This window comes from Thermomicrobium sp. (assembly GCF_053493975.1).
Genome location: NZ_JBRBZA010000067.1, coordinates 1 through 55,239, shown reverse-complemented (window position 1 = coordinate 55,239; position 55,239 = coordinate 1). Strand labels below are relative to the sequence as shown.

At 65.3% G+C, this 55,239-nt stretch carries 58 protein-coding genes and 1 pseudogene; 29 read left to right on the top strand and 30 right to left on the bottom strand.

The genetic code is table 11. The features are described 5' to 3' along the window. Positions 1-150 precede the first annotated feature (150 nt). From ACWIVK_RS11040 to ACWIVK_RS11015, 6 genes are all read left to right on the top strand, one after another. Positions 151-336 carry a hypothetical protein gene (locus ACWIVK_RS11040; RefSeq protein ID WP_448576756.1) on the top strand — a complete coding sequence of 62 codons (186 nt, stop codon included), beginning with the start codon at positions 151-153 and terminating at the stop codon, positions 334-336. Positions 337-400: 64 nt separating this feature from the next. Further along, positions 401-592, top strand: a complete 192-nt coding sequence (locus ACWIVK_RS11035; RefSeq protein ID WP_448576754.1) for a hypothetical protein — start codon at positions 401-403, stop codon at positions 590-592. Then, a complete protein-coding gene (locus ACWIVK_RS11030; protein ID WP_448576753.1) occupies positions 589-1,467 on the top strand; it encodes an LLM class flavin-dependent oxidoreductase in 879 nt (292 codons plus the stop codon). Before ACWIVK_RS11035 ends, ACWIVK_RS11030 begins: the two co-directional genes overlap by 4 nt. Before the next feature lie 32 nt (positions 1,468-1,499). Next, on the top strand, positions 1,500-2,102 hold the full coding sequence (locus ACWIVK_RS11025) for a thioredoxin family protein (RefSeq protein WP_448576751.1): 603 nt from the start codon (positions 1,500-1,502) through the stop codon (positions 2,100-2,102). Between the two features lie 24 nt (positions 2,103-2,126). Beyond that, a complete protein-coding gene (locus ACWIVK_RS11020; RefSeq protein WP_448576749.1) occupies positions 2,127-2,627 on the top strand; it encodes a hypothetical protein in 501 nt (166 codons plus the stop codon). Positions 2,628-2,631: 4 nt separating this feature from the next. Beyond that, positions 2,632-2,895: a hypothetical protein gene (locus ACWIVK_RS11015; RefSeq protein ID WP_448576748.1), complete on the top strand. Its 264-nt coding sequence runs from the start codon at positions 2,632-2,634 to the stop codon at positions 2,893-2,895. Here ACWIVK_RS11015 and ACWIVK_RS11010 read toward each other — a convergent pair. Beyond that, a complete protein-coding gene (locus ACWIVK_RS11010; RefSeq protein ID WP_448576747.1) occupies positions 2,876-3,550 on the bottom strand; it encodes a cyclase family protein in 675 nt (224 codons plus the stop codon). The two genes, ACWIVK_RS11015 and ACWIVK_RS11010, sit on opposite strands and share 20 nt — an antisense overlap. Before the next feature lie 233 nt (positions 3,551-3,783). Between ACWIVK_RS11010 and ACWIVK_RS11005 the strand changes: the two genes are divergently transcribed. Genes ACWIVK_RS11005 through ACWIVK_RS10995 form a run of 3 tightly spaced genes read left to right on the top strand, consistent with a single transcriptional unit; the run spans position 3,784 to position 7,557 of the window. Next, the gene (locus ACWIVK_RS11005) at positions 3,784-5,040 is read left to right on the top strand and encodes an MFS transporter (RefSeq protein ID WP_448576745.1); all 1,257 of its coding nucleotides are present in this window, start codon (positions 3,784-3,786) and stop codon (positions 5,038-5,040) included. Next, positions 5,037-6,137: an HAD-IC family P-type ATPase gene (locus tag ACWIVK_RS11000; RefSeq protein WP_448576744.1), complete on the top strand. Its 1,101-nt coding sequence runs from the start codon at positions 5,037-5,039 to the stop codon at positions 6,135-6,137. The genes ACWIVK_RS11005 and ACWIVK_RS11000 overlap by 4 nt, the downstream gene beginning before the upstream one ends. Positions 6,138-6,159: 22 nt before the next feature. Then, positions 6,160-7,557: an HAD-IC family P-type ATPase gene (locus tag ACWIVK_RS10995; RefSeq protein ID WP_448576743.1), complete on the top strand. Its 1,398-nt coding sequence runs from the start codon at positions 6,160-6,162 to the stop codon at positions 7,555-7,557. Here the strand turns inward: ACWIVK_RS10995 and ACWIVK_RS10990 are convergent. Next, positions 7,524-8,705, bottom strand: a complete 1,182-nt coding sequence (locus ACWIVK_RS10990) for an NAD(P)/FAD-dependent oxidoreductase (protein WP_448576742.1) — start codon at positions 8,703-8,705, stop codon at positions 7,524-7,526. The two genes, ACWIVK_RS10995 and ACWIVK_RS10990, sit on opposite strands and share 34 nt — an antisense overlap. Positions 8,706-9,721: 1,016 nt before the next feature. On the opposite strand from ACWIVK_RS10990, the gene dnaJ reads away from it, so the two are divergent. Beyond that, positions 9,722-10,858: a molecular chaperone DnaJ gene (gene dnaJ / locus ACWIVK_RS10985; protein WP_448576741.1), complete on the top strand. Its 1,137-nt coding sequence runs from the start codon at positions 9,722-9,724 to the stop codon at positions 10,856-10,858. Between the two features lie 172 nt (positions 10,859-11,030). Here dnaJ and ACWIVK_RS10980 read toward each other — a convergent pair whose 3' ends face one another. From ACWIVK_RS10980 to ACWIVK_RS10945, 8 genes are all read right to left on the bottom strand, one after another. After that, the gene (locus ACWIVK_RS10980) at positions 11,031-11,213 is read right to left on the bottom strand and encodes a Flp family type IVb pilin (protein WP_448576740.1); all 183 of its coding nucleotides are present in this window, start codon (positions 11,211-11,213) and stop codon (positions 11,031-11,033) included. Further along, positions 11,210-11,413, bottom strand: a complete 204-nt coding sequence (locus tag ACWIVK_RS10975) for a Flp family type IVb pilin (protein WP_448576739.1) — start codon at positions 11,411-11,413, stop codon at positions 11,210-11,212. The genes ACWIVK_RS10980 and ACWIVK_RS10975 overlap by 4 nt, the downstream gene beginning before the upstream one ends. A 273-nt stretch (positions 11,414-11,686) precedes the next feature. Next, positions 11,687-12,745 (bottom strand): hypothetical protein, encoded by a 1,059-nt coding sequence (locus tag ACWIVK_RS10970; protein WP_448576737.1) that lies wholly within the window; start codon positions 12,743-12,745, stop codon positions 11,687-11,689. Between the two features lie 316 nt (positions 12,746-13,061). Further along, positions 13,062-14,339: an aspartate aminotransferase family protein gene (locus tag ACWIVK_RS10965; RefSeq protein ID WP_448576736.1), complete on the bottom strand. Its 1,278-nt coding sequence runs from the start codon at positions 14,337-14,339 to the stop codon at positions 13,062-13,064. A gap of 44 nt (positions 14,340-14,383) precedes the next feature. Next, positions 14,384-15,520 (bottom strand): M20 family metallopeptidase, encoded by a 1,137-nt coding sequence (locus tag ACWIVK_RS10960; protein ID WP_448576734.1) that lies wholly within the window; start codon positions 15,518-15,520, stop codon positions 14,384-14,386. After that, positions 15,501-16,097 (bottom strand): LabA-like NYN domain-containing protein, encoded by a 597-nt coding sequence (locus ACWIVK_RS10955; RefSeq protein WP_448576733.1) that lies wholly within the window; start codon positions 16,095-16,097, stop codon positions 15,501-15,503. Before ACWIVK_RS10955 ends, ACWIVK_RS10960 begins: the two co-directional genes overlap by 20 nt. A 42-nt stretch (positions 16,098-16,139) precedes the next feature. Beyond that, positions 16,140-17,144: an NAD(P)H-dependent amine dehydrogenase family protein gene (locus ACWIVK_RS10950; protein ID WP_448576731.1), complete on the bottom strand. Its 1,005-nt coding sequence runs from the start codon at positions 17,142-17,144 to the stop codon at positions 16,140-16,142. Between the two features lie 29 nt (positions 17,145-17,173). After that, positions 17,174-17,527, bottom strand: a complete 354-nt coding sequence (locus tag ACWIVK_RS10945) for a hypothetical protein (protein ID WP_448576730.1) — start codon at positions 17,525-17,527, stop codon at positions 17,174-17,176. A 345-nt stretch (positions 17,528-17,872) separates the two neighbouring features. Between ACWIVK_RS10945 and ACWIVK_RS10940 the strand changes: the two genes are divergently transcribed. Together ACWIVK_RS10940 and ACWIVK_RS10935 are read left to right on the top strand one after the other, a co-directional pair. Beyond that, a complete protein-coding gene (locus ACWIVK_RS10940) occupies positions 17,873-18,883 on the top strand; it encodes an ADP-ribosylglycohydrolase family protein (RefSeq protein ID WP_448576728.1) in 1,011 nt (336 codons plus the stop codon). A 4-nt stretch (positions 18,884-18,887) separates the two neighbouring features. Beyond that, complete coding sequence (locus tag ACWIVK_RS10935) at positions 18,888-19,550, top strand: HAD family hydrolase (protein ID WP_448576727.1); 663 nt, start codon at positions 18,888-18,890, stop codon at positions 19,548-19,550. Between the two features lie 200 nt (positions 19,551-19,750). Here the strand turns inward: ACWIVK_RS10935 and ACWIVK_RS10930 are convergent, their stop codons facing one another. From ACWIVK_RS10930 to ACWIVK_RS10915, 4 genes are all read right to left on the bottom strand, one after another. Next, positions 19,751-21,187, bottom strand: coding sequence for an aldehyde dehydrogenase family protein (locus ACWIVK_RS10930; RefSeq protein WP_448576726.1), 1,437 nt, complete (start codon positions 21,185-21,187; stop codon positions 19,751-19,753). Between the two features lie 114 nt (positions 21,188-21,301). Then, positions 21,302-22,717 (bottom strand): aspartate ammonia-lyase, encoded by a 1,416-nt coding sequence (locus tag ACWIVK_RS10925; protein ID WP_448576725.1) that lies wholly within the window; start codon positions 22,715-22,717, stop codon positions 21,302-21,304. Positions 22,718-22,736: 19 nt separating this feature from the next. Then, positions 22,737-23,195: a NuoI/complex I 23 kDa subunit family protein gene (locus tag ACWIVK_RS10920; RefSeq protein ID WP_448576724.1), complete on the bottom strand. Its 459-nt coding sequence runs from the start codon at positions 23,193-23,195 to the stop codon at positions 22,737-22,739. Positions 23,196-23,220: 25 nt separating this feature from the next. Next, on the bottom strand, positions 23,221-25,656 hold the full coding sequence (locus ACWIVK_RS10915) for a molybdopterin-dependent oxidoreductase (protein WP_448576723.1): 2,436 nt from the start codon (positions 25,654-25,656) through the stop codon (positions 23,221-23,223). Between the two features lie 305 nt (positions 25,657-25,961). On the opposite strand from ACWIVK_RS10915, the gene gatB reads away from it, so the two are divergent. Together gatB and ACWIVK_RS10905 are read left to right on the top strand one after the other, a co-directional pair. Next, on the top strand, positions 25,962-27,413 hold the full coding sequence (gene gatB, locus ACWIVK_RS10910) for an Asp-tRNA(Asn)/Glu-tRNA(Gln) amidotransferase subunit GatB (protein WP_448576722.1): 1,452 nt from the start codon (positions 25,962-25,964) through the stop codon (positions 27,411-27,413). 103 nt (positions 27,414-27,516) lie between these two features. Beyond that, a complete protein-coding gene (locus ACWIVK_RS10905; RefSeq protein WP_448576721.1) occupies positions 27,517-28,782 on the top strand; it encodes a Glu/Leu/Phe/Val family dehydrogenase in 1,266 nt (421 codons plus the stop codon). A gap of 346 nt (positions 28,783-29,128) precedes the next feature. Here the strand turns inward: ACWIVK_RS10905 and ACWIVK_RS10900 are convergent, their stop codons facing one another. The 5 genes from ACWIVK_RS10900 to ACWIVK_RS10880 form a co-directional block, all read right to left on the bottom strand. Further along, positions 29,129-30,094: a hypothetical protein gene (locus tag ACWIVK_RS10900; RefSeq protein WP_448576720.1), complete on the bottom strand. Its 966-nt coding sequence runs from the start codon at positions 30,092-30,094 to the stop codon at positions 29,129-29,131. Between the two features lie 165 nt (positions 30,095-30,259). Further along, entirely contained in the window at positions 30,260-30,928 is a 669-nt protein-coding gene (locus ACWIVK_RS10895; RefSeq protein WP_448576719.1) for a potassium channel family protein, read from the bottom strand. Positions 30,929-30,962: 34 nt separating this feature from the next. Then, positions 30,963-31,382 carry a potassium channel family protein gene (locus ACWIVK_RS10890; protein ID WP_448576718.1) on the bottom strand — a complete coding sequence of 140 codons (420 nt, stop codon included), beginning with the start codon at positions 31,380-31,382 and terminating at the stop codon, positions 30,963-30,965. Further along, on the bottom strand, positions 31,379-31,837 hold the full coding sequence (locus ACWIVK_RS10885) for a universal stress protein (RefSeq protein ID WP_448576717.1): 459 nt from the start codon (positions 31,835-31,837) through the stop codon (positions 31,379-31,381). Before ACWIVK_RS10885 ends, ACWIVK_RS10890 begins: the two co-directional genes overlap by 4 nt. Positions 31,838-31,868: 31 nt before the next feature. Further along, positions 31,869-32,600: a metallophosphoesterase family protein gene (locus tag ACWIVK_RS10880; protein WP_448576716.1), complete on the bottom strand. Its 732-nt coding sequence runs from the start codon at positions 32,598-32,600 to the stop codon at positions 31,869-31,871. A 252-nt stretch (positions 32,601-32,852) separates the two neighbouring features. On the opposite strand from ACWIVK_RS10880, the gene ACWIVK_RS10875 reads away from it, so the two are divergent. The 5 genes from ACWIVK_RS10875 to ACWIVK_RS10855 all read left to right on the top strand — a co-directional run bounded on the left by ACWIVK_RS10875 (position 32,853) and on the right by ACWIVK_RS10855 (position 35,951). Then, positions 32,853-33,542 (top strand): hypothetical protein, encoded by a 690-nt coding sequence (locus tag ACWIVK_RS10875; RefSeq protein WP_448576715.1) that lies wholly within the window; start codon positions 32,853-32,855, stop codon positions 33,540-33,542. Positions 33,543-33,711: 169 nt separating this feature from the next. Continuing rightward, on the top strand, positions 33,712-34,137 hold the full coding sequence (locus tag ACWIVK_RS10870; RefSeq protein ID WP_448576714.1) for an ArsR/SmtB family transcription factor: 426 nt from the start codon (positions 33,712-33,714) through the stop codon (positions 34,135-34,137). Between the two features lie 3 nt (positions 34,138-34,140). After that, positions 34,141-34,350, top strand: coding sequence for a hypothetical protein (locus ACWIVK_RS10865; RefSeq protein ID WP_448576713.1), 210 nt, complete (start codon positions 34,141-34,143; stop codon positions 34,348-34,350). Then, positions 34,343-35,077, top strand: a complete 735-nt coding sequence (locus tag ACWIVK_RS10860) for a cytochrome c biogenesis CcdA family protein (protein ID WP_448576712.1) — start codon at positions 34,343-34,345, stop codon at positions 35,075-35,077. Before ACWIVK_RS10865 ends, ACWIVK_RS10860 begins: the two co-directional genes overlap by 8 nt. A gap of 31 nt (positions 35,078-35,108) precedes the next feature. Beyond that, positions 35,109-35,951: a cysteinyl-tRNA synthetase gene (locus ACWIVK_RS10855; RefSeq protein ID WP_448576710.1), complete on the top strand. Its 843-nt coding sequence runs from the start codon at positions 35,109-35,111 to the stop codon at positions 35,949-35,951. On the opposite strand, the gene ACWIVK_RS10850 is transcribed toward ACWIVK_RS10855, so the two are convergent. After that, complete coding sequence (locus ACWIVK_RS10850) at positions 35,934-37,229, bottom strand: MFS transporter (protein WP_448576709.1); 1,296 nt, start codon at positions 37,227-37,229, stop codon at positions 35,934-35,936. The genes ACWIVK_RS10855 and ACWIVK_RS10850 overlap by 18 nt on opposite strands. A gap of 44 nt (positions 37,230-37,273) precedes the next feature. Between ACWIVK_RS10850 and ACWIVK_RS10845 the strand changes: the two genes are divergently transcribed. Further along, positions 37,274-37,600, top strand: coding sequence for a cupin domain-containing protein (locus ACWIVK_RS10845; RefSeq protein WP_448576707.1), 327 nt, complete (start codon positions 37,274-37,276; stop codon positions 37,598-37,600). Here the strand turns inward: ACWIVK_RS10845 and ACWIVK_RS10840 are convergent. Further along, a complete protein-coding gene (locus ACWIVK_RS10840) occupies positions 37,589-38,812 on the bottom strand; it encodes an MFS transporter (protein WP_448576706.1) in 1,224 nt (407 codons plus the stop codon). The two genes, ACWIVK_RS10845 and ACWIVK_RS10840, sit on opposite strands and share 12 nt — an antisense overlap. Before the next feature lie 445 nt (positions 38,813-39,257). Here ACWIVK_RS10840 and ACWIVK_RS10835 point away from each other — a divergent pair, with 445 nt between their 5' ends. From ACWIVK_RS10835 to ACWIVK_RS10820, 4 genes are read left to right on the top strand one after another with little or no spacing between them, the layout of a single operon-like run. Then, positions 39,258-40,718 carry an alpha/beta fold hydrolase gene (locus ACWIVK_RS10835; protein ID WP_448576705.1) on the top strand — a complete coding sequence of 487 codons (1,461 nt, stop codon included), beginning with the start codon at positions 39,258-39,260 and terminating at the stop codon, positions 40,716-40,718. Then, positions 40,694-41,725 (top strand): thiamine pyrophosphate-dependent dehydrogenase E1 component subunit alpha, encoded by a 1,032-nt coding sequence (locus ACWIVK_RS10830; RefSeq protein ID WP_448576704.1) that lies wholly within the window; start codon positions 40,694-40,696, stop codon positions 41,723-41,725. Before ACWIVK_RS10835 ends, ACWIVK_RS10830 begins: the two co-directional genes overlap by 25 nt. A gap of 17 nt (positions 41,726-41,742) precedes the next feature. Beyond that, a complete protein-coding gene (locus ACWIVK_RS10825) occupies positions 41,743-42,762 on the top strand; it encodes an alpha-ketoacid dehydrogenase subunit beta (protein WP_448576703.1) in 1,020 nt (339 codons plus the stop codon). Then, a complete protein-coding gene (locus tag ACWIVK_RS10820; RefSeq protein WP_448576702.1) occupies positions 42,759-43,772 on the top strand; it encodes an NAD(+)/NADH kinase in 1,014 nt (337 codons plus the stop codon). Before ACWIVK_RS10825 ends, ACWIVK_RS10820 begins: the two co-directional genes overlap by 4 nt. Before the next feature lie 21 nt (positions 43,773-43,793). On the opposite strand, the pseudogene ACWIVK_RS10815 reads toward ACWIVK_RS10820, so the two are convergent. The 5 genes and pseudogenes from ACWIVK_RS10815 to ACWIVK_RS10795 form a co-directional block, all read right to left on the bottom strand. Next, positions 43,794-43,916: pseudogene (locus tag ACWIVK_RS10815) on the bottom strand (hypothetical protein); the annotation flags it as partial. 208 nt (positions 43,917-44,124) lie between these two features. Next, entirely contained in the window at positions 44,125-44,610 is a 486-nt protein-coding gene (locus tag ACWIVK_RS10810) for an MgtC/SapB family protein (RefSeq protein WP_448576700.1), read from the bottom strand. A 260-nt stretch (positions 44,611-44,870) separates the two neighbouring features. Continuing rightward, complete coding sequence (locus tag ACWIVK_RS10805; protein ID WP_448576699.1) at positions 44,871-45,245, bottom strand: hypothetical protein; 375 nt, start codon at positions 45,243-45,245, stop codon at positions 44,871-44,873. A gap of 4 nt (positions 45,246-45,249) precedes the next feature. Next, positions 45,250-45,603 (bottom strand): hypothetical protein, encoded by a 354-nt coding sequence (locus ACWIVK_RS10800; RefSeq protein ID WP_448576698.1) that lies wholly within the window; start codon positions 45,601-45,603, stop codon positions 45,250-45,252. Beyond that, complete coding sequence (locus ACWIVK_RS10795; RefSeq protein WP_448576697.1) at positions 45,604-46,233, bottom strand: hypothetical protein; 630 nt, start codon at positions 46,231-46,233, stop codon at positions 45,604-45,606. Positions 46,234-46,872: 639 nt separating this feature from the next. Here ACWIVK_RS10795 and ACWIVK_RS10790 point away from each other — a divergent pair. The 5 genes from ACWIVK_RS10790 to ACWIVK_RS10770 all read left to right on the top strand — a co-directional run bounded on the left by ACWIVK_RS10790 (position 46,873) and on the right by ACWIVK_RS10770 (position 51,154). Further along, positions 46,873-47,451, top strand: coding sequence for a sigma-70 family RNA polymerase sigma factor (locus tag ACWIVK_RS10790; RefSeq protein WP_448576696.1), 579 nt, complete (start codon positions 46,873-46,875; stop codon positions 47,449-47,451). 221 nt (positions 47,452-47,672) lie between these two features. Then, entirely contained in the window at positions 47,673-48,557 is an 885-nt protein-coding gene (locus tag ACWIVK_RS10785; protein WP_448576695.1) for a hypothetical protein, read from the top strand. A gap of 73 nt (positions 48,558-48,630) precedes the next feature. Then, on the top strand, positions 48,631-49,587 hold the full coding sequence (locus ACWIVK_RS10780; protein WP_448576694.1) for an ABC transporter ATP-binding protein: 957 nt from the start codon (positions 48,631-48,633) through the stop codon (positions 49,585-49,587). Next, positions 49,584-50,441, top strand: a complete 858-nt coding sequence (locus ACWIVK_RS10775; protein ID WP_448576693.1) for an ABC transporter permease — start codon at positions 49,584-49,586, stop codon at positions 50,439-50,441. The genes ACWIVK_RS10780 and ACWIVK_RS10775 overlap by 4 nt, the downstream gene beginning before the upstream one ends. A gap of 77 nt (positions 50,442-50,518) precedes the next feature. Beyond that, the gene (locus ACWIVK_RS10770) at positions 50,519-51,154 is read left to right on the top strand and encodes an MBL fold metallo-hydrolase (RefSeq protein ID WP_448576692.1); all 636 of its coding nucleotides are present in this window, start codon (positions 50,519-50,521) and stop codon (positions 51,152-51,154) included. Here the strand turns inward: ACWIVK_RS10770 and ACWIVK_RS10765 are convergent. The 4 genes from ACWIVK_RS10765 to ACWIVK_RS10750 all read right to left on the bottom strand — a co-directional run bounded on the left by ACWIVK_RS10765 (position 51,151) and on the right by ACWIVK_RS10750 (position 55,193). Next, positions 51,151-52,416 carry a M16 family metallopeptidase gene (locus tag ACWIVK_RS10765; RefSeq protein WP_448576691.1) on the bottom strand — a complete coding sequence of 422 codons (1,266 nt, stop codon included), beginning with the start codon at positions 52,414-52,416 and terminating at the stop codon, positions 51,151-51,153. The genes ACWIVK_RS10770 and ACWIVK_RS10765 overlap by 4 nt on opposite strands. Before the next feature lie 13 nt (positions 52,417-52,429). Further along, positions 52,430-52,930, bottom strand: a complete 501-nt coding sequence (locus tag ACWIVK_RS10760) for a CinA family protein (RefSeq protein ID WP_448576690.1) — start codon at positions 52,928-52,930, stop codon at positions 52,430-52,432. Between the two features lie 36 nt (positions 52,931-52,966). Then, entirely contained in the window at positions 52,967-54,232 is a 1,266-nt protein-coding gene (locus tag ACWIVK_RS10755) for an MFS transporter (RefSeq protein WP_448576688.1), read from the bottom strand. 112 nt (positions 54,233-54,344) lie between these two features. After that, positions 54,345-55,193 carry a hypothetical protein gene (locus ACWIVK_RS10750; RefSeq protein WP_448576687.1) on the bottom strand — a complete coding sequence of 283 codons (849 nt, stop codon included), beginning with the start codon at positions 55,191-55,193 and terminating at the stop codon, positions 54,345-54,347. Positions 55,194-55,239: the final 46 nt, after the last annotated feature.

Below are 55,239 nucleotides of genomic sequence, written 5' to 3'. Positions count from 1 at the left end.
GGCGCGGCCCATCCCTCGCGAGGGAGATGTCTTCCCCTAGCCTAGCTGGCCCCTTCCTGCCTGGCAAGCAGTCCCAGGATTTGGCGATATCGCGATATCGTGATATCCTTGTGCAGGATGCCGAGACGGCAGGAAATGGGAGGATGAACCATGCGTCGGTTGGAACGACTGTTGCGGATTCTGCAGCGCGAGAGCGCGCCGGTCAGCGACCCCACCTTCGCCACCTACTACAGCTCGCTGGTCAGCCAGGTGGGGAGCGGTGTGCCGACGATCGAGGAGGCCCGCCGCGACTTCGAGCCGGTGCGCCGCCTCATCGATCGGGCATTCATCGCCTGAGCCTTGTCACGCTGGCCCCCCCTGGCCGATACTGGTAACGGCCGATCAGTGGAGGGGGGCCAACATGCCATCGCTCGACCGCGACCAACTGCTCGAACTGCTCTTGCGTGACTTGGAGCAACCGCTCGCCGAGCGCCCCGAGCTCCGCGCATTCGCGGTCCGCGTCGCGGAGGCGATCATCGCTGCACTGGCCGAGCACGAGCGGCGACGACATGCGATCACTCCGGAGTTCGGCGAAGAGGAGCGAGACGGATGAGCGGGCAACGACCAGCCGTCCGCTTCGGAATCGGCACTGGTAATCGGCGTCCCTTTCCCGAACTCCTGACCCAATGGCGGTGGATCGAGGAACTCGGGTTCGACACCGCCTGGGTCGTCGATCACTTCATGGCCGCCGACAACGAGGACACCCCCTATTTCGAGGCCTGGACCCTCATCGCTGCCCTCGGTGTCCAGACCGAGCGCCTGCGTTTCGGCGTCCTGGTGAGCGGCAACACCTACCGCAACCCCGGGCTCCTCGCCAAGATGGCCGTCACGCTCGACCATGCCACAGGAGGGCGAGTGGAACTCGGTATCGGCGCCGGTTGGTGGGAGCGCGAGCATCGCGCCTACTCGTTCCCGTTTCCGAGCACTGCTGACCGGATCGCCATGCTCGAGGAAGCGATCCAGGTCATCGACCGGCTGCAACGCGAGCGTCGCGTCACCTTCCGCGGTCGCTTTTACCAGTTCGAGGACGCCCCCTTCGAACCGAAGCCGATCCAGCAACCGCGCATTCCGCTGATCGTCGGAGCCTTCAAGCCGCGCATGTTGCGCCTCGCTGCCCGCTACGCCGATATCTGGAACACGCGTGGCGAACCGGACGAAGTCGGGCCGCTGGCCGACTTCGTCCGGGAGGCTGCCCGCGAGGCCGGGCGCGCTGAAGACGAGATCCGCTTTTCGGTCTTCACCTGGCGGCCTCCGTTCGAAAGCGTCGAGCATTTCCGCGCCGTCGCGCTCGCTTATCTCGAACGGGGATTCACCGATCTCGTCTTTCCGATGCCGCCCGAACCGCAGTGGTCGGTCTTGGAACGCTGCGCTCGCGAAGTGATTCCGGAACTCCGCGAGCGCGCCGCACAGACTCGTCGAGCACAGTGACCGGGACGATACACGACAGGAGGTGATTCCCGATGGTGTCGGCTGCTGAGCGCTGGGAGAGCGCGCTGACGCCGGACGATTATCTCGCCACGATGCAGCAGTACCGTGACCAGTTCGAGGCCAACATCGACCGCACGCGCATCATGCCAGGGGATTGGGCTGCCTTCGGGCAGGAGCCATTGCTCATCCTGGTCATCACCGAGGACTGGTGCCCGGACTCCGTTCAGTTCGTGCCCATGGTCATCGCACTGGCACGCCGGATCCCGACGGTAGAAGTACGCATCCTGCGCCGCAGCGAGCATCAAGATCTCGCCGATCGCTATCGCCGGCCGGACGGCTCGCAAGCGATCCCGACCTTCGTCCTGCTCGATGCCGAGATGCACGAACTCGGTTATCTGGTCGAACGGCCGGAGCAGGCCACGCAGGAACTGCGGGAAGCGCTCGCCGAGTTCGCAGCCCAGCATCCCGAACTCGAGGGTGTCACGCGACCGTGGTCCGAGATGCCCGCCGAGACACGCATGGCTGTCCGCACCTTTCTCGCGGAATGGCGTGACCGGCAGTTCGACCGCTGGACGCGCTATCTCTTCGAGGATCTCGCCGAGATCGCCAAGACCGCCCGGGTGCGAGCAGCCTGAGTTCACCGGAAGGGGAAGTACGCCATGCGCGCAGAGGACCGCCCGGGTATCCACACGACCGTCTACCGCCAGCCTGGTGGACATGTGCCGACCGAGGCGACGGAAGCGGTCGGCTTGCCGGTCGACCGAGTGGAGGGGCAAACGGTCATCGTCCGTCAGAGTCGAGTCAATCAGCTCAGCGGTAACCGCGTGCGCCTCGAGCAGTCCCGAGTCGATCACGTCGAGGCACGTTCCGCGCAAACCGACCGGAGCGCGATCCGTCACCTGGAGGCTGAGCGGGCAGTGACGCTGCGCGGCGCCGTCGCCTGGGCACAAGCACGCGACGTGCGGGCAGTGCGCACACGGATCGCCTTTCTCCAGGCCGACCGTGTCACGGTCGAGGACGGACGCGTCGCGCTCGCGGTCGTCCGCGAACTCGCCGGTCCAGCACACCTCCGCCTGCCATTGGCAGCCATCGGAACGTTTCTGGCCGGAATCGTGGCGGGGCTCCTGCTGGGTCGCCTGCGCGATCGCGATAGGGGGTGAGACCATGGCGTCGAGCCATCGCCTCTTGCGCTTCTTGGCCTCGAGCGCGCTCGGCATCGCCGCTGGCGCCCTGGTCGCTGCCGCCCTGGCTTCCCAACGACGGCAGCAGGTCGAGACGATGCTTCGCCAGCGTTGGCAGCGGGCACGCCAGGCTGCCGAGTCGGAGGCGGTCGAGACCGAGCAGGAACTCTGGGCACGCTTCCGCCAACTGGTGGGGCTGTCGTCGCAAGACGGGCTCCCGCGCGATATCACGCCTCGGTCGCACTGAGGCAGGCATAGGCACGCACCGGCACCGCCGAGCCACCGCGGATCGGGATCGGCGCGGCGTGGAAGCGGAACCTGCGGCCGAGCAGCCGCGCGAGATCGCGAAGGTTCTCCACGATGGGAATCCCAGCTCGTAAGAGCTGGCTGTGCACCGGTCGGCTCCGGTTTCGCACGTCGTCGATGTTCCAACTGTCGATACCGACCAGCACCGCACCGGCCGCGACCAGCGATGCCGCCGCCTCTTCTGTCAGATACGGGTTGGCTGCCAGGTACCGGGCGGTTCCCCAATAGCGATCCCAGCCGGTACAGACCAGAACGGCCTGACCTGCCAGCTGGAGCCCCTCGAACCGCTCGGCGCCGATGGCCAGCCCACCACGAGCGACCTGCCACCGCACGTCGACGACGATGCCAGGCACAGCAGCGACCCGCTCCAGCGGGAGCGCTGCGAGATCGAGTCCGTCCTCCCAGCGATGGAACGGGCTATCCAGATACGTCCCGGAGTTGCCGACGAACGCATAGCGGTGCACGACGAAGGTCGTTCCGCTCGCATAGTGCAGTGCCATCTCCGCTCGCGTCCTGAACTCCAGGATCTCCGGCGCGGGGAAGCCGGGGAACATGGGAATGTCCGGAGCGAACGGATGAGTGAGATCCACCAGCATGGCCCTTCCTCCCTCTCTCTTCGGTCGCCGAGACCACTGGCGAGCATCGTACCGGATCGCACTCCGACATCGTGGACTTTCCATAATCACGCTATCGCGAGTGCGCCTCTGCGTGTGCACCTGCGCTTTCGTGGTCACGCGCACGGCCGTCCGCCTCGCTCCCTCGTCGTCGCGTATCCTGGTGACGATGCGCCCGCCGACTCGTACGCGAGGCTCGAACGAAGCGAACGGGGATGACCGCGTACGACCGAGATAACCATGGCTGGCGATCCTATCCCCGGGGACTTCTCGTCCTGGCCCTCGCAACCTCCGTCTTGTTTCTCGCTCGGGGTATGGTCCTTCCTTTTCTCGTGATCTACTTCGCGCAGGTCGTCGGTATGGGCGAAAGCTTGGCTGGAGCAGGCATCGCGCTCTCATCCGTCGTCGGCATCGTCGCGACGCTCGCGCTGGCCAGAACGATCGACCGCTCTGGGGCCCGCCGCATCCTGCTGCTCGCCTTGCTGACCATGGCTGCTGTCCATGCCGCACTCTGGCTCGGTCGCTCGCCTGGGCTCTTCCTTTGCCTGATGAGCCTGTTCGGTATCGCCATCAACGTCTACTGGCCAGCCTCCGATACTCTGGCGACTGCTTTCCTTCCACCGGAACGGGCTGGCGAAGTGTTCGGCCTCCAGCGGGTCGCCAATGCGCTCGGCCTCGGTCTCGGTGGCTTGGTCGGTGGCTGGCTGGTGACTGGAGGCGACCCGGCTGCGTATCGGACGAACTTCCTCGTCAGCGCCGCCGGGATCCTCTGCGCTGCGCTGCTCATCTGGTGGTTCGTTCCCGCTGTGCACCGCCGGAGCGCCATGGACCGGACAGCTTTACACGGCGATTGGCGAGGGCTGCTCGCTGATCGCCGCTTTCTCGCCAGCCAACTCCTCCTGCTGCTCGGCGTCGCTGGCTTCACGCAATTTCAAGTCAGCGTTCCACCCTTCTTGCGGGAAGAAGCCGGATTCCGCGAGCGCACCATCGGCGCACTCTTCGCTGTGAACACCCTAGTGGTCGTCCTGGCACAGGTTCCGGTCGCCCGCTGGACGACCGGTCGCCCTTTCGGTCATCTCTTCGCTGCGACCGGTATCGGCTGGGCGATCGCGTACGCATCGTTCGCGCTCGCCCCGCAGACAGCCGCCGCCGCCTCCGTCGGAGTGCTCGTCTACTCGCTGGCCGAACTCCTCTTCATGCCCGCTTCGGGAGCTGTCGTGGTGGCCCTCTCCCCACCCGACCAGCGCGCGCGGGCATTGGCATTCGCGAGCGTCGTGTGGGCGATCGGATGGGGTGGGGCTGCTTGGATCGCCGGAGTCCTCCTGGAGCGTCAGCTCGCGCACCTTCTGTGGAGCGGGACGGTCGCGGTCATGCTCGGCCTGGCCGTCCTCGCCGCGAGGCTCACCACGTTTCTCGGCGGACAACCCTCGACCGAACAGCCAGCCAGTACCGGACTGGAGCGAGAGTCATGAGCGGGCCGCCGACACTGATCGCCCTCCCCTGGAAAGGTCTCAGCAGCAGCGAGGCGGCAGATCGGCTGCGCCGGTTCGGCCCGAACGAACCGGCACCGTCTCAGCAGCGCCGGGCTCTGGTGCAGTTCGCACGCCTCTTCCTCGAACCCTTGACGGTAGTGCTCCTGGCGGCCGCCTCGATCACGGCCCTACTCGGCGAGTTCGTGGATGCGGCGCTCATCATGAGCATCGTCCTGGCGAGCACGACCATCGATTTCCTCCAGATTTATCGTTCGCAAAAGGCGGTCGAGAAGCTGCAAGCAGCTCTGGTACCCACCGCGACGGTCCTGCGCGATGGGCAATGGCGGGAACTGCCGCGTCGGGAACTGGTCCCCGGCGACATCATCCGACTGAACGCTGGTGATCTCGTTCCAGCCGATGCTCGCCTCCTGGAGACGAGCCACCTCACTGTCCAGCAAGCAGCACTCACCGGCGAATCCCTTCCTGTCGACAAAACGGCGGATCCCTCGGCCCCAGCGAGCACCGATCCGCATGCGCCGCACATGGTTTTCCTCGGCTCCTCGATCATCTCCGGGACCGCCATCGCCGAGGTCGTCGCGACAGGGAAACGGACGCTGTTCGGCGGCATCATCGCTCGCCTCGGAGCGCCCCCGCCCGAGACGCCTTTCCAGCGTGGTCTCCGCGATTTCAGCCTGCTCATCACCAGGACTATCGTGTTCCTGGTCCTCCTGACGCTCGTGGTCATGCTCGCGCTCGGTCGACCGCCCCTGGACGCCGCGCTGTTCGCTGTCGCGCTCGCCGTCGGTCTTACGCCGGAGTTCCTGCCGATGATCGTGACCATCACGCTCGGCCAAGGAGCCCTCCGGATGGCACGCCAGCGTGTCCTCGTCAAATCGCTTCCCGCGATCGAGAACCTGGGGAGTGTCGATATCGTCTGCAGCGACAAGACTGGGACGCTCACCTGCGGTGAGATGCAGCTGGTCGCCGCGGTCGATCTCCACGGCCACGACTGGCCGCGCGTACCAGCTGGGTTGGCTCAACGCCCGCACGCAGTCAGGTCTCGCCAGCCCGTTCGATCGCGTGCTGCTCGCAGGTGACGTCCCCGAGTATGCGGATATCGTGAAACGCGACGAGCTGCCGTTCGATTTCGAGCGACGTCGCGTTTCGGTGGCGGTCCAGGTGGGTGGTCGAGTCCCCCTCCTGGTCACCAAAGGTGCCCCGGAGACGATCTTGCCGCTCTGCACGGCCTACGAGGACGAAGAAGGCGTGCACCCACTCGACGAGCCGTTGCGGGCGCAGGCTGCAGCGCAATTCCGGCAGCTCAGCGCCGAGGGGCTGCGCGTGCTGGCCGTCGCCTGGCGCCACTGGGAAGTGGAACGCCCGATCGAGCTCCCTGACGAGAGCGACCTCGTCTTCGCTGGATTCCTCGCCTTTGCGGACCCACCGCTTCCCGAGGCCGCGGAGGCGATCCGCCAGCTGGCTGCCGATGGCGTGCGCGTCAAGCTCCTCACGGGCGACAACGAACTGGTGACAGCCGCCGTCTGCCGCGCCGTCGGTTTGCCCGCTGGACGGATCGTCCTCGGCAGCGAACTGGAGCGACTCGACCCGCTCGCGCTCGAGCGGCTGGTCGAAGAAGTCGACGTGTTCGCTCGCGTGACACCGGCGCAAAAGCACCGGATCGTACTCTCGCTCAAGGCGCGAGGACACGCGGTCGGCTTTCTGGGTGACGGCATCAACGATGCACCCTCGCTCCATGCCGCGGACGTCGGCATTTCGGTCATGAATGCGGTGGATATTGCGCGCGAGGCAGCGGACATCGTCCTGCTCGATCGCCGTCTTTCGACGCTGCACGAGGGGATCATGGAGGGACGACGGGCCTTCTCCAGTGTGATGACGTTCCTGCTGATGGAGACGAGTTCGAATTTCGGCAACGTCTTCAGCATGGCAGGTGCGGCAGCGCTTCTCCCATTCCTCCCCATGCTGCCGCACCAGATCTTGCTCAACAACTTCTTGTACGACCTGGCGCAGATCGCCATCCCACGCGACCGCGTCGATCCGACGCTCACGGCCTCCCCTCGACGTTGGGACATCGGGTTCGTACGAGCAGCCATGCTGGTCTTGGGCCCCATCAGTTCCCTCTTCGACTTCCTGACCTTCGCGGTGTTGCTGGCGCTCTTCCACGCCGACGAGCGCCTCTTCCACAGCGGGTGGTTCGTCGAATCGCTCGTCACCCAGTGTCTCGTCGTGTTCGTCATCCGCACTGCACGCGCCCCCTGGAGGGCAAGACCGAGTTGGACCCTCACTCTGAACGTGCTCGCCATTGTCGGCATCGGGTCAGCGTTACCCTTCAGTCCGTTAGCTGGGTCGCTCGGCTTCGTCCGGCTGCCACCCAGCTACCTCCTCTTCCTCGCCGTCGCGGTGACCAGCTACCTCGCCCTGGTCGAAATGGCGAAGCGTGGCCTGTACGCCTGGTGGAACCACCATCAGCGGGAGACCGTCCGACCAGGCCGGGCATAATCGGTCGGATCGATCCAGGGGCACCCCTCCGCCAGGCGCGTCACTCGAAAAGGCGTCACATCGCGCGACGGGCCCCCGGAGACGATCCACTCCGCCAATGCGCGCCCGATCGCGGGAGCAGTCTTGAACGACGTTCCCGAATCACCGAGAAACGCGAACAAGCCAGAATACTCCGGAATCGGCCCGAAGAGTGGCCGCCCGTCCGGACTCTGCATCACCATACCCGCCCAGCCACCGCGCACGATCCCGTCAGCCAGCGCGGGGTAGCGACGCGCGATCGCTGCCCTGGCCTGCGCGACGAAGCTCGGATCGGCTGTCTCCGGATAGTCCTCCGGGTCAGCCAGCTGGACACCCGCTTCCAAGCCGACCAGCGTCGCGGTCTTGCCCTCTGGCCGATACCACAAGCCGACTGCCGTATCGATCCCGCAACAATGCGCGGGTGCCGGCTCGAGCGGCCAACGGAAGACGACGACCTGCACCCGACGCGGCAGCAACTGATAGTCGAGGCCGAGCGGGGCGAGCAGCCGGTTGGCCCAGGGACCCGGAGCGAGAACCACCACGGGAGCAGCGATCGGTCCGCGCGTCGTCTCGACGCCAGCGACTCGTTCCCCTTCGAGCAGCACCTCGGTGACCGTCGTCGCCGGCCAGAGCGTAGCACCACGCTGCTCCGCTCGGGCGAGCAACCCCAGTGTCGCCGCGATCGGGTCAGCATACCCACTCTCCGGCTCGTAGGCCGCCATGGTCAACTCACCCAATTCGCGCCACGGCTCGAGTTCGGCGACCGCTGCGCGATCGAGCAGCGTCACCGGAACACCGAGCGCCTGTTGCATCGCCACGTTCGCGCGCAACTTTGCCTCATCCTCCGGTGCGACGACTTGCAGGAAGCCGGTGCGGACGAAGGGCGAGGGTGTCCCGATCCGACTCTCCCATTCCTGGAAGAAGCGGAGACTCTGGAATGCGAGCTGAGTTTCGTGCGGGTTAGGATAGTGCAGCCGTACCAGTGCCCCAGATTTTCCGGTTGCCCCCGAAGCGGGAACGCGGCGCTCGACGACGAGCACATCCCGCATCCCGAACTCGGTCAGCCAGTAGGCGACACTCGCACCGACGATGCCTGCGCCGACGATCACCACCTCAGCAGTCGCCGCCATGCCTTCCTCCTCGGTCGTGGTCATCCAACCAGGTCGCTCCGCACCGGTCAAGTGCGCACGCTGCTCCGCGGCCTGGGCGAGCGGAAGCACGTGCCCGCCCACGGCGTAGCCAGTCGGGAACGATCCCTGCTGGCGGGCTCGCTCGACGTGCGCTTCGTGAACAGTGCGCAGTACTCCGGGCGGTAGTCCCAGGATCTCTCGGTCCTAGGCGGCGACGCAGTGGCGATAGTCGTGATACCTCCTGGAGTCGGCATGACTCCCGAGGGGGAAGCGAGCACCCCGCACGGGCACACCGGGAAGAGCGAGCGCTCGGCTACCACTCGGAGGACACGCGACGCTGCGCCGCGCGGCCAGCGGATCGAGAGGGAAGATATGCGCGGCTGATCGGCCGTGGCGGCTCGCGGAGCACCACCCAGTCCTTTGTCGAAGAGAATAAAACGCGCGGAGCACCGGGGGACGGAGCGCTCCGCGCGCCAAGGGAAGGGAAGGGATTGGGGTGCGGGTCGGTCAGCGGGGGTGCTTCCCGCCCGCCGACATAATCGTACCACTCGACAGAAGTCGTTGACAAGGGGGTCACCACCGAGCCGGAACCGACAGCGGGAAGTGCTCCTGCTTCCCCGCCCTGACCGACCGAGAACGACGATGCCTTCCACCACGATGGCCACTCCGGCGAGTCAGCGCACACGCATAGGGGGACGGTGCGATCGCGGGCATGACCGTGCCGCCGGTTCTCCCCGTTTGGAGGGCAATCGCTCCGACCTGCTGGCGACGCCCTCTCTTCCCACGGGGGAGCCGACAACTCCCGCAGTGCTGAGCTTTCCGCACGGGTCGGAGAGCGGAGCGACAGCGATCATCTCCTCGACTGTCCCCTGATACCGCGCACGCTCGTACCCGAGTCCGCCATGCCGACGCTCGCCTGGCGCACGGCTCGCCGCCGGCGAAGAGGTCCCCTTACCTTGCTATACTCTGTATCAGACTCTGCGCGGATGGGGAGTGTCCGAGGGCAGGGGTAGCCGATGGCTGTAAAGCGTGACTATTACGAAATCCTGGGCGTCAGTCGTACGGCGAGCCAAGAGGAGATCCGCCGGGCCTACCGGCGCCTGGCTCGCCAGTATCACCCCGACGTCAACAAGTCGCCGGACGCCGAGGAGAAGTTCAAAGAGATCAACGAAGCCTACGAAGTTTTGAGCGATCCCGACAAGCGCGCAGCCTATGACCGCTTCGGTCATGCTGGCGTCCAGGCTGGTGTCGGCGCTGAGCCGAGCGCGGGCGCCGATCCGTTCGGCTTCGGCTCGCTCTTCACCGATCTCTTCGATTCCTTCTTCGGCGACATGACCGGCACCGCCCGGCGCCGGCCGACGCGCGGCGCCGATCTCGAGGCCACGATCGAACTCACGTTCGAGGAAGCGCTGCGCGGAGTGGAGAAGGAGCTGGAGATCGAGCGGCTGGAACTCTGTCCGGATTGCCGGGGAACGCGGATGCGCCACGGCGCCCGTCCCACCACGTGCCCGGTGTGCGGTGGGACTGGACAGCTGCGTCGTTACCAACAGACGATCCTAGGCGCGATGATCACGGCCACTACCTGCAGCCACTGCGGGGGCGAAGGCCGCGTCGTCTCCGATCCGTGCCCGACCTGCCGCGGACGCGGGCGCACCGTGCGGCGACGGACTGTCCGCCTCGAGATCCCCGCAGGCATCGAGGACGGTGCCACGCTGCGCTTGACCGGCGAAGGGGAGCACGGTGAGCCGGGCAGCGCACCCGGCAACCTCTATGTCCACGTCCGCGTCCGACCCCACGAGCTGTTCCGCCGCGAGGGGACGACACTCTACCTGGATCTGCCCATCAACGTGGCCCAAGCAGCCTTGGGTGCCGAGGTCGAGGTACCGACCATCGACGGGCCGGTGATGCTCACCATTCCCCCGGGGACACAGCCCGGCCAGCGTTTCCGCCTGCGCGGCAAGGGGGCACCGGAACTCGGCAGCGAGCGGCGCGGCGACCTCATCGTGACCGTGCGAGTCGTAGTGCCGACCGAACTCACGCCGCGCCAGCGCGAGCTGTTCGCTGAACTGGCCGAATCGCTCGAGCGGCCGGACGTACACGAGGCGCACCGCAAAGGCTTCTTCGAGCGGATCAAGGAAGTGCTCGGCGTCTGAGCGATCGGCTCGTGGCGCGGAGAGGTTTCGCCGCCTCGGCCGAGCGCACGACCAGCGGTCCAGCGCAGCTGGAGTCACTCGTCATAGAACGGAGAGCGGCGGGCACATCCCGCCGCTCCCACGCCAGGTCCGCAGAACGCCCTGCCTCGGCGATCGAGGCAGGGCGTCCCGTTCACGAGCCGGGCAAAAGACCCACGACCGACTGATAGAGGTCAGCGGCCGAGTTCCCGAGCAGGCTCAGCGCACCGACCACGGCCAAGGCGATGAAGAGAAGGATGAAGCCGTACTCCACCAAGCTTTGCCCGGCGAGATCTCCCCGGCGACGCGGCCCCATGAGTATCCCCGATCTCGTCATCCACCTCCACCACCAAGTTGACCAGCAATGTTGTTGAAAAGACCCCGAATGTTGGTGCCAATCAACGTCAGTGCACCGATGACCACGACGGCGACGAGCGCGAGGATGAGCCCGTACTCGACGAGGCTTTGCCCCTCGGCCGCTCGGCCCTTCTGGGTCTCCCACCAGGCCAGCACATCGTACACGTATCGCTCCAGCATGGCTCTTTACTCCCTCCGAGAATCGTCGCCGGCCGATGACGGCTCGACTCGATGACTCCGTCTGCCCGGTCCGACCGCCTGCTGCCGCTCGCCGAAACCGTCACCTCCCTTCCTGCTGTCACAGCTCGGTCGGTCAGCGCGGGTGTCTACTGCCACAGTACGGTGGGAACCCAGCAGGCTCGTAGGTGCAGTCGTCTCGACTGGAGTGGGGAACTTCGGCGCGACCCGATCGGGGGAGGACGGTCTGGCCAACGTGCGAGGCAGACTCAGGACTCAGGTCAGGGGTACGAGCAGCGTCCCGCGCCAGCGCTCTGCCGCGATCGCTTCCTCGGCCAGACTGGCACCCAACCGCTCCAGCCGTTCCGCGACCAGCGGATCGAGCGGCGGCAGGGGATCGAGCGCACCTGGACCACCAGCTTCCAGAACCGCTACCAGCTGGGCCGGCTCGACACGCAGCTCTATCGTGAGTTCCGTGACACCCGGCTGACGAGCTGCCCGCAGCGCCAATTCCTGCAGCAGGCGATAGATCAGGTGCGACAAGGGAGGCGCGAGTCTCGCCTCCTGCTCCGGTCCGGTGACCGCAACGCGCTCTAGTCGGCTCACCCGAGCCAACTCGCGGAGATAGCGACGGAGTGTCTCCACCAGCCCGATCTCCTCGAGGAGGCTGGGCGCCAATTCGAGCAGCGTGCGCCGCAACCCCCGCACTGCTTCGCTGGTCAACTCGCGCAGCCGCAGGAGCTCGGGACGCAAGTCATCGGCCTGCTTGCGCTCGACTTGGAGACAGATCTCCACTTGCAGCGCGACCGCGCTCATGAGCTGCACGAGTTCGTGCTCCAGTGTCCGGCGGACCAGCATCCGCTCACGTTCGGCAGCCGCTAGCACGTCCACAGGGCTGCCCAGCGGGCCGGTCCCACCCAAGAGGCGCGTGCGTCGGTCACCACCACGCTCGGTCACCGTTTGCAGCTGGCTCTCGGCGAGCACGAGCAGCTCGCGCAGGCGTTCCTGGTAGAGCAAGAGACTCTGACGGCGCTCCTCCAACTGCTCCATCTGGTTGCGGAGCATGAAGAGGCGCAGCGTCGCTTCGTGAAGGGCCCGATAGGCATCGCGGATCTCGCTGCGCGGGTACGCTTCTAGGTTGCTCTCGACCTCGCGCAGCCGCGCGCTGAGCTGGATTTCGCGCTGGCTGAGTCGCTCCACCTCGGCGGCGGTCTGTGCCAACAGCAGTTCGATCTCTTCCAGCGAGCGTCCTGTCTCGCCCAGTTCGGCGCGACAACGCTCCACCGTGCTGCGCAATTGCTCGGTGAAGCTCACGCTGGTCCGCTCGCCGGTCATCGTCACCCCCCGACGCTGACTCTAGAGAGACGATCGGCCGTCGACAACGCCCGGTGCCTAGGAAAGAAGTCCCCAGCGGAGCCATCTTCCCTCTCGGGTTCGGTCGGACCCGCGCAACTGATCCGGCGACCCTGTCACCGAGGATGGTGCTGACTCAGCCTGCTCCCAGTGGCTCCTGCGGCGCTCGGCCGCCGCACCGGTACGAGACACGCTGTACTCCTGCTGGCCACCAGTGCTCGGGGAGAGAAAGCGCTCGCAGCGCTGACTGTCCGCCAGCGCTGCGAGCGCTCCGCCTCTTCGGTCAAGTGCGGCGTCGTCACTCGGCCGCCTTCAGTGCCTCGCTGAAGACGTCCAGGAATGCATCGGCTTGTTCCTGCGTGATGACGAGCGGTGGGATGACGCGGATCACCTGATCGTGCTCGCCAGCTGTGATGAGGAGCGTCCGGAGCTCCTGCGCCCGCTTGACCACCCGCTTGACCGCTTCCGGATTGGGGGCCCGATCGGGCTTGACCAGCTCGACGCCGATCATCAGGCCGAGCCCGCGCACCTCACCGATCACCGGGAACTCCTGCTGGAGCTCGCGGAGCTGCGCCATGAGATACCCGCCGATGCGTGCTGCGTTTTCTGGCAGCTTCTCCTCGCGCATCACTTCGAAGGTCGCCACACCGGCCGCACAGGCGACGGCATTGCCACCATAGGTACCGCCATGCGCCCCCGGCTCCCAGCGATCCATCAGTTCCTTGTTCGCCACCACCGCGGCCAGCGGGAGGCCGGAAGCGATCCCCTTGGCGACCGTGACGATATCCGGCACGATCTCGAAGTGCTCGAAGGCCCACATCTTTCCCGTCCGGCCGACCCCCGTCTGGATCTCGTCGACGATGAGCAGGATACCGTACCGGTCGCAGATGGCCCGCAGATTCTGGAGGAACCGCTTGGGAGGAAGGACGTAGCCGCCCTCGCCGAGCATCGGCTCCACGATGATGGCTGCGACGTCGTCCGGCATCACCATGGTCTGGAACAGGCGCTCCAGTTCCGCGATGCAGACGAGATCGACATCCTCGGCCGGGACGTTGTACGGGTTCCGGAACGGGTACGGATACGGAGCATAGTAGATCGAGGGGACCAGCGGCTCGTAGTGGCCACGCACCTTGACCCGCGAGGTGGTCAAGGCCATCGCGAGATGCGTCCGACCGTGGAAGGCGCCGCGGAACGCGATGATGGCCGGACGCCCGGTGGCCGCCTTGGCCAGCTTGACCGCGCCCTCGACCGCTTCAGCCCCGGAGTTGGTGAAGAAGACTTGGTTCAGGGTGGGTGGCATCGTCGCGGTGATGAGTTGGGAGAGTTGCAGCATCGGTTCGTGGATCAGGATGTTCGCCTGGGCATGGATGATCTTGCCCGCCTGTTCGCGGATCGCCGCCACCACGCGTGGGTGGCAGTGCCCGGTGTTGACGACCGCGATCCCCGAGGTGAAGTCCATCCAACGCTGGCCCTCGATATCCCAGACGTAGATCCCTTCGGCTCGGTCGACGACGACCGATGAGTAGCGCGTCAGGACACGCGGCAAGATCTGCAGCGGATCGACTTCGAGTCGCATCGGTCAACCCCTTTCCTCTTCGTCCCTATCCATCCCAGCCTTCCTCACCAGCGGTTCAAGAGCGCCGTCAGGAAAGCCGTCCGTTCGATCAGTCCCGCAATGCTGACCTGCTCGTGCTCGGCGTGGGCGCCGTCACCAGGGCAACCCAACCCATCCAGCGTCGGCAGGCCGAGCGCAGCCGTGAAGTTGCCGTCGCTCGCTCCACCGGTCGCTGCCTCACCGATCTCCAGCCCCAACTCCTGTGCGATCGCGCGTGCCCGCTCGAATGCGCGAGCGATCGCCGGTGTCCGCTCCATCGGCGGGCGATTCATCCCACCATGCACCTGCACGATCGCTCCGCGAAGCCAGGGGCGTGTTCCCAATATAGCCGCGGTCACCCGCTCGGCTTCCTCCTGCGTCACCACGCGGAGGTCGACCTGTGCCCATGCCTCGGCAGCGATCACATTGGAGCGCGTTCCACCACCGACGACTCCCACGTTGACGGTCGTCCCGCGCGTCGGATCGCTCAAGCTGTGGAGGTAGGTGATCTGGTTGGCCAACTCCTGGATCGCGCTGACCCCCCGCTCGGGGTCAGCACCGGCATGGGCTGCACGCCCCGTGACCCGCACCGTGAAGATCCCGACACCCTTCCGTGCCGTCTTGAGCGCCCCACCCGGTGCTGGCGGTTCCAAGCAGAAAACGACTGCACAACGCCGAGCCTCGTCCTCGATCAGCGGTCGCGAGACAGGACTGCCGACTTCCTCCTCGGTATTGATCAACCAGCGGATCGGCCGGTGCGCCAGCTGTCGCTCCTGGAGAAAGCGCATCGCCTCCAGGAACATCGCGATGCTCGCCTTCATGTCGTAGATCCCCGGGCCGAAGGCGAGGTCTCCTTCGATCCGGAAGGGGCGTCGCTCCAGCGTCCCGACCGGCCAGACGGTGTCCAGATGGGTGAGCACGAGCACCGGCTCAGCAGAGGCATCCCCCTGCGCTGGCCAACTGGCGATCGTGAGATCACCATACTCCCGCTGTGGGTATTCCTCGATCGCCGCTCCGAGTTGCCGTGCCCGCGAACGAACGTACGCGACGAGACGATCGACAGCTGCCTTGTCAGTACTGGGTGACTCCAGCTCGACCAGGGTCCGGAGTTCGGCGAGGAGCGCTTCGCGCCTGGGCAGGACGTCAGCGATCGAGATCCTCATCGGTAAGCTCCTGCTCCTCCCAGACCTCTTCTTCACCATGCTCCGGTTCGGGACGCACGCGGCCCGCTGCTGGCGGGCGCGGCTGACTGAAGTGGCGCAGATTCACTTCGAGATCGACGTAGTAGTCAGCGAGTTCCATCAATTCCACAGCCGTGTTGCGTGGGGCAGAAGCGATTTCCACTCGGCGGCCCAGGCGCTGCACTGTCTCCACCAAGTAGCAGTAATCACCGTCGCCCGTCACCAGGACGATCACGTCGACGTGTGGCGCCTGCAGCAACACGTCCACCGCCATCTCCAAATCGAGGTCTCCGCGCAGAGCCCCGTCGCTCCCACGCCGCAGCGTCCGAGTGACCACCCGGAACCCATTACGGCGTAGCCAGGTGAGGAACGGCACCGCGCTCGACTCCTCGCCAGCCAGGGTCACGTACGCGTAGGCACAGACCAGCCGTCGCCCCGCGACGAGGAATTCCAAGAGTCGGGCATAATCGATCCGTACCCCGAGATCTCGTGCGACGAAATAGAGGTTGGACATATCGAAAAAGACTGCGACACGATCGATCTGGTTCGGCAAGACCATCGAAACGACCCCCTCGTACCGTCAATCCAGCGAGCACGCGAATCATGGCCGAACAGTGATGATGGGGAGATCGACCATCGTCACCAGCCCCGGGGCATGGGTTACTACCCGCGGCACCGCATTGAGGGCGATCGCGGTCGTTGCCCGATCGCCCTGGAGACCCCCGGGAATGACCAGTTCCAACGGGGTCGTCCCCTCGAGGAGCACACGATCATAGGCTGGATCGGCATCGAGATACATGCGCAGGTGCAACGTGATCCGTTCTTCACCCTCGACGAAGGCACGGCCGAGTTGGTCGACACCGCATACCCGTCCGGGCTCTACCGTGAAGTAGCGCGTCTCGATCCGACGCTCAGCGATCACCGGTTCGATTCGCTCCTCGTAGCGCTCGATCCGCCAGCCGAGCCCCGCGGCGATGAGGTAGGCCGATTCGCGCAGCCCCACGTGCCGCACCGATCCGGCCGCGACCAATTGCTGGAACTCCTCGACCGTCTTGCCTGACCCGATCTTTTCCTGCAACGGTTTGCGCCGCGTCGATGCGTTTTGGATCCGCTCCACTCGTACCGCGGTCACCTGCTGGGCGACACCTGAGAAAAAGAGCGGAAGCGTGTCCATCACATAACCGGGATTGACACCGGTACCGAGCACCGTGACCCCGTACTCGCGGGCCAGTCCGTCGAGCCGCGCGGCCAATTCCGGATGGCCAGCAGCAGGAAAGGACAGTTCCTCGCACGTGGAAACGACGTTGCAACCAGCTCTGACGATCGATTCGAGTTGCGGGAAGACCCGATCCAGATAGGATCCAGTGGTATGCAAGACGCAATCGGGTCGCGTCTCGGCCAAGACTGCTTCCGCATCGGCCCGAACGAGGACACCGACCGGCTCCGCGAGGCCGAGCAACTCGCCGACATCGCGACCGACCTTCGCTGGATCGATATCGATGGCACCCACCAGCTCGTACGATCGGCGCTCGAGAGCGAGTCGCGCCAGCTCTTGGCCGATCGGCCCCATCCCGTACTGCACGACCCGGTAGACTCGCTCGCTCACAGCCTGTCCCCCTCGCTCGTCACCGACCCTCAGGATTCTCCTGGCTTGCGGCGTTCCCGCTCCTTCAGCTGGCGGTAATACTTTTTCGGCTTGGGCAGCGGCCGTTCCTCCTCTTGGGCGCGAGCAGCTGCCGCCTGGGCAGCTTGCTGGACGAGCTGTTCTTCGAGCACCGCCAGATCGTCGTAGATGACGATATTGCTGTTGGCCTGGGGCGTTCGCATCAGCCGCCGTACCAGCTCGAGGAGCGAACGCACCTGTGCTTGGTCGCCACCAGCGCGCTGGGCCGTCGCCAGTACGCTGTCGACGAGCGCGAGCGTCTCGGGCCGTGCCCGGTTCTCCACCAGCCGCTGGCGGATGCGCTGCAACGCATCGGTCAGGTACATCCGCCGCTCCTCTCTTCCGGCGGGCTCACCGCGAGCCCGCTCTCCCATCAGCCTACACCGGTCATCTCGTCTCGACCATGCCGGTCGCCGCGCTGCTCACAGTATCTGCCACCGGCTGCCGCTGTGCAAGCTCGGCAGCTCTGATGGCCACGAAAGGGGAGCACTCGTGCCGAAACCAATCCGGTTCTACACTCGAGCGTACCCTCTCCTCGCTCGATCCGCGCTCCCCGTGCCGAGCGGATGCGGTGATCGTCCGACCACCCACCCACGCTCTCGCTTCCCAACCTAGCGCTGGGAGTCTCTTCATGCTTTACTTGTCAGCTGGTCGCGATGTGAGGTGCGTGCATGGTCCAACCGAGCCGACCAGTCGACCTGCTCGACCGCTTTCTCGGCAGCCTCCTCGGTATGGCGATCGGTGATGCGCTCGGTATGCCGGTCGTGGGCCTCTCCAGCGATGCGATCGCGGCTCGGTACGGTTGGCTCGACTGCTTCCTTCCGCTCCTCGCCGAGGACGGCACGATCGAGGTTCCAGCCGGTACCTTCACCGAGGACACGGAACTGGCGCTCTGCCTCGTGGAGAGCATGATCGGTCAGAGTGGTTACCTCGATATCAGCGCAGCTGGGTACCGCTTCGTGCGACTGCTCGAGGGACCCAGCAGTCGCTTTCTCGACGAACCGACTCGGCGAGCCCTGGCGAGTGCTCGCGAGCGCGGTGACTTCCAAAGCGGCATCGCGGGGCCCGAGACCGCAACCGGTAGTGCAGCTGCGCGGGCTGCATCGATCGGACTGCTCCATGCACTCTGCCGTTTCAACCCCGAGCTCTTCGTCCGCGACGTGCTGCGTGCGACACTGATCACGCATGCGGAACTGGAAGTCGTGAACGGTGCGCTCGCCGTCGCCTACGCCGTTCTGCTCCTGACACAGGGGGCGACACCGCCTGAGGTGCTCAGCGACGAGGTCGCTCGTTTCATCGACGAGGACGCGGTCGCTCGTCGCTTGCGCACGGTCGCCTCTCTCGCGCTCCCGACCGATCCTCAGGAGGCAGCCAGGCGCCTCGCTACCCTCGGTACATCCGCTCGGGTCGACGAGGTGGTCGCGACTGCCTTCGCAGCCTTCGCGGCGGCACCGGACGACTTTCTCCGGGCTGTCAGTATCGCCGTCAATGCCGGTGGAGCGACCGATACCCGCGGAGCGATCACCGGTGCGCTCGCCGGCGCGGCGCTCGGGGTCCAAGCGCTTCCGCCGGCACTCGTGGATGGACTCGAGGGACGGCCCTACGTCGAGATGGCAGCCCGCGCGCTGTTTTCCGCTGCCCAGCAGCGGGCTGGCCGCTTCCTTCGGCTTTTGGCCCGGTGAGCCGATGCTGAGCGCGGTCATCTTCGACCTCGATGGGGTCTTGATCGATTCCGAAGCGCTCCAGCTCGCCGCCTGGGAGCGGTACGTTGCCCAGTTCGCGCAGCGCCTCCCTCGCGAGCTGCTCCCGCGCCTTTTCGGCCGGCGCCTGGCTGATGCGGCGCGCATCATCGTGGCCGAGCTCGCTCTGCCGGTCTCTCCTGAGCGAGCAGCGCAGGAGCGCGACGCATTGTTTCTCGCCTCCCTACCCGGAAACGTCCGCCCGATGCCGGGCGCCCACGATCTCATCGCTGCACTCCAGGCACGCGGCATACCGCTCGGGCTGGCGACCAGCGGGCACCAGCGCTACGTCCGTCTCGTACTCGCCGAACTGGGACTCGACGATGCTTTCAGCGTCTTCGTGACCGGCGATGACGTGGCGCGCGGCAAACCTGCCCCCGACTGCTACCTACTCGCCGCAGCGCGCCTGGGAGCCCCACCCGGATCGTGTGTGGCGATCGAGGACGCTCCGCTTGGGGTCGCGGCTGCTCGTGCCGCCGGACTGCACTGCTTGGCCGTTCCCAACGACCATACTCGGCATCTCGACGGTTTCGCGGCCGCCGATGCGATCCTTCCAGGGCTCGACGCCGTGCTGCCCTGGTTGGAAGCGAACGGCTGGCTGGAACCCTGAGGGGGTCGAACCACGGTCCATCGCGCTGTCCATCCCGTGTCCCTGCCCGAGATGGAGAAGCGCATCGGAGGAACGATCGGTCGAGAGGCATCATCGCGGCCTGGCAAGCACCGGACGCCGTACTCGCCTTTCACCCGTACCGAGTACGGCGTCCAAGGAGACTGGGATGGAGCGAATCTCGGTCGCCGAGCGACCACCCCTCAGGACGGCTCGGCGACGCGATTGAAGACGACGAGCCGCAACTCCGTCATATCTTCGATCGCGTAGCGGAGTCCCTCGCGGCTGAGCCCCGAGTCCTTGACGCCGCCGTACGGCATGTGGTCGATCCGGAAAGTCGGGATGTCGTTGATGATCACCCCGCCGACTTCCAGCACTTCGAAGGCTCGCAGCGCGTGCTCGAGACTGCTAGTGAACACCCCTGCCTGCAAGCCATAGGCCGAGTCGTTCACCTCGGCGAGCGCCTGCTCGAAGTCGTCGAACGGGAACAGCACGACCAGCGGCGCGAACGCCTCGCGGCTGCAGACCGGGTGCCACTTGGGCGCATCGACGAGCACGGTAGGTTGGAAGAAGCGCCCCTCGGCTTTGCCACCGACGAGCACCTTGGCTCCTTCAGCGACTGCCGACTCGACCCAATCTTGCGTGCGGCGAGCCGCCTTGTCGTCGATCATCGGGCCGAGATCGGTCGCTTCGTCGAGCGGATCGCCCATTTTGATCTTCTTGACTTCCTCGATGAACCGCTCCACGAACTCGTCCCACCGGGCACGGTGGACGAACACGCGTTGGACCGAGATGCACACCTGTCCAGCGTAGGCGAACGCACCGGTGCGGATCCGCGGAATCGCCACGTCCAGATTGGCCGTCCGGTCGACGATGACGCCCGCGTTCCCACCCAGTTCCAAGACCACCTTCTTTTTGCCCGCTCGCGCCTTGAGATCCCAACCGACATCCGGCGAGCCAGTGAAGGTGAGGAGCTTGAAGCGCTCGTCGGTGACCAACCGATCCCCCACCGTGCGGTCCATCGGCATGATGCTGACCGCTCCCTTGGGGACGCCTGCCTCGTCGAGGAGCTCAGCAAAGGTGAGCATGGTCAAGGGATCGCGGCTCGGCGGCTTGAGCACGATCGTGTTGCCCGAGGCGAGCGCTGGTGCGATCTTGTGCAGTGCCAGGTTGAGTGGAAAGTTGAACGGGGAGATTCCAGCGATCGGACCGATCGGGAAACGGCGCGTGAAACCGAAACGCCCCTGGCTGTAGGCCATGAGGTCGAGCGGGATCACCTCACCGCCGATCCGTTTCGCCTCCTCGGCTGCCGTCGTCAGGGTGAAGATACCGCGCTGGACTTCGACCCGTGCATCCCGGATCGGCTTGCCGGCCTCCTGCGCGATCAAGCGCGCGAACTCTTCTTGACGCCGGCGCAGTCCCTCAGCGAGCCGCAACAGCATCTCGGCCCGCTCGTAACTCTGCAGTCGCCGGGTGACCTCGAAGGCACGCTGGGCGGCCGTCACCGCGTCCTCGAAGTCCTGCGCGGTCGCGTTGAACGTCACCCCAACCAACTCGTCGTTGTACGGATTACGGATCTCCAGCCGCTGCGGCGAAGTCCGCCACTCGCCAGCGCAATAGAACGGGTACTCGCGCGCCATCGTCTCGCTCCTCCCATGCCGCTGTCTACTGCTGCGACCGCTCCGGCAGCGAAGGCCATGCCTCGGTGACCAGGAGCAACCTACCCGCTCCTACTGTATCCGAACACAGCACCATCAGCACTGGTTCGCGTCCGGATCCTGCGGCAGCGCCATCTTGACCGGGTCGAGAATCTCATCCGCCTCCTCGGGCGAGAGCACTCCTTCCTCGACGACCACCTCGCGCACGGTCTTACCGGTCTCCCACGCCTTCTTGGCGATCTCCGCCGCCCGCAGGTAGCCGATCCGCGGCGTCAAGATCGTCGCCAGCGCGATGCTGCCGTGCGCGAGCTCCGCCAGCCGCTTCTCGTTGGCCTGGATCCCTTCGACGCAGCGCGTCCGGAAAACGTCCAGCGCATTGGTCAGAATATCGGTCGCCCAGAGCAGGTTGTACACGATGAGCGGCGTCCAGACGTTCAGATCGAGCTGCCCGGAGAGGACACCGAGCGAGACCGCATGATCGTACCCGACCACTTGGAAGGCGACCATATTGACCATCTCGGCGATCGACGGGTTCACTTTGCCGGGCATGATGGAGGAACCGGGCTGGACTGGTGGCAGGATGATCTCGCCCAACCCCGCACGTGGCCCCGAGCCCAGCAACCGGATATCGCTGGCGATCCGGATCACTTCGAGAGCAGCGTTGCGGATGGCGCCCGAGAGGTGCGCGAAGTCGGCATGACTCTGGGTGATCTCGAACGTGTTCCGAGCTGGGCGCAGGGGAAAACCGGTGATGCGGCTCAGTTCTTCCGCCACCTGCGCGCGATACCCGGGGAAGGCGTTGATCCCGGTTCCCAGTGCCGTCGCTCCCAGATTGATCTCGGTGAGCGCGAGGCGCGCTTCAGCGATCCGGTCGGCTGCTCGCCGCAGGGCCGCCCCGTATCCGGTGAACTCGTCGCCCAAGCGGATCGGCACCGCATCCTGCAGGTGCGTCCGGCCGGTTTTGGTCAGATTCCCGAACTCGTGCGCCTTCTGGCAGAACGCATCGGCCAGCTGGCGGAACGCCTCGATCAGCTTCGGAGTGGCTCGCAGCAAGGCCAGACGGCCCGCGGTCGGGATGACGTCGTTCGACGATTGACCCAGATTGACGTGATCGTTGGGGTGCACTGGCTTGTACTCGCCGCGCCGGCCGCCGAGGATTTCGTTCGCCCGATTGGCGATGACCTCGTTCGTGTTCATGTTGTGCGATGTCCCGGCACCCGCCTGATAGGGATCGACCACGAAGTGCTCGTGCCAGAGGCCATCGATGATTTCCTGCGCGGCCTGTTCGATCGCGCGTGCCTGTTCGTCGGTCAGGCGGCCAGCACGATGGTTCACGCGAGCCGCAGCGAGCTTGACTTGCGCGGTCGCCACGATGAGGTCCGGATGCGGGCGTAGGCCACTGATCGGGAAGTTGCGTACCGCCCGGGCGGTCTGCGCGCCATAGAGCGCCTCGGCCGGCACCTCGACTTCGCCGAGCGAATCGCGTTCGATCCGTACCGTCTCGATCGCCATCGTTCCCTGCCTCCCATCCCTACTCCTGCTCGGAGCCCAGTCCACCATCCGCTTCCCACCAGCTCGGCCGCTGCGAGCCGATCGCCGCGAGTTCCGTCTTGACGTAGATGAGTCCTTCGCGGTCCAGCACCGACTGCTCGTATTCCCCGCTCATGGTGATCGCATCGACCGGACACACCTGGGCACAGAGCCCGCAGAACATGCAGCGACCAGCGCGCAGGATGAACTCGCCGAGCTCCCGGTCACCCTCCTCCGAGGGGACGACGTGCATCTCCAGGCAGCTCGTCGGACAAATGCGGGCGCACAGCCCACAGGCGACACAGAGCGCTTCGCCGGTCTCGGGATCGGAGCGCAGCGCCGGCAAACCGCGGAAGCGCGGTGCCGGCTCCCGTTTCTCTTCGGGATATTGGATCGTCACTGGCCGCTGGAAGAAGTGCCGCAGCGTGACCAGAAAGCCGCGTATGTCCTGCAAGACCATCGTGTGCCTCCTCGGGCGATCGCGGTCAGGGCGTTCGGAAGGCGATCCGGCCGCGCAGCGGCTCGCGGTCCAGCCGCAGCCAGGCATCGCTGAGCGCGATCCCGCTGCCCAACCAGACCGCCCACCCGCCGCCCGGCACGTTCTGACCGATGCGCAGCGTCTGGCGCGCTCGCTCGCCGGGCGCTGCCGGCCAGGCGATGGGCCCGCGCTCGAGCCGCGGGAACGTGATGCCGCGGTAGATCGGCACAGCACGGGCGATCTCTTGAAAGAGCTGCACCGCATGGCGCGTGTTCCAGTGATAGCCGAGCCGGCGCGCCAACTCTTGGACAAGCTGCCAACTCGGACGCGCCTCCCCCGGCGGATCGACCGCGCGGCGCAGCCGCTGCACTACTCGATCGGCGGTCGTCATCGTCCCGTCCTGCTCGAGGAACATCGTGACCGGGAGCACGACGTGCGCTCGCTCGATCAGCGGGCTGGGGAAACTCTCTTCCACGATCAGCACCTCGAGCCGATCGAGCGCAGCCAAGAACCGCTCATCGAGCGCTGGAGCGTACGCGTGCGAGTTCGCCGCTACATACAGCGCACGGACCTCACCGCGCTCGATCGCTGCCACCAGTTCCGCGTAGCCCCACCCTGCTCCGCTCGGGAACTCGGCCGAGCCGCTCCCATTGCCACCCGTCTCGGCCCAAAGGGCTGCCAAGTCCTGCCGCATCGCCGCGTCCTCCGGCGAGCGATACCCCGGTAGCCAGTCTGGATGGCAACCCATGTCCAGCGCACCTTGAGCATTCGCCGGACCGCGGAACGCGACCACGCCCGCACCAGCTCGTCCGATATTGCCGGTGAGCAGTGCCAGATCGTTGGCCAGCAGGGCCGCCGCAGCGATATCGCCGTGCTGCGCGTGAGCGAGCGTGTGCTGGATCTGGCTCGGTGGATAGGGGGAAGCATCCTCGCCAGCTCCACCGGTCGCATACAACACGGCGGCACGCTCCAACGCCGCCACGCTCACTCCGGCTGCCTCGGCCGCCGCGACCGGATCGATCGCGTCGAGAGAGGCCATGAACGCGCTCAGTCCTGTCGCCCCTTCGACTGGGCGAGCCAATCCGCGGTCGCGGATCACGCGGGCCATCGCCGCCAGGACCATTGCCTCCGTTCCCGGGCGAATGCGCAACCACACATCAGCCCGGTGGAAAAGCGGGAACTCGTCGGCGCTCACGACGACCAGCGCTGTTTCGCGGTAGAGTCGTGCCCACGAATGCCAGTAGCTCGCGACGGGGGCATGCTGACCGATATTCGGTCCCACGACCAAGAGACATCCGGTATCGGTGAAGACTTCCTGGATCGAGTTGGTGCTCACCGGCAGTCCGAACGACGCAGTGAGCGCGGCATCGACCGCCCGCTGCGCCGGGGAGACCAGCGTGTCCACGTGCGGCGAACGCATCACCTGGCGAGCGAACCGCTGCAGCAGGTAGAGATCTTCGTTCGTTCGATCGGGCGACGCCAAGAGCGCGAACGCCGTACCGCGATACGGTCGCAGCAACTCGGCAGCACGGTCGAGGGCTGCGGCGAGCTCGACCGGAACGAGTTCGTCACCCTCGCGTACCAACGCGTTTTCCAACCGCGCTGGGTGTTGCACCTGCTCGTATCCCCATTTGCCGCGCACGCAGGTGTAGCCATAGTTGACGCCGCGCTCCCAGAGGTGGGTGATCCGGCGTACTAGACCACGGTTGTGCTCGACATTCAGCGTGCAGCCCACATCGCAGAAACCGCAGATCGTCTCCGTCGCGTCCAGTTCCCAGGGATGATGCGCGAAGCGCCGGTCAGTCAGCGCCCCCACCGGGCAGACCGCGATGCACATGCCGCAGGACGTGCACGTGGTGCGGGTCAGATCGATATTCCACGCACTGCCGATTTCGCCCTCGAGGCCACGGCCCAGTACTTCGATCGCCGTGACCCCGATCATCTCGTCACAGACGCGGGTACAACGCGCGCAGAGAATGCAACGCTCCCACTTGTAGTCGATGTACTCGCTCAAATGCTTGTAGGGGCGTGCCAGCTTGGGACGTCGGAAGGGGTTCGTGTGGACGTTGTGATAATAGGTGTTGTCTTGGAGATAACATTCGCCGGACTTATCGCAGGTCGGGCAATCGAGCGCGTGGTCGATGAGATAGAGCTGCAGGACGAACCGCCGCGCCTCCTCGCACGCCGGCGATTTCGTGGCGATCTCCATCCCATCGCGCACCTGTGCGGCGCAGGACTCGACCAGCCCACCGCGACGACCCAGGATTTCCACGGTGCAGATCCGGCAAGAGCCCCAAGGTCGAAGCAGCGGTTGATAACAGAGGTTCGGTACCTCGATACCGACCATCCGGCAGGCCTCCAGGATGGTCAGGCCTTCCGGCACAGTGTACTGCTGTCCGTCGATCGTGACGGTGACGAGGCGGCTTTCGGTGATCACGGTCATGCGACTGGCCCCTCTCGGATACAGGAGAACAGGCCGAACCCGGCCTCTTTCAGCTTCACCTTCCCTGATCTTACCACCGCACGAGGCTGCTCCCCGGATCGCAGCCGCTCACCGGCCGTCGCTCGCTCTGCTCGGCGACGAGCCATGCTCCGATCCAGCCAAGGAGCGTGGGGAGGCACGGATCGAGTCCACACCTGCCGAGAGCCGAGTCGCTCCTCGCGCGACGGGTCTGCTCGCTCGAGAGGACAACAGCCGGGGGCCGCCAGGATGCTATACTCGCGGCCGAGAGCGGGATGGAGGGATCGGTGGAATTCGAAACGGTCATCGGGCTGGAAGTCCACGCCCAGCTCTTGACCCGGTCGAAAATGTTCTGCGGGTGCTCAGCCGACTACGCTGGCGCGTCACCGAATACCCACGTCTGCCCGGTTTGCCTTGGGCTCCCCGGCTCCTTGCCGGTGATCAATCGACGAGCCGTCGAAATGACCGTGATGACCGGCCTCGCCCTCGGTTGCCGCATCCCGCCCTACAGCAAGTTCGACCGCAAGAACTACATGTATCCCGATCTTCCCAAGGGCTACCAGATTTCGCAGTACGACCTACCGCTCTGTGTCGATGGCGCGTTGGAATTCCTGGTCAACGGTGAGCGGCGCCGTGTCCGCATTCGCCGCGTGCACCTGGAAGAAGACACGGCACGCTTGGTCCATCGCACGGTCGCGGGCGAAAGCTACAGCCTCGTCGACATGAATCGCTCGGGCGTTCCGCTCATCGAGATCGTCACCGAACCGGACTTGCGCTCTCCCGAGGAAGCGCGTCTGTTTCTGCAAGCACTGCGCCAGGTTCTCCGCTACCTCGGTGTCTCGACCGGCAACATGGAAGAAGGGGCTTTCCGCTGCGACGCCAACATCTCGCAACGGACCGCGGATGGCCAGCAGCAATGGCCCAAGGCAGAGATCAAGAACTTGAACAGCTTCCGCTCGGTCGAACGCGCGTTGGCGTACGAAGAACAGCGCCAGCGGGCAGCGATCCGCCGTGGCGAGCGTCTCGTCCAGGAGACACGGGGCTGGCTGGAGGACCAAGGGATCACGGTCACCCAGCGCGCGAAGGAGTATCCGGACGACTACCGCTACTTTCCCGAACCGGACCTCCCGCCGATCTTTCTCACTGAGGACGATCTGGCGCGTCTCCGTGCGGCCATGCCTGAACTGCCGCTCGCTCGTTGGGAGCGATTCCAGGTCGAGTATGGGCTCGGCCCGCAGGAAGCAGCACTGCTGACCGAGGAACGCACGGTCGCCGACTTCTTCGAGGCGTGCGTCGCCGAAGACCGCACGCTGGCACGCGAGGCCGCGAACTGGATCACTGGCGAGCTGTTCGCGTTGATGCGCGAGCGTGGCTGCGGTATCTCCGAGGTCGGGGTCCAACCACGCCAGTTGCGACAGCTCATCGAACTGGTTCAACGCGGAACCATCAGTACGCTCACCGCCAAGGAACTTTTGGGGGCGATCAGCGAGACCGGTACCGATCCGGAGGTGCTCGTCGCCGAGCGCGGGCTCGCCCAGGTGAGCGACGAGGCCCAGCTCCGCGCGATCGTCCAGCGCGTCCTCGCCGAAAATCCGAAAGCGGTCGCCGATTATCGCAAAGGGAAAACGGCGGCGATCGGCTTCTTGCTCGGCCAGGTCAATCGCGCGCTCGCCGGTCGCGCCAATCCGGCCGTGGCTCGTCGACTGTTGGAAGAGGCGCTCCAGCAACCGGTCGAGTGACCTCGCCTTGCCCCCTCGTCGCGGCGGTGAGCCGCAAAGCGCTTCACCTGCGCGCCAGCGCAGGTGCGGTGATCGATTGGCGCGTCGAAGATGGGGGCAGAGGATGGTACTCACCACACCAGAACATAGCTTGTACGCGATCGCGGTCGAGCAGTTCAACCAAGCAGCCGATCTCATCGGCTTGGAAGACGAACTTCGCCAGATTCTCAGCACGTGCAAGCGTGAACTGACTGTCAACTTCCCGGTCGAGATGGACGACGGATCGATCAAAGTCTTCACTGGCTATCGCGTCCATCATAATCTCGCTGCGGGACCAGCCAAGGGTGGGATCCGCTATCACCCGAACGTGACCCTCGACGAGGTCAAAGCGCTCGCCATGTGGATGACTTGGAAATGCGCGATCATGGGTCTCCCGTTCGGTGGTGGGAAAGGCGGGGTCCGCGTCGATCCGAAGCTCCTGTCCCCCGGCGAACTCCAGAATCTCACGCGCCGGTACACGACGGAGATCTCGATCCTGCTCGGACCCCATCAGGATATCCCAGCACCGGACGTCAACACGAACCCGCAAATCATGGCCTGGATCATGGACACCTACAGCATGCACCGTCACGGGGGCGTCAGCGTGCCCGCAGTCGTGACCGGCAAGCCGCCGATCCTCGGTGGTTCGGCCGGTCGTCTGGAGGCGACCGGTCGGGGCGTCGTCTTCGCGATCGAAGAAGCAGCGAAGACCTACGCGATCGACTTGACCCAAGCACGTGTCGTGATCCAGGGTTTCGGCAATGCCGGCTCGACCGCTGCCCGTTTGCTCTACGAGCTGGGGAGTCGGATCATCGCTGTCTCCGACTCGCGCGGCGGCATCTACAACCCGAACGGACTCGACATCCCAGCGGTCTTCGCGTACAAGCAGCAGACCGGCTCGGTCGTCGGCTACCCGGAAGCTGAAAGGGTCACGAATGAGGAATTACTCGAGCTCCCATGCGACATCCTGATCCCGGCTGCGTTGGAGGAGCAAATCACCGAACGAAACGCTGCGCGGATCCGCGCCCGGCTCATCGCCGAGGCCGCGAACGGTCCGACCACGCCAGAAGCGGATCGGATCCTTTTCGATCGCGGCATCATCGTGCTGCCGGACATCTATGCCAATGCCGGGGGCGTGACTGTCTCGTATTTCGAGTGGGTCCAAGGGCTCCAGCACTTCTACTGGACCGAAGAGGAAGTGAACAGCCGCCTCCGTACGATCATGACGCGCGCCTTCCAAGCGATCCATGCCACCGCCGAACGGTATCATGTCCAGCTCCGCACGGCCGCGCTCGCACTCGCTGTCCAGCGCGTCGCCGAGATCACGCGGTTGCGCGGTATCTACCCGTGACGCTTTTCCATGAGCCAGCTGGCACCTCAGCGTGCACCCCTTCGCTCGCCATGAGGTGGAGCGGAGGGGTGCAGAGTTTCGCTCGCTGCGCTCAGCGGGTGCCGACAGGCCACGGTGACGAGCACACCCATCGGGCAGGGAGGGAGAACAGCGTCGTTCTGCTCACCTCGGCCTCGCCGCAGGAGCCGACCGTCCGTTTTCCGGTTTTGGCGCACTGCCCGCCTGGCGGGAGGATCGTGAGAAAGTCGATTGCCGGAGTGGCAAGACACGAGACGTTCCTGGTACCACCATCCAAACCCGCGGTCCCATTGCACTGCCGGATACCACGGCGAACACCGGGACTCGATCAGCCGAGCGCATCGTCCATCGCCGCGTCGCTCGGCAGCCAGCGAGCCAGAGCCGCCTCGAAACCGGCCACCTTCCCGTCCGTGATCACGATGACGCCAGCCTCGCTCGCCAGTTCCCGTCCACCCTCGGTCAGTCGCAGACCTGCCACGCCGGGCAAGACGAGGGGATGGAGCTGCCGCAGCGCCGTCGCGCGGCGAACCGCCCGCTCCACATCGAAGCGATCGACCGTCGCGGACACTTCGATGACGACCCACACCTCAGGCCGCTCGCCTGTGGATAGGCCTCCCGAGACGACGAGGTCGGCCTCGAACAGATCGTCCCCCTCTGGGCCGGGTAGCCGCTCGATGATGAGTTCCGCCAACTGTCCGATCGTCATGGCGCGCACCCGTCGCAGCCGGCGACCGAAAATCGCTGGCGCGCGCTCGCGATAGTACTGCTCCAAAGCTTTGCCAGTCAGCTCATCGAGACGGTCGCGTACCCTGACCAGTTCATCCTCGACCGATCCGACACGCTCCTCGAGCGAGCCGACCCGCTCTTCGACCGAGCCGAGACGATCTTCGACTCGTTCCATCCGTTGCGTCAGAGCCTCGATCTGCGCCTCGACCCGCTCCATCCGCTGCGTCAGGGCTTCGATCTGGGCTTCGACCCGTTCCATCCGGGCAGGCAAGGCTTCGATCTGGGCTTCGACGCGATTCGCCAATAGGTCGATCGAACGCGCTACGGCATCGATGCGCTGGCCGAGTCGCTCGATCTGCGCGTCGATCCGGGCCTCGCGCTCGCGCGCTGCTTGCCGATCCCGTTCCATCGCCTCGATCAATCGATCGACCGCTTGCTCGATCCGCCGAACGCCGGCTGGAAGTTGCAAAAACTCTTCGCCGAGCAAGACCTCCAGGAGGAGGCGCCGGAACTCGGCGTCTTCCCGGATCCTCCGGATCAACTCCTCTGGCAAGCGATCAGCTGCCACGCTCGCATGCTCCTTCTATCGCTCTTCGCGACGGGCACGAATAGACCAACTGACGGAACTCGGAGTCCGAATCGAGCATAGTCTGGCCGAGAGGTGAAAACGAGGTACGCCTCGGTGAACGAGGCACGCTCGTCGAGAATCGGACAGCGACCGAGGGAAGCACGCTCAGGCCGTGGCTGGAGCACACAGGAGCTCGCGGAGTTCGGGCTCGCGCTGCTGCTTGGTCACGATGATCAACTCGTCTCCCGGCTCGATGACCGTCTGGCCCGTCGGAATGATCAGCTCCCCCCGGCGGATGATCGCCGTGATGATCGCCTCGGGCGGCAGGGGGAGCTGCCAGATCGGCTGGTTGACGACCGACGATTCGGCAGCGACTTTGGCTTCCACGATCGCCAGATCGGCGTGTCGGAGCGCCAAGAGGTGGACGAAGGGTCGCTCGGGGATCTGTTGCTCGATCAGACTCAAGATAACGTTCGTTTGGCTTACGGTGACGTCGATCCCCAGCCGCCGGAAGAGCTCCTCATTCTTCGGGTTGTTGACACGAGCGATCGTTCGCCGGACACCGAACCGCTCGCGCGCCACCTGGCAAATCACCAGATTGTCCTCGTCGTCACCAGTGACTGCGATCACCACATCGGCACGCCCGGCACCAGCGGCCGCCAGTGTCGCGACCTCCGCCCCGTCCCCCTGCATGACGATCGCACCGAAGCGATCGCGATAGATCTGCACTTTGACCGGGTTTTTCTCCACGAGGAAGACCTCGTATCCCTCGTTGACGAGCGTCTTCGTGAGATAGTACCCGACCTTCCCACCACCGACGACGATGATGTACATCGCGGACGCTCCCCACCCAGCTTTCGAAGGATGCTCAGCCGGTCTTCGTCACCAGCTCACCGCGCACAGCCTGCTCGATCATTTCCGAGACGGTCCGGGTCGGGCAGATGACCGTCAAGCCGAGTTCGCGATAGATTTCGGCACGATCGGGATCGTAGATACGCAAGATCACTTTTGGAACGCGGTAAATGACTTGCGCGATCTGGGCAGCCATGATGTTGGTGTTGTCGTTCTCGGTCACAGCGATGAACACGTCAGCCTGCTGGATTCCAGCATTCCGGAGCACATCCTCATCGATACCGGTGCCGAGAACGAGCTGGCCACGGAAGCCAGGAGGCAGTCGCCGAAAGGCTGTCTGTCGCTGATCGACGACCGAGACCTGGTGCCCCTCCTCAGCGAAGTCGCTCGCCAGTTTCGCCCCGACGCGTCCACAACCGACGATGACGATCCTCACGATGCTGCCTCTCCTCGCTCAGCGACCCGCACGACGACGACGTCGCACGGAGCATTGTCAAGGATATACGGAAGCGTCTCTCCCTGCGTCAGGACTCCCAAGGTCCAACGACTCCTCGTCGCCATGATGATGGCATCAGCCGCGCGTTCGATCGCCTCGTCGACGATCGCCGCACCAGCCACGCGCGCCTGTAGAAGTTCGGTCAGCACCCGCTTCCACTTCCCGCGTGCGACGCGCTGCGCGTACTGCGTCGCCCGTTCCAGGATCGCTGACCCCCGCTCGATCTGTTCGGGCAACTCGACATCCAAGGCATACCGTTGCGGCACCTCGACCACATACACGAGGAGGAGCGTCGTCTCACTGGTGGCACAGACCGCTGCTGCCAGGTCGATCGCCCGCTCGTCATCTGGTGAACCACTCACCGGGACGACCACCCGGCGGTAGACTCGTGCCACCTTTCCCCTCCAGTCCCATCGCGACGCGCGGTCAAAGGCCCAGCGCGAGACGTTCGATCAACAGCTGCGAGAGTCCCGTCGCCGCCATCTCGGCCTGCACCGCTTCGATATTGTACGGTACACGCCGAAAAGTGAGACGCTGCGCCTCTGGCTCCCAAAGGAGAAAGGCAGCCCGAGGATCCCCATCCCGCGGCTGGCCCACCGAGCCCGGGTTCACGAGCAGACGCCCCTCACGGGTATCGATGACCATTCCATCGGACGGTTGCAGCGGTCGCTCGCCCCGCTGCGCTGCTTCCTCGCTCAACAGAAACGGTACGTGCGTGTGTCCAAAGAAGCAAAGGCGCGTCTCGAGCAGCCGGAAATTCGCCCGCGCTTGCTCCGCGGTGAACACGTACTCCCATACCGGTGCCCGCAGGCTCCCGTGCACCAGCGTCACTTCGTCCAGAACCAGCTTCTCAGGCAAGCTCTCCAAAAAGGCACGGTGCTCGGTTCCCAGCTGCAGCATCGTCCAGCGCAAGGCGTAGCGAGCGACCGGGTTGAAGCCTTCCAGCGGTAAGCGCCCCAAGCACGCGGCATCGTGGTTCCCCAGCACGGTCGCCGGCCCCGCGATTTCCCGGATGCGTTCGACGCACTCGCGTGGCCGCGGGCCGTACCCGACGACATCTCCCAAACACCAGACACGATCCACCGGGCCAGCTGCTGCGAGGACCGTTTCCAACGCTTCCAGGTTACCGTGGATGTCCGAGACGACGAGAACGCGCATCGCTCCTCTCCCTTTCAGGGTATTCCAGAAACCACTACTGGATGTGGAAGCGGACTCACAGGGTGCTCTGGCATACTCCGTTCGCTTCGAGCCGCTCGCTAGCCAGAACGCGACGAAGCACTGTACTTCTTGCCACAGGTACTCCCCGGCGCGAGCGGAGGGTTCCGGATCGACAGTTCCCGCGAAGCGATGGTCGCCTCTCCAGAGTGGTACCATGGAAACTACCGGTACCGCCGGTGAAGGAGGGAAAGGATGGTCCAAGCAGGAAATGATTGGAAGCTCTGGAGCGTACTCGCCGGCGGGACTGCCGTGACGATCGTCGCAGCGCTCGTCGCGCGCCGGCGACGCCGCCGCACCTTGCGCGAGCGACTCGCTCAGGACATCGACCTCGAATCGACGCTGACCTCGCTCCGCGAGGCAGTGCAGGAGATGCGCGAGCGACTACCAGTCCACGACGGTAAGATCGCGCGCTCCATCTGGCGCAAGCGCGTCAAGCCGCTCGTCCAGCAGACTGTGCGCACGGTACCGGAACGCGCCCGCAGCGCGACTGCGGTCTTGGAAGCCGAACGGGCAGCGGTGGAAAAACTGCAGCGCGACATCTTGCCTGCCACCGAGCAGGCTGCTCGTCAGGCAGCGCTGACGGCCGAGCGAGCGCTCCAGCGAGCTGCCGAACGCGTCCGCGCTGTCCCCGAGCGCCTCGCGCCGCCCTCCGCTCGCCCTCGCCGGCCAGGACTGCTCACTCGCCTCGCAGCGGGTGCACGAGACACTGCTGCCCTCAGCTTTTGGATGAGCGCGGCAGCAGCTCTGGTCTACTTCGGCCTACTGCGACCCGAGCAGCGCGAGCGACTCCAGCAGGGCGCGAGTTCGTTCGTGACCCAGCTCCGTGAACTGTGGGCCGATTTCTCCTTCAGCGAGGAGCCTCTCCCCGAGTTCACGGAGTGAGCGGCCAGGAGTGCGACTGTGCGGAATCGACGAGTGGGCCGGCAACGCGATGAGCAGCGGTCCACTCGTCGGGTATTCGCTCGATCTTGCTACTCAGCTAGCCGACTCCGGGCGTCTTGGTCGTAGTGCGACGGTACGCGCTCGCTACACTTCTCTCAGGAGGCGAGGTATGAACGACGAGATCGATACACACCACGACCTCGAGCGGTTCCACCGCCGCGTGACCCGCGGGGTGACGCTCGAACGGGCGCCGAGCACCGAAGTCACCCCAGACGTGCTGGCCCGCCTTCTTCATGCGTTGGCCGATCCGACCCGCCTGCGCATCATCGAGCTGCTCGCTCGCGAAGGAGAACTCCACGTCAGCGCGCTCGTCGAGCGACTCCAGCAGCCTCAAGGACGCGTCTCGACGCACCTCGCTTGCCTGCGGACCTGCGGACTGGTGCGGGTGCGCCGGGACGGAAAGTATCGCTTCTACACGATCGCGGACCACCGTGTCCCCGCCCTGCTCGCGCTGGCCCGTGACCTGGCTGTTCCCAACGCTGCGGCGATCGCGGCCTGCCGAGTCGCCGCTTGCCGCTGTTCCATGGAGGATTGACGAATGCGTCAACTCGTTCTCGCCCTGCTCGCTCCGTGCCGTCTCGGATGGCTCATCGTCGCACTGGCGATCGCCGTCTACGGCTTCTCGACTGGACAATGGGCATTGCTCATCGTCGCCCTTGCCCCACTGCTCGGTACCCTCGCTGCCCTTCTGATCACCCGGCACAACCCGAGCTGTACGCTCGCTGAGGAGGTCCGGTCACGTGAGTGAGCTCCAGGCGGTCGTCGCGGCTTGGCTCGCGACGGTCGCGGGATGGCTGCCCTTCGGCTATGCCTTCGGTGCCGGCATGCTGGCAGCGGTCAATCCCTGCGGCTTCGCGATGCTCCCAGCGTATCTCGCCTTGTATCTCGGTCTCGACGACGACCGGCCAGCGAGCGCTCCGGTGCGATTGAGCCGCGCGCTGCTCGTCGGTATCGCCGTCTCGTTCGGCTTCTCCACGTTGTTCGTCCTGGCCGGTCTCGTCGTCTCGCTCGGCGGCAGCTTCCTCTTCCCGGTCATGCCCTGGGTCGGCATGAGCATCGGTATCGTCCTCATCCTCATGGGGATGGCGATGTTCTCTGGGCGGGTCATCGCACCGACCCAGTTCGAGCGACTCGCCGACCGCGTGATGCGTCGCGGGGAACGATCGGTCCGAGCCTTCTATCTCTTCGGCCTCGCCTATGGTCTGGTATCGCTGAGTTGCACCTTCCCGGTCTTCATGATCGCTGCCGGAAGTGCTCTTTTGAGTGGTGAGCTCTTGCGGGGGACCCTGCAGCTGGCCACGTACAGCCTGGGGATGACGAGCGTCGTCGTCGCCCTGACCGTTGCGCTCGCTTTTCTGCGCCTCGGGCTCGTGCGGGTGCTCCGGCGGGCCATTCCCTATGTACAGACCGCAGCGGCCGCCTTGCTCGTCTTCGCCGGCGTGACGATCGTCCTCTACTGGTCGTCATACCGCTGAGCACCTCGATCGAGCAGGGAGAAGCCTGCCCATGAGTGGCAACACGAGCAGCCAGCAGGAGAGCAGACTTCCTGGCACCATCGCGTTGATCGGTTCCGGTGAGACGGCGCATGCTGGCCGGCAAGCGTTTGCCGCCTTGTTCGCGCAGCTTCCGCCACCCGTCCGCGTCGCGATCATGGAGACCCCGGCAGGCTTCCAACCGAACGCAGCGCTCGTCGCGCGCCGGCTCGCCCAGTTCCTGTACGAGCATCTTCCCGAATTTCAGCCTGAAGTCCGCTTCGTCCCGGCTCGTCGGCGGGGAAGCGTCTACGATCCCGATTCCTCACTCGTCGCCGAGCCGCTCGAGTGGGCCGACTGTGTCGTCGCCGGGCCGGGAAGTCCGACCTACATGGTGCGCCAGCTCGCCGGAACATTGACCTGGCGTCTACTCGTCGAACGCTGGTCGAGTGGACTCCGCCTCGCCTTCGCCAGCGCCGCTGCACTCGCGATCAGCCGCTTCACCCTGCCGGTGTACGAGATCTTCAAGGCTGGAGCTGACCTGCATTGGGTCGAGGGGCTCGATCTGCTTGGCTCGCTCGGTTACTCGCTCGCCATCGTCCCTCATTGGAACAACCGCGAAGGTGGGGACGAACTCGACACGAGCCGCTGCTTCATGGGACAAGAACGGTTCGCGGCCCTCCGTCGCCTGTTGCCGTCCGGAACCGTGATCCTCGGCATCGACGAGCACACCGCGTGCGTCCTCGATTTTGCGGCTCGCTCCGGTCGGGTTCTCGGTAGCGGCACGGTGACGCTGTTGACGCCCGAGCGTGAGTTCGTCTTCCATCGTGGCGAGCGGTTCCCGCTCGACCTTCTCTCCTCACCGACTGTTTCTTGACGCGCCGGCGGCATCTCGATCGCTCGCCATCCGCCGCCCTGGCCACGTCTCTGGAGCCGCCAGCCAGAAAAGCCCGCCCAGCCCGACGATCACGACCGCTGTCGCCACGAGCGTCGCACGGATGCCGATCGTTTCCGCAGCGAGTCCCAGCACGGTCGGTCCGACCACGTAGCCGAGTTCGGAGAGCATCCGATAGGCGCTCATCGCCGCTGCTGTCATGCCTGGCGGGGAGACATCCGCCGCATAGGCGGCTGGTGCTCCTCCCCCGATCCCGCTGGCCAGAGCCCACGTGACGCAGGCCAGAAGAAACCACGGATAGGACGAAGCGAAGGCGAAACCGACGAGACCGAGCCCGCTGAACAATGTTGCCGGCGCGATGACGATCTTGCGTCCGAACGTATCGACCAGGACGCCAGCCGGATAGGCCATGACCAGCGACACGACACTCACTGCCGCCAGACCGAAGCCGATCTGCGAGGGGCTGAGCCCGATCTCGCGCTCCGCTCGCAGCGGGACGAGCGTGAAGAGCGCGCCCGTTCGGGCGAAGAAATTCCCGAAGGTGACCAGTCCGATGAGCAACAGTGGTCGATGCTGCAGCACGCGCACCAACTGGCGCCCGAAGACGAACTCGCTGCCCGGCGCGGGTTCACGAGCACCAGCTGGACGCGTCTCGGGTAGGCGCCAGAGCGCGAGCACCGCGACGATCGCGCCGACGAAACCGTAGACCCAGAAGGGAGCACTCAGGCCCCCATACTGTGCCAAAAGGCCGCCAGGAATCGGCCCGAAGCCGACAGCGAACAGGAAGACAGCCTGGTAGATCGCCATCGTCCGACCGCGCGTCGCTGGTTCGGTGATATCGGCCAGCACGATTTGCCCACTGGTCAGCACCATCGAGGCACCGCTTCCCGCGACGAACCGACCGACGAGAAAAATCGGATACGAGGGCGCGAGCGCACAGAGCACATTGCCCAAAACGGTCGCCAGGCCACCAGCGAACAACGACCACCGGCGCCCGGCGCGATCGGCGATCCAGCCAGCCGGAGCCGATGACGTGAAGCGAGCGAGGCCATAGATCGCGATCGCCAGCCCGATCAGCACTTCAGAAACACCGTAGGCTTGCGCGTAGAGTGGAACGACCGGCACGATGCTCCCGAAACCGAGTTGGTTGATGCCGACGATCGCAGCAATCCAGACCAGGACACGGTTGATTCGGTACCATGAACGCAGCGCGCCTGGTCCTGGCTCGAGCACCCGTGCCAGTCGCATCAATCGTTCCATCCGCACCTGATCGAGCGGGACGACCGACGGGAGAGGAGGTCACCATGCAGGAGACGATCCGCGTCACGCGCTGGAACACCCCACAGCCACCGACGAGCGCGGAACTCGAGGCTGCCCTGGCTGCTGAGGGACTGCGCGGTTATTACTGGTCGAACGCTCCCGGTGACCGTTATGCCCCGCACACTCACCCGTACCACAAGGTTCTCTATGTCGTGAGTGGTTCGATCACCTTTTTCGTGGACGATCGCGAGGCGATCGAGTTGGGTCCGGGTGACCGCCTCGATCTCCCGGCAGGAACCGTCCACAGCGCGGTCGTCGGTCCCCATGGGGTCACGTGCTTGGAGGCTCACCGTCCGGTCTCATCCAGTTGAGGAACGGGACCGCCCCATCGTCGCCGGGATCAGGAAGGCGAACGGTACCCCGGCCAACGAGGCGCCGACCGTCAACCAGAACGCTCGCTCGATACCGATCGCCTCGGCCACGGCACCGAAGGCGAGCGCGATGATGCTTTGAGCGACGAAGCTGGTCGCGAGCGTGAAGCCGGACAGCGGGCCTCGGGCCTCGGGGGCGATGTCGTTCGCCAGTGCCAGCGTCACCGAGCGCGGCGGTGTCGCAAAAACCCCGATCAGAACCAGCAGCGGCAGCATGAGCCAACTCCCGTTCTCGATGGCCAAGTAGAACGCGAGGAGCGGCGCTGTCCCGAGCGAGGAGAGAAGCAACGCGCCGCGTCGTCCCACCCAGTCGGAGAGCGATCCCCCGACCAGTCCACCGATGATGCCACTGGCATAGAAGGCAGACAGGGCCAGTCCACCGTACCACTCGCTCCGACCACGCTGGAGGAGATATTCGACCAGAAAGAAGCTGGGTGGTGTCACCGCAGCGGTGTTCGCCACCACCGAGCCCAAGAGCCCGATGAACGGCCGCTGACGCTCGCGGATGAGCCGCCGCAACTGGACTTGGCCAGCGTGCCGCCGGGCGATCACGTCGCTCGCCTCGGTCCGGAGCCGCAGGAAGAGCGTCGCCGAGGCGGCGAGCCCGACGAGCATGACGAGCGGCATCCCGTCCAAGGTGAACTGCGCGATCACTGCGGTCAGCAGGACCGGTGCGACTGTTCGCGCCAACTCACCGCCGGCCATGAAGATGGCCATGGCCCGACCGAGCCGCTGTCCACCGAACTCGCCGACCAGCGCCACAGCCGGTGCATGGAACGCAGCCGAGGCAAGTCCCGAAACGAGGAGCAGCACGAGGACGACGGCGAAGTGCGGTGCGATGCCGATGGAAGAGAGCGCGAGCGCCGCCACTGCTGGCGAGAGCACGACGAACCAGCGACGGCTCGTCCGGTCCGCCACGTAGCCGAGCAACGGCTGCACGATCGAGGGAAGCTGCTGCGCCGGAACCATGGCGCTGGCCCAGAACAGCGAGACCCCGAGCTTCGCCTGAATCGCCGGGACCAGGACACCGAGGAACGAAGGATAGAGGTCATGGGCGAAGTGCGCCCACGACATGAGCAACACGCCGCGCGCGTCCCAGATGGCTGGCTTGCCGACCGCTCGCGGGCGCGCGGCTGCTGCCTCCGTTCCCATCGCCTTCCTCCTCGCCGAGGATCCACCCGAGCCGCAGGATGACCCGCGAAAGCTGTCGCACTAGTATAGTCCCCCTCGCTCCTCGTGCGGCCTCACCATTCCACAGTGCTGAACAGTGCCCGCCTCTCACGACCTGCTCGACTCCGTGGGACGCCCCGGCCACGAGGCGAGCCAGGGCACGCGCCAGGCAGCGTTCGCTGACGGGCGGAGAACGAGCTCCCGCTTCTCCGCTGCGGCGCGCGGTCGTCGGGTAACCAGGCCCCTGCTTCCAGCCGGTCATCCCGACGCTGGCTGACGAGGTCTGCTGACCGTTGGTGCAGGGCCCTGCCCTCCGGATGCTGCCAACTGTGCACTGGCGTCGCACCCGTCAACCAGCACGAGACCGAGGGCTCGGCCCGGTCTTGACACCGCTCGCTCCCCGCATTATTGTGGAAATAAGGACACCGTGGAAATAAGAACACCAGTCGATCAAACGAGCGAATGGGCGACCGGTATGGCGACAGTCCTCGTGGTTCCGAAGCTCGGCCTTACCATGACCGAAGGGCGGATCGGCCGCTGGCTCAAGCGCCCCGGCGAGACCGTCAGCGCTGGCGAGCCCGTCCTCGAGGTCGAGACCGAGAAGTTGACGGTGGAAGTGGAAGCGCCCACCTCGGGCATTCTGGCACATGTGCTGGCCGAGGAAGGTGCGGTGCTCCCGGTCGCGGCGCCGATCGCCGTCATCGCTGAGCCCGGCGAGACGGTGGATCTCAGCACGATCGTCTCAGGATCCCCCACGGCAACGCCCACGAGTACAGCCCCGACAGCGAGTGGAGCCAGTAGCCTCCCGACGCTGACCGAGCGATCAGCGACCGAGGGTGGGGAGATTCGCGCCACGCCAGCAGCCCGCAAGCTGGCCCGGGAGCATGGGATCGACCTGCGGCAGATCCGCGGAACCGGTCCCGGTGGACGGATCACGGCGGAGGACATCGAGCGCTATCTGGCGTCGCGCAGTGCCCCAGGCCAGCCGCGCGGTGAAACCGTTCGTTTCTGGAGCGACGGGTATGCGCTGTCCGGAGAACTCTTCCTCCCGACTCATCTTCCCCTACCGCGACCAGGAATCGTGCTGTGCACCGGCATCCATGGCATCAAGGAATTGGGAATGCCGCTCCTCGCGCAGGCGCTGGCCGATGCTGGCTTCGTCGTCCTCACGTTCGATTACCGCGGCTTCGGGGCGAGCGAAGGACCACGTGGGCGCCTCATCCCGGACGAGCGGATCCGGGATGCGCGCGCTGCACTCACTTTCCTCGAAACGCACCCGGCGGTCGATCCACACCGACTCGCCATCGGCGGCCTGAGTATGGGTGGGGCGCATGCTCTCTCGGTCGCAGCACGCGACGAGCGCGTGCGCGCGTGCGTGGCGCTCGCGCCGGTGACCGATGGACGCCGTTGGCTACGGAGCCTCCGCGCTGAATGGCAGTGGCGACTCTTCTTAGAAGAGATCGCCCTCGACCGCCGCGCTCGCGTGCAGAGCGGAACGTCTCGGCAGGTGCCGCTCTCCACGATCATGCCACCCGATCCGGAGACCGAAGTGACCATGCGCGAACTCGCCAAACGGTTTCCTGAGCTCGTCGTCGAGCCTGAGGTGACGCTCGAATCGGCTGAGGCGCTCCTCGAGTACGTGCCCGAACGAGAGATCGATCGGATCGCACCGCGCCCGCTCCTCCTCGTCCATGGCCGGGAGGACGTGCTCGTCGCACCTGACGAGTCACTGGCCGCCTACCGACGCGCGGGAGAACCGAAGCGACTCGTGGTGCTCGAGGGGATGGGGCACTTCAATTGGCTCAATGCCCAGCACCCGGTCTTCGGGCGCGTACTCGGCGAGCTCACGAACTGGCTCGAGGAATGGCTGGTCAACAGAGTGGACTGAGAGGGAGGTGCACCGTGGAGATCCCGCGCGACAAACTGCTGTGGATCTACGAGCGGATGGCCCTCATCCGTGCCTTCGAAGACCGCGTCGCGCAACTCTTCGCCGCTGGCCGGATCCCCGGCTTCGTGCATCTCTATGCTGGCGAGGAAGCGATCGCGGTCGGCGTCTGTGCTCACCTGACTGACCGCGACTCCATTACCAGTACACACCGTGGGCACGGGCACTGTATCGCCAAGGGTGTCGACGTGAAGTCGATGATGGCCGAGCTCTTCGGCAAGTCGACCGGCGTTTGCAAGGGGAAGGGCGGCTCCATGCACATCGCCGACGTCGACAAGGGGATGCTCGGGGCCAATGGTATCGTCGGCGGCGGACCACCGATCGCCTGTGGAGCGGGATTGACGGCCAAGACGCTCGGAACCGATCAGGTCGCAGTCTGCTTCTTTGGGGACGGGGCCGCCGAGCAGGGAACCACGCACGAGGCGATGAACCTCGCTGCGATTTGGAAACTCCCGGTCGTCTTTGTCTGCGAGAACAATCTCTATGCCGAATCGACACCCTGGACCTACCACTGTGCCGCACCCGACATCGCCTCGCGTGCCTCGGCTTACGACATGCCCGGCGTGCTGGTCGACGGGACCGATGTCTTCGCCGTGTACGAGGCAGCCGGCGAAGCGATCGCCCGCGCGCGCCGCGGCGAAGGCCCGACGCTGCTCGAGTGTCGCGCCTTCCGTTACTACGGGCACTTCCAGGGGGATGCCGTAACCTACCGCACTCCTGAAGAAGAAGCCTCTTATCGCGCCCGAGACCCCATCCAGCGTTTCCGTCAGACGGTGTTGAGCCAGGGGCTGCTCAGCGAGGACGAACTCGATGCGATCGACCGAGCGGTCAAGCAGCAGGTCGAGGAAGCAGTTCAGTTCGCGGAATCCAGCCCGCTCCCACCACCCGAGGAGTGCTTGACCGACGTCTACGTCAGCTACCCGGCTGAACAGCTCGCGTTTCGTCATTGAAGCGAGGAGGGACGAGCATGGTCGTCACCACGCGCGTACTCAGTTACCGGCAGGCGATCAACGAGGCCTTGCGGCTCGAAATGCGCCGCGATCCGACCGTCATTCTCATGGGAGAGGACGTCGCGGGCGGGGCGACGATCGAGCATATCGAGCAAGAAGGTGCTTGGGGCGGACCCTTGGGGGTCACCAAGAGCCTGGTGAGCGAGTTCGGTCGCCAGCGTGTCCTCGATACACCGATCAGCGAGGCAGCCTTCATCGGTGCCGCTGTCGGTGCTGCTGTGACCGGGCTCCGCCCAGTCGCTGAACTGATGTTCGTCGATTTCTTCGGCGTCTGCATGGACCAGATCTTCAATCAGGGCGCCAAGCTCCGCTACATGTTCGGCGGCAAAGCCAAGGTCCCCATGGTGATCCGGACGATGATCGGTGCCGGCTTCGGTGCGGCTGGACAACATTCCGGTTGTCACTATTCGGTTTTCGCCCACATGCCCGGCCTGAAGGCGGTCGCACCAGCCACACCGTACGATGCCAAGGGACTGTTGATCGCGGCCATTCGCGATGACGATCCGGTGATGTTCTTCGAGCACAAGATGCTGTACGACATGACGGGCGAGGTGCCCGAGGGCGAGTACGTCATCCCGATCGGGAAAGCGGATATCAAGCGCGAAGGCAGCGACGTGACGATCGTCGCTATCTCGCGCATGGTCCACATCGCACTCGAAGCGGCCGATCGCTTGAGTCGCGAAGGAATCGAGGCTGAGGTCGTCGACCTGCGCTCGCTCTCGCCACTCGACGAGGACACTGTCTTGAGTTCGTTGGCCAAGACGCGACGCTTGATCGTGGTCGATGAGGACAATCCTCGCTGCTCGGTGGCTGCCGATATCGCGGCACTGGCCGTCGACAAAGGCTTCGATCATCTCGATGCACCGGTCAAGCTCGTCACGGCCCCGCACACGCCGGTGCCGTTCAGTCCGAGCCTCGAGCAGTACTACATCCCGAGCCCCGAGCGCGTCATCGCAGCGGTGCGGGAGATCGTGTGAGCAGGTACGCAAATCAGCGAGGCGAGCCGACGAGCGTCGGCATCATCGCCAACCCAGCTGCGGGTAAGGATGTCCGGCGTCTGGTCGCGCTCGCCTCCACGTTCGACAACCAGGAGAAGGTCCGCATCGTCCGGCGCGTGCTCGCAGCGCTGGCCGCGCTGGGCATCGAGCGAGTCTGGTATTTACGCGATTCCTTCGGGATCGTCGAGCGGGCTGCCGAGAATCTGCTGCCGCGCCCCGACATCCGACCGATCCCGATTCCCTGTACCTTCACCGCGACCGACTCCGAGCGAGCGGCGGCCTGGCTCGCCGAGCAGCAGGTCGCCTGTCTCGTCACCTTGGGTGGCGACGGAACAAATCGAGTCGTCGCACGCAGCTGTCGCGATCTTCCCCTCGTCCCGATCGCGACCGGGACGAACAACGTCTTTCCTTTCCTGGTCGACGGAACGATCGCCGGGGTAGCCGCGGGCCTGCTCGCCAGTGGTCGGCTTTCCGATTGCCTGCACCGGTGGCCACGACTCGAAGTGTGGATCGACGGGACGCTCGCTGATATCGCCTTGATCGACGTCGCTGTCTCGCGCGAGCGCTTCCTCGGTGCTCGAGCCATCTGGGATCCGAGCTCGATCGAACAGGTCATCGTTGCGCGGGTCCTTCCCGGCGTGATCGGCTTAGCAGCGATCGCTGCTGCGGTGTGTCCCTGGGGGGATCACGGTGGGGCCACCGTGAAACTCGGTCCCGGCGGGATCACGGCGCTCGCCCCGTTGGCTCCTGGCCTCGTCGTACCTGTTCCTGTCCGCCATTGTGAACCGCTCAGCCCTGATCGAGCCGTGCCGATCGAGACGATCCCCTGCACGCTGGCACTGGATGGAGAGCGAGAACTGCGGATCGAGCGAGCTGAACAGGTTCTCGTGCGGCTTTCGGCGGCTGGACCACTGGTCCTCGATCCGCGGCGCGCGCTGCAGGAGGCTGCTCGGAGCGGAGCGCTCCTTCTCCCACCGTTGGCGCTGTGAAAGCTGCTCCTCCGGGAAGCTGCGCGGGACCACTGCGCTGTTGCGCTCTGCCTCGCGCGCACTGTCAAGGTGCGTGATGGTTCCCCGCTGTGCACTCCTGAGGAGTGGCTCCCAGGCAGCTGGATTGCTCCGGAGTTCTTCCAAAGAGCGAACCTGAAAACGACGGCCACTCGGTCAGGTCATGCCCCTCCCAGTGACGGGGCTCGTAGCCGGGGGTGACATCATGCAGCCAAGCTGTCAACTGCAGGTCTGCCCTCGGTCTCCACGTGGCTAGAACCGCTCTACCACGTAACGCGCCTCATCGTCCAGATCCGGTGGCTCGGAGAGACGCTCGATGCGGAGCACCATGGAATCACTCTTCGACAGAAAGCTCGTCCAGTGGTCGCTCACGCAGCTGCTCCGGAAGGCGCAGATACCGCTCGATCCGGCGCACGAAGACGATCGTCGCGACAGCCAGGAGTGTCCCGACGATGGCGATCACGTAGTAACCTGCCCCGACCAGCATCCCGATCGCAGCCGCGACCCAGATCCCAGCCGCCGTCGTCAGCCCGAACACGCGGTCGCGGGCGCGCAGGATCATGCCACCACCCAGAAAGCCGACACCGGTGACGATGGTCGAGCCGATCCGACTGGGATCGATCAGGATACCGGCCTCCGGACGGGAAAACTGCTCCATGAGCAGCATCGAGCAGACCATGAAGAGCGCTGCGCCCTCAGCGACCAGCATGTGCGTACGCAGCCCAGCCGGCTTGGCACTGAGTTCGCGCTCGAAGCCCAAGAGCCCCCCGAGCAGGAGCGCGATGATGAGCCGGACGATCGTCTCGGCTTCGCTCAACATCGGACCATCCCCGTACAGCGTTCGTTCGACGTACCGCCGCGGGATACCGTTCAGGCCGACGCGCGTCGAGTCTACCGCTTCTGTCGAGGGTGAACCAACCAGCGCAGCCGGAAGCGCGAGCAGGCGACCGTCTCGCGCCCTCGTTCGGCCGAGGGGGCCAAAGAGTCAGCACGGTGATGACACCGAGCATCGGGCCTATTCCCGCACGGCGCGAGCAGGGAGCAGCACTGCCCATCTGCTGTCTCCCGTGCGGCGTCGCCTCACCGCTCCGTGAGGGTACGGATCAGCGCGCGGAGACCTGCCACCCGCCCGTACGTCCGAATGATGGGCCGGGCGATCGTCTCCCCCACGAACTCGACCGTTCCCTTCGCTCGCGACATCGTCTCGGTCGCTGCCGCGAGCAAGGGGATCAGGTGATCGCGAATCAGGAGTCCCAGCCATATCCCGACCCCGACCAGAGCACCGAGCAGGAGCACGACGAGCATCGTCGAAAGGGCGAGGAAGATGATCGCGATATCGCGGACCCGCTCCAGTGCGGACTGCTCCGGTCCGCCCAACAGGTACAAGACGACGAACAGCACGACGAAGATCGCGAGCAAGCCACCGACGATCACCCATAACCACCCGCGCCGCATCCCCTTATCCCTCCCCCGACGATCGATCGTTGTCGCGTCGGAAGCGCTGCCTCGCTCGACGAGTGCGAGCCGATTCAGCCGGCGTCGTCACGAGCCAAAGGATCCCCAGAACGAACAGTGCACCGAGCCCCCCCTCGACCAGCGGCACGGTGCCCAGCCGGTAAAGAGCCACTCCGAGCAGCTGGCTCGCGACAGAACCGACCCCGAAACCGAGCACTCCACCTAACCAATAGAGCGGGAACTGCCAGATCCGCCGACCGAACACCGCATGCCAGCCTAACCCCAGCATGCTACCGAGAAGACTCGCGAGCAACAAGCCTGCCGGTAAGCCAGTGTCCAGCGCCACGGTTGCGACCATTCAGGAGACGCGAATCCAAAAGGCATACACCGCCCGCGGTACCTTGTCGGGGCGGGGATTCTTCGGGTGCTGAGGCCATTCCACTTCCACCCGCAGGAAGTAGGCACCCGGGCTCAGTTCCGGCATCGTCCACTGGAAGCCGGCACCGCTGCGTTCCGGTTCAGCCGTTACAACGGGATCGGTCTTGACGACGAACCCTTTGGGCGCATCCGGTGCGGGCGAGATCGGCTCGAAATTCCCCTCCTGCGGATAGACCGCGAGCGACACCTTCTCCGGAATCCGTTCCTCGCTGAAGGCAAAGCTGAGCGTCTCGCCCGACCGGACGGCGAGCGGCTGTTCGCTCGTCGGGACGAGCCCGGGAGCGGTCGTCTCGCCGGCAAAGCCGGAATCGAGCACCCAAAAGAACGGTCCGATCGTCGCCGGCTGCTCGCCGCTTCCAGCCTTCAGAACGAGATCGGGTGGCTTGAGAACCACCGGCGCAGGCGTCTTGACCGGTGTCGGAGCGGGTGTCACCTCGGTGGGTACCGCGGTCGGACTCGGCACGACGGTCGGCGTCGGCGAGGCTGAGCGACAGGCGATCAGGGCGCTCGCACTGAGGAGCAGCAGGACGATTCCTTCCCGGATCCGCATCGACCCCTCTTCCCTTCCAGAACAGCAGCGGCCGGGTATCCGGCAACCGCGCCGACTGTACCACACCGCTCTTTCTTCCGAAGCCCTCACTGTTCCAGAGAATGGGCATTGCAGTGGCTTGTCCAGGACCGGAAGGACGGAGAACATGCCCCGGTCCCAGCCGAACGGGCCATGGGAGTCGCGCTCGCCGTCGTCGGCGACGGGCGCGGTGAAGAATCGATGCAGACGATGTGGTCGGAGAGAACGCTCCTCACACTGACCCATCTCCTCGCGCTCCTCCTAGTCGCCCGTCCGACTCGCCGAGCCGGTACTGCAACGCCGACTCCGACACGTGCAGCAACCCCTGCAGCCGCGCCGCGCACGCCGACGACTGCATCAGCACGGACGCCAGCTGCCGCTCCCGCAGCGACGCCGGCTCGTACCCCAGCGGCGACACCAGCGCGGACGCCCACATCCACGCCAACCGCCTCTCCGGTTCTTACGCCTCGAGCCACTCCGAGCCCAGGACGACCCCAGCGGTGACACCGACACCGTAGGCGCGGTCGAACCGGAAACGAGACACGCGATCCGATCGGATCGCCGAGCTGCTGTCACAACAGCCAGCTCAGCGGTGTTTGATAGAAGTGGAAAGGGGTACGCGTGGCGCTCGTGGCCGAACGGACCGATCGCGAACTCTTGGAAGCTGCCCGGGCGGGCGACGAGCAGGCCTTCGCGCTCCTGGACGAGCGTTATCGCCCGCTCGTCTTCCAAATCGCACTGCGCACACTGGGTCGAACCGACGACGCGGAGGATATCTGCCAAGAGGTCTTTTTTCGCCTCTACCTTCAACCGCCGCAGCTGGACGATCATCCACACGCTTTGCGGCTTTGGCTCGCCCGCGTGACGACCAACGCGGCGCTCAACCTGCTACGCAGTCAGCGACGAGCCCGGTTCCACTGGTCCCGTCTGCTCCGCCTCGAGCGCCTTTTCGACGAGCAGCGATCCACCGCGGAGTGGAATGAAACGTCGCTGCTGGTCCAAAGCGTGTTGGAGAAGCTTCCCGATCGCGATCGGGCGTTACTCGCCCTGCGCGTGAGCGGGTTCAGTTACGAAGAGATCGCCATGTTGTTGGACCTTCGACCGACGTCGGTCGGTACCCTGCTGGCGCGCGCTGAGCGTCGCTTCCGCGAGCGATACCGAGCCCTGATCGGCGACGAAAGAGAGGAGGTGCGTGAGTGAGACGATTGCGCCGCTGCCCGCCCGAGGGAATGCTCCGGCTTTTGGTCGACAGCCCAGGTGAGACCGCCGTGCGCCAGCATGTCGCTGGCTGTCGATCCTGCCAGCAGCGCCTCGAGCGCTTGCGAGCTGATGCGGAGTTGGTCGAACGTACCCTGGCTTCGCTCGAGCAGCCACCCGTATCTCTGCCAGTTCGTGCTACGCTATCGCGAAAGGAGCGTCCCATGCGCTATGTCCGAACGGCGAGTGCGGCTCTCGCCGCGACTCTTGCCCTCGCGCTAGTCGTCTGGCTCGCACCCGTGGGAGCACTCGCTGAACAGCTGGTGCAGCGCTTCCGCGTCCAGCAGTTCGCGGCTATCACCATACCAGCTTCGACGATCGATTCCTTGAGCGAGCAGTTCGGCTCGATTCCGGAGGACCAGAAGGCAACGCTTCGCGAGCAACTGCAGGAAGCCTTCCGGGTCACACCCGAACAGATGAATGGTGAGCATGTTCGCGAGGTCGCTTCGCTGGACGATCTCGCCGCTCACCTCGGGCGTGCACCGCTCGCCCCGGCCGCGGTGCCCGGGCCGTTTGCGTCGGCGCAGCCGCGCTATGTCGTCGGTGATCCTCAGCGGAGCGAGATGACGATCGACGTCGCTCGCGTGCAAGAGGCCGCCGCGCAGCTCGGTCTGCAGTTCGCCAGCTTGCCCGATCCGAGCGTGACGCCGACGGTCACTGTTGCGCTCTCCGTTCCGGCGAGCGCCGCGCAAGTGTGGGAAGCGGGCGATCGAGCCATGCTGCTGGTCGCCGAACTCGAGAGCCCGACACTGGAACTTCCCGCCGAGATCGATCCGGAGCTTCTGCGCGAGGACCTGCTGATGCTTCCAGGGCTTCCGCCTGACGTAGTGGCCCAGATCCGTGCGATCCGCGATTGGGGCCAAACGCTGATCATCCCGATCCCTGAGGAAGCCACTTCACGGACTATCTCGCTGCGCGGCACGAGCGGGCTGCTCATCGAAAGTTCTGAAGGATCCGCAGTCCTCTGGCAGGAACGCGGTATCCTCCATATCGTCGGCGGCAGCGTGACCGCGGACCAGGCGTTGGCCATCGCGCGCTCGCTCCGCTGATGGTGACCAGGTGAAACCGCGTCGGGTAGGGGGCTCTTGCCTCCTACCCGGCTCCTGACTGTGACGGAACACGATGCAAGCGCGACCGCCAGGCAGCCAGTCCGAATGGGCGATCGAAACGCGGGGCCTTCGCAAGGTCTATGGTGATCGAGTGGCACTCGAAGACCTCTCGATCACCGTCGGCTATGGGGAAGTGTTCGGTTTCCTCGGCCCCAACGGTGCTGGCAAAACCACGGCCGTCAAGATACTCGTCGGCCTCATCCGGCCGACCGCCGGCACCGGTTGGGTACTCGGTCGCCCCCTCGGCGACTACCAGGCACGCCGCCAGATCGGCTATCTGCCGGAACTCTTCCGTTTCCACGACTGGCTGACCGGAGAGGAACTCCTCGACCTGCACGGGCAGCTGTACGGACTCAGTCGTGCCGAGCGGCAGCGGCGCATTCCCGAAGTCCTCGAACTGGTCGGTCTCACCGAAGCGGCACGACGGCGAGTGCGGACCTACTCCAAAGGCATGCAGCAGCGGATCGGGATCGCCCAGGCACTTTTGGCCGAGCCGCGTCTGGTGATTCTGGACGAGCCGACCTCGGCCTTGGATCCCCTCGGACGGCGCGACGTCCGCGACCTCATCCGGCGCCTCCGCAGCGAAGGGATCACGGTCTTTCTCAACTCCCATCTTCTCAGCGAGGTCGAAGCGGTCTGCGACCGCATCGCCATCGTGAACCGGGGACGTGTCGTCGCGCTGGGACCGATGACGACGCTGTTGGCCGGTGACCTCACAGTCGAATTCCGCCTCGGGTCGCTCCCCGACGGAACACTCGATGCCCTGGCACGGCTCGTGCAGGTCGAGGACCTCCGACCCGCTCCACGTCCAACGATCATCGCGCGTGCACCGGACGAAGAAACGATCGCTCGAGCAGTCGATCTTCTCGTCGCATCCGGCATCCCCGTCTATGGCGTCATTCCCGAACGCCGCTCGCTCGAAGATCTGTTCGTGCGCCTGGTGAACGACGAGCAGTTGGAGTCACGATGAAGGCGCTGGTCATCGCTCGCTTGACCTTCCGCGAAGGTCTCCGCAAGAAGCTCGTCCTCGGCGTGGTGCTGCTGAGCCTGGTCTTCGTCGTGCTCTACGTCTGGGGCTTTTCCCTGTTCGTGCAGGACTGGCGAGCCATGGAAGCGCGTCGAGCAGCAGCTGGAGCACGCATGACCTTGCCATACGAGGTCTTCGCCAGTGCGATGGTGCTGCTCGGCCTGTGGACGGTCAATTTCCTCGCTGGTGTCATGACGATCTTTGCGTCCGTGGGCACGATCGCCAGCGAGATCGAACAAGGCACGCTCCACGCGATCGTTCCGAAGCCGATCCGTCGGTGGGAGATCGTGCTCGGCAAATGGCTCGGCTACGCATCGATGCTCGTGGTGTACATCGCGGTGATGGTCGCCACCGTCGTGCTCACAGCCCGCTTCATCGGTGATTACCAGCCGCCCAATGTCCTTCAGGCCTACGGCTTGATCGTGCTGGTCGCCGTGATCCTGCTGAGCTTGACGATCCTCGGCAGCACGCTCTTTTCGACCGTCGCCAACGGTGTCATCGTCTTCATGCTCTACGGCATGGCGATTACTGGTGGATTGGTCGAGCAGATCGGCACGGCGTTGGACAACGCTGTTCTCATCCGCATCGGCGTGATCTCGTCCATCCTGGTTCCCAGCGACAGCATGTGGCGACTCGCCAGTTATCTCGTCCAACCGCGCCTCGCCGTGAACTTCCTGGGGCCGAACCCCTTCGGAACCACTGTCCCGCCGAGCACGCTCGCCGTCTGGTACAGCGTCGCCTATGCTCTCGTCCTCCTGCTCCTCGCCATGCTGCGCTTCCATCGCCGTGATCTTTAGCCATCATCCTGGTTGCGGCATACTCACGACGCAGCCGCTCAGCAGCGGCGGGTCGGACGACACGAGAGAGGGAGAGCATGGCGGTCGAGATCGTTACCCTTCCCTGTGGGCCACTCGAGACGAACGCGTATCTCCTGGTCACGGAGCATCGCGCGTTCCTCGTCGACGCTCCCCCTGACTCGTGCCTCGCCGTTCTCGACGAACTCGAGCGACGCCAGGCGCGGCTCGAACGGATCGTGATCACGCACACGCATTGGGATCACATCGTCGATGCGGCCGCCTTGCGGCGGGAGACGGGCGCGCTGATCATCGCGCATCCGCAAGCGGTTCCGCGTCTCCAGCAGCCGCGCCCGCTCCTCACGCCGCTCCCATTCGAAATCGAGCCAGCACCACCAGACGAGCTCGTCGAGGATGGTGCCACACTGCAGTTCGAGCCGCTGAGTTTCACGGTGATCCACACGCCGGGCCACGCACCGGAACAGATCGCGTTGTACGAGCCGACACGCCGCTGGCTTTTCGGTGGGGATACCCTCTTCCCGGGCGGGTACGGTCGCGTCGACCTTCCCGGCTCCAGCATGACGGAGACGATGGGGACACTCCGACGTCTGCTGGAGCTCCCCGACGAGGTCGTCGTCTTTCCGGGCCATGGCCCGACGACGACGATCGGTCGCGAACGCGGCTGGATCGAGCAGTTGGTCGCCAGCGGATCCTAACGCACGGCGCGCACGAGAGGTTCGGCATCCGCGAACGGCCCGATTACAGCCAGGGCGAAGCGTTCCGGCTGGAACAGTTCCTGTGCCAACGCCTGAATCTCTTCGCTGGTGACCGCCCGAATACGGGCGATGACTTCCTCGGGCGTCAGCACCTCACCGAACACCAGTTCCTGCCCGCCGATCCAGCTGGCGACCGCCCGGCTGTCCTCCAGGCCCATGACGATCCGCCCGACGCGCAACTCCTTCGTGCGCTCGAGTTCGTCCTCGGGAACCGGCTCGCGCACCAGCTTCTCCAATTCGCCCCGCACAGCACGCAGCGCGCGCTCAGCACGCTCGACGTCAGTACCGGTGTAGATGACCGCCTGCCCGACGTCGGCATACTCGCGGAGATACCCGTACACCTCGTACGCGAGTCCTTGGCGCTCGCGGATCTCCTTGAATAACCGCGAACTCATGCCGGAACTGAGCACGGAATCCAACATACCTTGTACGAAGCGCCGCTCGTCACGGTACGGCAACGCAGGAAGTGCGAGGCAGAGGTGTGCCTGCTCGGTCGGTCGCTCGAGGAGTTCGATCGTCGGCCGCGCATCGCTCGGTCGAGCCGGGTGCGGATCAGCTGGCGTCCCTGGCTCCAGATCACCGAAATAGCGTTGCACGAGTTCGACTACCTGCTCGTGCGTCAGGTCTCCAGCTGCAGCCACGACCAAGCGATCGGCCCGGTAATGCTGCTCGAGGTAGGCGATGAGTTCGTCGCGCGTGATCGCCTCGACTGTCTCTTCCGAGCCGATGATCGGTCTTCCCAGCGGATGCCCGTTCCAGAGAGCCCGATCCACCAGATCGTGCACGTAGTCGTCCGGTGTGTCGCGGATGCCGTGGATCTCTTCGACGATGACATGCCGCTCCTTCTCGAGTTCGCCCGGATCGAACAACGAGTGACGCAGCATGTCAGCCAGAACATCGAAAGCGAGTTCGAGATGCCGGCTCGGCACTTTCACCCAGTAGTCCGTATGCTCGCGACCCGTCGACGCGTTCATCATCCCGCCGACACCCTCGATCGCCTCGCTGATCAGGACGGGATCCGGGCGCCGCTCAGTACCCTTGAACAGCATATGCTCCAAAAAATGCGAGATACCGGCCACGCGATCGCTTTCATAGCGCGAGCCGACCCCGACGTACACGATGACCGTCGCCGAGCGCACATGGGGCATCCGGCTGGTCACGATACGGATCCCATTGGGCAAGCACGTCTTCTGGTAATCCATCCTTACCCATTTCCTACCTCGTCGCCGATCGATCGGCGAGCTGAACCTGATCGAGCAGCAGCCGGAGCGCCGCTTCCGCCGAACGCTCGATGTTCTGCCAGCGGTTACCCGTGAATCGATGCTCTTCGACGACGACACCGTGCGGCCCCGCACAGGCGACGTAGACCAATCCGACCGGCTTGGTCGCCGTTCCACCACCGGGGCCAGCGATACCGGTCGTGGCGACCGCGTAGTCGGTCGTAAAGCGCTCTCGAGCTCCCTTGGCCATCGCCTCGGCACACTCCCGGCTCACGGCACCGACCGAACGGAGCACGTCTTCCGGGACACCGAGCAGCGCTTGCTTCACACGGTTACTGTAGGCGATGACCCCACCGATATAGTATTCGCTGCTCCCCGGTACCGAGGTGAGCAGGTGGCCGATCAGCCCGCCCGTGCACGATTCGGCGGTCGCCAGCGTCAGCCGTCGCTGGACGAAGAGTTCGTAGACCTGACGGGCGAGTGGATGCTCCGGCACGCGAAACCTCCAGACCACATCGTGCAAGTATAGCCGTTACCGGGATGGCTCGAGCATGAGATCATCGAGTCGGTCGGCCTGTCGGGTCGCCGGGAGAAGCGACATCGCGACGGTCATGATGATCAGCCCACTCCCGACGACCAAAAACGCGCGCCCGGCACCGAGGTAATCACCCAGCCAACCACCCAGACCGTTCGCAGCGATGAGCGCGGTGAACAGGATGGTCGAGCGAAGAGCGAAAACACGTCCCATGAGATTCGCGGGAGTCACACGCTGCACGATCGTCACACTCGGTATCAGGAACAGGAGATTCCCGAGTCCAGTAAGTCCGGTCAGGACGACACCGCCCCAGAGCGGTGGGCCGAGGCCCAGTCCGGTCAAGCCGGTTCCCATGACCATCAGCCCGAGGACGACGAGCGTCGCGAGGCGCCGTGCATTGAGCGTGCCGACCAAGAGCGCGCCCACGACGCTGCCCACGCCGATCCCGAAATTGAGCAGGCTATAGGTCACCTCGCCGCGCTCGGGCCGCGCGTAGGCGTAGCCAACCAGCAGCGGCATGGCCATACCGATCGCGATCGCGCCGAGCGCGACCAGTAGCGTGTTGGTGCGAACGAGCGGCTGATTCACCAAGAACCGCACTCCGCCGACCAACTCTCGCCAGACTACGCGAACGGACCGCTCGCTCCCCACCACCAGGGGCGGTAACCTGAGGGGCCACAGGATCAGCGCCGAAATGAGGTACCCGAGTGCAGCGACCGCAAAGGCGGCTTCCAGTCCTTGCCGACTACCCAGCACCGACACCAGCCCACCGACGACCAGCCCGGCCAGCGGATATCCGCCGATGTCACCGAGACTTTCGGCGAGCGACGACAGAGAGTTCGCCGTCGTGAGCTGACTCGGTGGCACGACTGCCGGAATGGAGGCCATCTTGGCTGGTCGGTGGAGGATCGAGGCAGCATTGATCATGAACAAGAGTAAGTAGAGACTACCGATCCAGTATTCGGCCGCGATCGGGAGCAGAACGACCGGTAGAACACGAGCCAAATCCGAAGCGATCATCACGCGCCGCCGATCGACCCGGTCCACCACCACGCCAGCGAGCGGCCCGAGCAAAAGATCCGGCAATCCGCTGGCCAAAAATGCCAAACCAGCGACTGTCATCGAGCCTGTCAGTTCGTAGACCAGTGCCGCGAGAGCGACCCGGTGAACCCGATCACCGATGGTCGCGACGAGATCGGAGCCCCACAATGCAGCGAACCGCCGGTTCCCCACCAGCAGCCGCAGCGGCTCGCGCCACTCCACCCTTCCCCTTCCCCTCCCCGACCATCTGCCTGGCCGCGACAGGGAATCCGGTACCGGCAGTATAGCCGATCGTCTCGAAGATCACTGCGCGAACCGACGAGCAAGCGAAAACTCATCCGTCGCTGGAAAGCCGAACACCCTTTTCTTCGAGTTGGCGAATGTCCGCTTCCACTTCCGCGAGCTGACGCTGGATGATCGGCAAGCGGTCACGGGTGCGCTGCCAATCGCGGAACACCTCATCCCGCTCGCGCCGCAGCCGATTACGCTCCGAGACGAGGTGTTGCGCCTGCCAGGCACGTGCGGCACATGTCGGACAGCGGTCACGCAGGTCTCGCCAGCCACCGCAGGCGGGGCACGGTCGCGCCAGATCGTCGAGGCGGATTTCTGTCCAAACTTGCCGACGTCGCACTGACTCCAGCGCATCGGCCGCGACGAGATCGGCACTGGCCGCGAGGGTCGCGAGGAGCTCAGGGCTCGGCTCACGGTAACCCACTGCTGCGAGTACCTCGCCGAGCTCGCCCTCCACCCGCCGCAGCCGGGCAGGTGCGAGCTGGTGCCCGCGCTCAGCCCAGTCGACTTCCTCGACCCAGCGGAGAACGACACCGCTGATCTCCAATTCGACCGTCGCGAGCGATTCGCCCAGATCGACTCTCACTTCGACCGGAACAGACGGCAGGGGATAAGGGAGAAGGACGGGGGGCACCGACTCGAGTGCTTTTCGCTGCTCTTCGAGGTCAGCGATCGCCGCATCGAGTTCGCGAAGACGTTCTGTCCAACGATTCTCCGGTTGGAGAGCCTGCTCAGCGAGCATGAGGTCATACCGCAACTCTTCACGACGCTGGTAGAGGCGCGCCAGGCGTCGCCGCTCGGCCTCTCGGACCGGCCGCTCGGGCTGCTCGGTCGGTCGGTCTACAGCTGATCGTTCATCTCGGTCGCGATCGCGCCGCCACCACCGTCGCATTTCACTCTTCCCCGACGGGCTCGAGAGCATCCGCTGCAGCGCGCAA

Excerpts from the sequence above, each read along its gene's own strand:
- ACWIVK_RS11040 (WP_448576756.1), top strand. The coding sequence starts at position 151 with ATGCGTCGGTTGGAACGACTGTTGCGGATTCTGCAGCGCGAGAGCGCG.
- ACWIVK_RS11035 (WP_448576754.1), top strand. The coding sequence starts at position 401 with ATGCCATCGCTCGACCGCGACCAACTGCTCGAACTGCTCTTGCGTGAC.
- ACWIVK_RS11030 (WP_448576753.1), top strand. The coding sequence starts at position 589 with ATGAGCGGGCAACGACCAGCCGTCCGCTTCGGAATCGGCACTGGTAAT.
- ACWIVK_RS11025 (WP_448576751.1), top strand. The coding sequence starts at position 1,500 with ATGGTGTCGGCTGCTGAGCGCTGGGAGAGCGCGCTGACGCCGGACGAT.
- ACWIVK_RS11020 (WP_448576749.1), top strand. The coding sequence starts at position 2,127 with ATGCGCGCAGAGGACCGCCCGGGTATCCACACGACCGTCTACCGCCAG.
- ACWIVK_RS11015 (WP_448576748.1), top strand. The coding sequence starts at position 2,632 with ATGGCGTCGAGCCATCGCCTCTTGCGCTTCTTGGCCTCGAGCGCGCTC.
- ACWIVK_RS11010 (WP_448576747.1), bottom strand. The coding sequence starts at position 3,550 with ATGCTGGTGGATCTCACTCATCCGTTCGCTCCGGACATTCCCATGTTC.
- ACWIVK_RS11005 (WP_448576745.1), top strand. The coding sequence starts at position 3,784 with ATGACCGCGTACGACCGAGATAACCATGGCTGGCGATCCTATCCCCGG.
- ACWIVK_RS11000 (WP_448576744.1), top strand. The coding sequence starts at position 5,037 with ATGAGCGGGCCGCCGACACTGATCGCCCTCCCCTGGAAAGGTCTCAGC.
- ACWIVK_RS10990 (WP_448576742.1), bottom strand. The coding sequence starts at position 8,705 with ATGGCGGCGACTGCTGAGGTGGTGATCGTCGGCGCAGGCATCGTCGGT.
- dnaJ (WP_448576741.1), top strand. The coding sequence starts at position 9,722 with ATGGCTGTAAAGCGTGACTATTACGAAATCCTGGGCGTCAGTCGTACG.
- ACWIVK_RS10980 (WP_448576740.1), bottom strand. The coding sequence starts at position 11,213 with ATGACGAGATCGGGGATACTCATGGGGCCGCGTCGCCGGGGAGATCTC.
- ACWIVK_RS10975 (WP_448576739.1), bottom strand. The coding sequence starts at position 11,413 with ATGCTGGAGCGATACGTGTACGATGTGCTGGCCTGGTGGGAGACCCAG.
- ACWIVK_RS10970 (WP_448576737.1), bottom strand. The coding sequence starts at position 12,745 with ATGACCGGCGAGCGGACCAGCGTGAGCTTCACCGAGCAATTGCGCAGC.
- ACWIVK_RS10965 (WP_448576736.1), bottom strand. The coding sequence starts at position 14,339 with ATGCGACTCGAAGTCGATCCGCTGCAGATCTTGCCGCGTGTCCTGACG.
- ACWIVK_RS10960 (WP_448576734.1), bottom strand. The coding sequence starts at position 15,520 with ATGAGGATCTCGATCGCTGACGTCCTGCCCAGGCGCGAAGCGCTCCTC.
- ACWIVK_RS10955 (WP_448576733.1), bottom strand. The coding sequence starts at position 16,097 with ATGGTCTTGCCGAACCAGATCGATCGTGTCGCAGTCTTTTTCGATATG.
- ACWIVK_RS10945 (WP_448576730.1), bottom strand. The coding sequence starts at position 17,527 with ATGTACCTGACCGATGCGTTGCAGCGCATCCGCCAGCGGCTGGTGGAG.
- ACWIVK_RS10940 (WP_448576728.1), top strand. The coding sequence starts at position 17,873 with ATGGTCCAACCGAGCCGACCAGTCGACCTGCTCGACCGCTTTCTCGGC.
- ACWIVK_RS10935 (WP_448576727.1), top strand. The coding sequence starts at position 18,888 with ATGCTGAGCGCGGTCATCTTCGACCTCGATGGGGTCTTGATCGATTCC.
- ACWIVK_RS10930 (WP_448576726.1), bottom strand. The coding sequence starts at position 21,187 with ATGGCGCGCGAGTACCCGTTCTATTGCGCTGGCGAGTGGCGGACTTCG.
- ACWIVK_RS10925 (WP_448576725.1), bottom strand. The coding sequence starts at position 22,717 with ATGGCGATCGAGACGGTACGGATCGAACGCGATTCGCTCGGCGAAGTC.
- ACWIVK_RS10920 (WP_448576724.1), bottom strand. The coding sequence starts at position 23,195 with ATGGTCTTGCAGGACATACGCGGCTTTCTGGTCACGCTGCGGCACTTC.
- ACWIVK_RS10915 (WP_448576723.1), bottom strand. The coding sequence starts at position 25,656 with ATGACCGTGATCACCGAAAGCCGCCTCGTCACCGTCACGATCGACGGA.
- ACWIVK_RS10905 (WP_448576721.1), top strand. The coding sequence starts at position 27,517 with ATGGTACTCACCACACCAGAACATAGCTTGTACGCGATCGCGGTCGAG.
- ACWIVK_RS10895 (WP_448576719.1), bottom strand. The coding sequence starts at position 30,928 with ATGTACATCATCGTCGTCGGTGGTGGGAAGGTCGGGTACTATCTCACG.
- ACWIVK_RS10880 (WP_448576716.1), bottom strand. The coding sequence starts at position 32,600 with ATGCGCGTTCTCGTCGTCTCGGACATCCACGGTAACCTGGAAGCGTTG.
- ACWIVK_RS10875 (WP_448576715.1), top strand. The coding sequence starts at position 32,853 with ATGGTCCAAGCAGGAAATGATTGGAAGCTCTGGAGCGTACTCGCCGGC.
- ACWIVK_RS10870 (WP_448576714.1), top strand. The coding sequence starts at position 33,712 with ATGAACGACGAGATCGATACACACCACGACCTCGAGCGGTTCCACCGC.
- ACWIVK_RS10865 (WP_448576713.1), top strand. The coding sequence starts at position 34,141 with ATGCGTCAACTCGTTCTCGCCCTGCTCGCTCCGTGCCGTCTCGGATGG.
- ACWIVK_RS10855 (WP_448576710.1), top strand. The coding sequence starts at position 35,109 with ATGAGTGGCAACACGAGCAGCCAGCAGGAGAGCAGACTTCCTGGCACC.
- ACWIVK_RS10850 (WP_448576709.1), bottom strand. The coding sequence starts at position 37,229 with ATGGAACGATTGATGCGACTGGCACGGGTGCTCGAGCCAGGACCAGGC.
- ACWIVK_RS10845 (WP_448576707.1), top strand. The coding sequence starts at position 37,274 with ATGCAGGAGACGATCCGCGTCACGCGCTGGAACACCCCACAGCCACCG.
- ACWIVK_RS10840 (WP_448576706.1), bottom strand. The coding sequence starts at position 38,812 with ATGGGAACGGAGGCAGCAGCCGCGCGCCCGCGAGCGGTCGGCAAGCCA.
- ACWIVK_RS10830 (WP_448576704.1), top strand. The coding sequence starts at position 40,694 with ATGGCTGGTCAACAGAGTGGACTGAGAGGGAGGTGCACCGTGGAGATC.
- ACWIVK_RS10825 (WP_448576703.1), top strand. The coding sequence starts at position 41,743 with ATGGTCGTCACCACGCGCGTACTCAGTTACCGGCAGGCGATCAACGAG.
- ACWIVK_RS10810 (WP_448576700.1), bottom strand. The coding sequence starts at position 44,610 with ATGTTGAGCGAAGCCGAGACGATCGTCCGGCTCATCATCGCGCTCCTG.
- ACWIVK_RS10805 (WP_448576699.1), bottom strand. The coding sequence starts at position 45,245 with ATGCGGCGCGGGTGGTTATGGGTGATCGTCGGTGGCTTGCTCGCGATC.
- ACWIVK_RS10800 (WP_448576698.1), bottom strand. The coding sequence starts at position 45,603 with ATGGTCGCAACCGTGGCGCTGGACACTGGCTTACCGGCAGGCTTGTTG.
- ACWIVK_RS10795 (WP_448576697.1), bottom strand. The coding sequence starts at position 46,233 with ATGCGGATCCGGGAAGGAATCGTCCTGCTGCTCCTCAGTGCGAGCGCC.
- ACWIVK_RS10785 (WP_448576695.1), top strand. The coding sequence starts at position 47,673 with ATGCGCTATGTCCGAACGGCGAGTGCGGCTCTCGCCGCGACTCTTGCC.
- ACWIVK_RS10780 (WP_448576694.1), top strand. The coding sequence starts at position 48,631 with ATGCAAGCGCGACCGCCAGGCAGCCAGTCCGAATGGGCGATCGAAACG.
- ACWIVK_RS10775 (WP_448576693.1), top strand. The coding sequence starts at position 49,584 with ATGAAGGCGCTGGTCATCGCTCGCTTGACCTTCCGCGAAGGTCTCCGC.
- ACWIVK_RS10770 (WP_448576692.1), top strand. The coding sequence starts at position 50,519 with ATGGCGGTCGAGATCGTTACCCTTCCCTGTGGGCCACTCGAGACGAAC.
- ACWIVK_RS10765 (WP_448576691.1), bottom strand. The coding sequence starts at position 52,416 with ATGGATTACCAGAAGACGTGCTTGCCCAATGGGATCCGTATCGTGACC.
- ACWIVK_RS10750 (WP_448576687.1), bottom strand. The coding sequence starts at position 55,193 with ATGCGACGGTGGTGGCGGCGCGATCGCGACCGAGATGAACGATCAGCT.